General features: G+C 63.6%; 55 protein-coding genes and 2 pseudogenes (2 of these 57 running past the window's edge). 20 read left to right on the forward strand and 37 right to left on the reverse strand.

What is annotated here, in order from left to right:
- Positions 1–567: the 5' portion of a triose-phosphate isomerase gene (gene tpiA / locus PCJ21_RS00805; protein ID WP_269929479.1), read on the reverse strand. It extends 198 nt beyond the left edge of the window; only the first 567 of its 765 coding nucleotides appear in the window; its start codon is at positions 565–567; its stop codon lies beyond the left edge, outside the window.
- A 144-nt stretch (positions 568–711) separates the two neighbouring features.
- Between tpiA and PCJ21_RS00810 the strand changes: the two genes are divergently transcribed.
- The 6 genes from PCJ21_RS00810 to lexA all read left to right on the forward strand — a co-directional run bounded on the left by PCJ21_RS00810 (position 712) and on the right by lexA (position 6948).
- Positions 712–2610 carry a peptidyl-prolyl cis-trans isomerase gene (locus PCJ21_RS00810; RefSeq protein WP_269929480.1) on the forward strand — a complete coding sequence of 633 codons (1899 nt, stop codon included), beginning with the start codon at positions 712–714 and terminating at the stop codon, positions 2608–2610.
- Complete coding sequence (gene trpD / locus PCJ21_RS00815; RefSeq protein WP_269929481.1) at positions 2607–3617, forward strand: anthranilate phosphoribosyltransferase; 1011 nt, start codon at positions 2607–2609, stop codon at positions 3615–3617. Before PCJ21_RS00810 ends, trpD begins: the two co-directional genes overlap by 4 nt.
- 4 nt (positions 3618–3621) lie before the next feature.
- Positions 3622–4434, forward strand: a complete 813-nt coding sequence (trpC, locus tag PCJ21_RS00820) for an indole-3-glycerol phosphate synthase TrpC (protein ID WP_269929482.1) — start codon at positions 3622–3624, stop codon at positions 4432–4434.
- Position 4435: 1 nt separating this feature from the next.
- Positions 4436–4918 carry a cyclic pyranopterin monophosphate synthase MoaC gene (moaC, locus tag PCJ21_RS00825; RefSeq protein ID WP_269929483.1) on the forward strand — a complete coding sequence of 161 codons (483 nt, stop codon included), beginning with the start codon at positions 4436–4438 and terminating at the stop codon, positions 4916–4918.
- Positions 4919–6124: a molybdopterin molybdotransferase MoeA gene (locus PCJ21_RS00830; protein ID WP_269929484.1), complete on the forward strand. Its 1206-nt coding sequence runs from the start codon at positions 4919–4921 to the stop codon at positions 6122–6124. It begins immediately after the preceding gene.
- Positions 6125–6231: 107 nt separating this feature from the next.
- Positions 6232–6948, forward strand: coding sequence for a transcriptional repressor LexA (lexA, locus tag PCJ21_RS00835; protein ID WP_269929485.1), 717 nt, complete (start codon positions 6232–6234; stop codon positions 6946–6948).
- 112 nt (positions 6949–7060) lie between these two features.
- Here the strand turns inward: lexA and PCJ21_RS00840 are convergent, their stop codons facing one another.
- Positions 7061–9340, reverse strand: coding sequence for a ComEC/Rec2 family competence protein (locus PCJ21_RS00840; RefSeq protein WP_269929486.1), 2280 nt, complete (start codon positions 9338–9340; stop codon positions 7061–7063).
- A 300-nt stretch (positions 9341–9640) separates the two neighbouring features.
- Here PCJ21_RS00840 and gltX point away from each other — a divergent pair, with 300 nt between their 5' ends.
- Together gltX and gltA are read left to right on the forward strand one after the other, a co-directional pair.
- Complete coding sequence (gene gltX, locus PCJ21_RS00845) at positions 9641–11059, forward strand: glutamate--tRNA ligase (protein ID WP_269929487.1); 1419 nt, start codon at positions 9641–9643, stop codon at positions 11057–11059.
- Between the two features lie 181 nt (positions 11060–11240).
- Positions 11241–12530, forward strand: a complete 1290-nt coding sequence (gltA, locus tag PCJ21_RS00850; RefSeq protein WP_269929488.1) for a citrate synthase — start codon at positions 11241–11243, stop codon at positions 12528–12530.
- A gap of 81 nt (positions 12531–12611) precedes the next feature.
- Here gltA and lpxB read toward each other — a convergent pair whose 3' ends face one another.
- The 15 genes and pseudogenes from lpxB to PCJ21_RS00925 all read right to left on the reverse strand — a co-directional run bounded on the left by lpxB (position 12612) and on the right by PCJ21_RS00925 (position 27092).
- Entirely contained in the window at positions 12612–13775 is a 1164-nt protein-coding gene (lpxB, locus tag PCJ21_RS00855) for a lipid-A-disaccharide synthase (protein WP_269929489.1), read from the reverse strand.
- Positions 13772–14665 (reverse strand): LpxI family protein, encoded by an 894-nt coding sequence (locus PCJ21_RS00860; protein WP_269929490.1) that lies wholly within the window; start codon positions 14663–14665, stop codon positions 13772–13774. Before PCJ21_RS00860 ends, lpxB begins: the two co-directional genes overlap by 4 nt.
- Complete coding sequence (gene lpxA, locus PCJ21_RS00865) at positions 14652–15488, reverse strand: acyl-ACP--UDP-N-acetylglucosamine O-acyltransferase (RefSeq protein ID WP_269929491.1); 837 nt, start codon at positions 15486–15488, stop codon at positions 14652–14654. The genes PCJ21_RS00860 and lpxA overlap by 14 nt, the downstream gene beginning before the upstream one ends.
- A 10-nt stretch (positions 15489–15498) precedes the next feature.
- Positions 15499–15963: a 3-hydroxyacyl-ACP dehydratase FabZ gene (gene fabZ / locus PCJ21_RS00870; RefSeq protein WP_269929492.1), complete on the reverse strand. Its 465-nt coding sequence runs from the start codon at positions 15961–15963 to the stop codon at positions 15499–15501.
- Positions 15956–17014, reverse strand: coding sequence for a UDP-3-O-(3-hydroxymyristoyl)glucosamine N-acyltransferase (lpxD, locus tag PCJ21_RS00875; protein ID WP_269929493.1), 1059 nt, complete (start codon positions 17012–17014; stop codon positions 15956–15958). The genes fabZ and lpxD overlap by 8 nt, the downstream gene beginning before the upstream one ends.
- A gap of 70 nt (positions 17015–17084) precedes the next feature.
- Positions 17085–19454 (reverse strand): outer membrane protein assembly factor BamA, encoded by a 2370-nt coding sequence (gene bamA, locus PCJ21_RS00880; RefSeq protein ID WP_269929494.1) that lies wholly within the window; start codon positions 19452–19454, stop codon positions 17085–17087.
- Positions 19455–19674: 220 nt separating this feature from the next.
- On the reverse strand, positions 19675–20814 hold the full coding sequence (rseP, locus tag PCJ21_RS00885; protein ID WP_269929495.1) for an RIP metalloprotease RseP: 1140 nt from the start codon (positions 20812–20814) through the stop codon (positions 19675–19677).
- 64 nt (positions 20815–20878) lie between these two features.
- Positions 20879–21709, reverse strand: coding sequence for a phosphatidate cytidylyltransferase (locus tag PCJ21_RS00890; RefSeq protein WP_269929496.1), 831 nt, complete (start codon positions 21707–21709; stop codon positions 20879–20881).
- An 11-nt stretch (positions 21710–21720) separates the two neighbouring features.
- Positions 21721–22452, reverse strand: a pseudogene (locus tag PCJ21_RS00895) (isoprenyl transferase); the annotation flags it as partial.
- An 18-nt stretch (positions 22453–22470) separates the two neighbouring features.
- The gene (gene frr, locus PCJ21_RS00900) at positions 22471–23025 is read right to left on the reverse strand and encodes a ribosome recycling factor (protein WP_269929497.1); all 555 of its coding nucleotides are present in this window, start codon (positions 23023–23025) and stop codon (positions 22471–22473) included.
- Positions 23026–23072: 47 nt separating this feature from the next.
- Positions 23073–23795 (reverse strand): UMP kinase, encoded by a 723-nt coding sequence (gene pyrH / locus PCJ21_RS00905; RefSeq protein WP_269929498.1) that lies wholly within the window; start codon positions 23793–23795, stop codon positions 23073–23075.
- A 110-nt stretch (positions 23796–23905) separates the two neighbouring features.
- Complete coding sequence (tsf, locus tag PCJ21_RS00910; protein ID WP_269929499.1) at positions 23906–24826, reverse strand: translation elongation factor Ts; 921 nt, start codon at positions 24824–24826, stop codon at positions 23906–23908.
- Positions 24827–24943: 117 nt separating this feature from the next.
- A complete protein-coding gene (rpsB, locus tag PCJ21_RS00915; protein WP_269929500.1) occupies positions 24944–25726 on the reverse strand; it encodes a 30S ribosomal protein S2 in 783 nt (260 codons plus the stop codon).
- Between the two features lie 257 nt (positions 25727–25983).
- A pseudogene (locus tag PCJ21_RS00920) lies at positions 25984–26256 on the reverse strand (DUF4031 domain-containing protein); the annotation flags it as partial.
- Between the two features lie 8 nt (positions 26257–26264).
- On the reverse strand, positions 26265–27092 hold the full coding sequence (locus PCJ21_RS00925) for a cell envelope integrity EipB family protein (protein WP_269929501.1): 828 nt from the start codon (positions 27090–27092) through the stop codon (positions 26265–26267).
- 142 nt (positions 27093–27234) lie between these two features.
- Here PCJ21_RS00925 and PCJ21_RS00930 point away from each other — a divergent pair, with 142 nt between their 5' ends.
- The 3 genes from PCJ21_RS00930 to PCJ21_RS00940 are packed head-to-tail and all read left to right on the forward strand — an operon-like array spanning position 27235 to position 29684.
- Complete coding sequence (locus tag PCJ21_RS00930) at positions 27235–27699, forward strand: RidA family protein (protein ID WP_269929502.1); 465 nt, start codon at positions 27235–27237, stop codon at positions 27697–27699.
- A gap of 11 nt (positions 27700–27710) precedes the next feature.
- The gene (locus tag PCJ21_RS00935) at positions 27711–28439 is read left to right on the forward strand and encodes a glycerophosphodiester phosphodiesterase (protein WP_269929807.1); all 729 of its coding nucleotides are present in this window, start codon (positions 27711–27713) and stop codon (positions 28437–28439) included.
- A gap of 39 nt (positions 28440–28478) precedes the next feature.
- The gene (locus tag PCJ21_RS00940) at positions 28479–29684 is read left to right on the forward strand and encodes a GNAT family N-acetyltransferase (protein WP_269929503.1); all 1206 of its coding nucleotides are present in this window, start codon (positions 28479–28481) and stop codon (positions 29682–29684) included.
- 21 nt (positions 29685–29705) lie between these two features.
- Here PCJ21_RS00940 and PCJ21_RS00945 read toward each other — a convergent pair whose 3' ends face one another.
- Positions 29706–30071, reverse strand: coding sequence for a DMT family transporter (locus tag PCJ21_RS00945; RefSeq protein WP_442865943.1), 366 nt, complete (start codon positions 30069–30071; stop codon positions 29706–29708).
- A 52-nt stretch (positions 30072–30123) separates the two neighbouring features.
- Here PCJ21_RS00945 and PCJ21_RS00950 point away from each other — a divergent pair, with 52 nt between their 5' ends.
- Entirely contained in the window at positions 30124–30561 is a 438-nt protein-coding gene (locus tag PCJ21_RS00950; RefSeq protein WP_269929504.1) for an HIT family protein, read from the forward strand.
- Between the two features lie 9 nt (positions 30562–30570).
- Here PCJ21_RS00950 and PCJ21_RS00955 read toward each other — a convergent pair whose 3' ends face one another.
- Genes PCJ21_RS00955 through PCJ21_RS00970 form a run of 4 tightly spaced genes read right to left on the reverse strand, consistent with a single transcriptional unit; the run spans position 30571 to position 33840 of the window.
- Positions 30571–31686, reverse strand: a complete 1116-nt coding sequence (locus tag PCJ21_RS00955; RefSeq protein ID WP_269929505.1) for a phosphatase PAP2 family protein — start codon at positions 31684–31686, stop codon at positions 30571–30573.
- Positions 31683–32654 (reverse strand): phosphatase PAP2 family protein, encoded by a 972-nt coding sequence (locus tag PCJ21_RS00960; protein ID WP_269929506.1) that lies wholly within the window; start codon positions 32652–32654, stop codon positions 31683–31685. The genes PCJ21_RS00955 and PCJ21_RS00960 overlap by 4 nt, the downstream gene beginning before the upstream one ends.
- Before the next feature lie 47 nt (positions 32655–32701).
- The gene (locus tag PCJ21_RS00965) at positions 32702–33097 is read right to left on the reverse strand and encodes an AzlD domain-containing protein (RefSeq protein WP_269929507.1); all 396 of its coding nucleotides are present in this window, start codon (positions 33095–33097) and stop codon (positions 32702–32704) included.
- Positions 33094–33840, reverse strand: coding sequence for an AzlC family ABC transporter permease (locus PCJ21_RS00970; protein WP_269929508.1), 747 nt, complete (start codon positions 33838–33840; stop codon positions 33094–33096). Before PCJ21_RS00970 ends, PCJ21_RS00965 begins: the two co-directional genes overlap by 4 nt.
- Before the next feature lie 177 nt (positions 33841–34017).
- Between PCJ21_RS00970 and PCJ21_RS00975 the strand changes: the two genes are divergently transcribed.
- Entirely contained in the window at positions 34018–35268 is a 1251-nt protein-coding gene (locus PCJ21_RS00975) for a GGDEF domain-containing protein (protein WP_269929509.1), read from the forward strand.
- 65 nt (positions 35269–35333) lie between these two features.
- On the opposite strand, the gene clpA is transcribed toward PCJ21_RS00975, so the two are convergent.
- From clpA to PCJ21_RS00990, 3 genes are all read right to left on the reverse strand, one after another.
- Positions 35334–37808 carry an ATP-dependent Clp protease ATP-binding subunit ClpA gene (clpA, locus tag PCJ21_RS00980; protein WP_269929510.1) on the reverse strand — a complete coding sequence of 825 codons (2475 nt, stop codon included), beginning with the start codon at positions 37806–37808 and terminating at the stop codon, positions 35334–35336.
- An 8-nt stretch (positions 37809–37816) separates the two neighbouring features.
- Complete coding sequence (gene clpS / locus PCJ21_RS00985; protein WP_269929511.1) at positions 37817–38149, reverse strand: ATP-dependent Clp protease adapter ClpS; 333 nt, start codon at positions 38147–38149, stop codon at positions 37817–37819.
- Between the two features lie 276 nt (positions 38150–38425).
- Entirely contained in the window at positions 38426–38755 is a 330-nt protein-coding gene (locus tag PCJ21_RS00990; RefSeq protein WP_269929512.1) for a phasin family protein, read from the reverse strand.
- A gap of 287 nt (positions 38756–39042) precedes the next feature.
- Here PCJ21_RS00990 and PCJ21_RS00995 point away from each other — a divergent pair, with 287 nt between their 5' ends.
- Positions 39043–40500, forward strand: coding sequence for a D-alanyl-D-alanine carboxypeptidase (locus PCJ21_RS00995; RefSeq protein WP_269929513.1), 1458 nt, complete (start codon positions 39043–39045; stop codon positions 40498–40500).
- 39 nt (positions 40501–40539) lie between these two features.
- Here PCJ21_RS00995 and PCJ21_RS01000 read toward each other — a convergent pair whose 3' ends face one another.
- The 4 genes from PCJ21_RS01000 to PCJ21_RS01015 all read right to left on the reverse strand — a co-directional run bounded on the left by PCJ21_RS01000 (position 40540) and on the right by PCJ21_RS01015 (position 43987).
- Positions 40540–41235: a DnaJ domain-containing protein gene (locus PCJ21_RS01000; RefSeq protein WP_269929514.1), complete on the reverse strand. Its 696-nt coding sequence runs from the start codon at positions 41233–41235 to the stop codon at positions 40540–40542.
- On the reverse strand, positions 41232–41963 hold the full coding sequence (locus PCJ21_RS01005; protein ID WP_269929515.1) for a VWA domain-containing protein: 732 nt from the start codon (positions 41961–41963) through the stop codon (positions 41232–41234). Before PCJ21_RS01005 ends, PCJ21_RS01000 begins: the two co-directional genes overlap by 4 nt.
- A gap of 123 nt (positions 41964–42086) precedes the next feature.
- A complete protein-coding gene (locus tag PCJ21_RS01010) occupies positions 42087–42524 on the reverse strand; it encodes a DUF1489 family protein (protein ID WP_269929516.1) in 438 nt (145 codons plus the stop codon).
- Positions 42525–42583: 59 nt separating this feature from the next.
- Positions 42584–43987: an L-serine ammonia-lyase gene (locus PCJ21_RS01015; RefSeq protein WP_269929517.1), complete on the reverse strand. Its 1404-nt coding sequence runs from the start codon at positions 43985–43987 to the stop codon at positions 42584–42586.
- Between the two features lie 35 nt (positions 43988–44022).
- On the opposite strand from PCJ21_RS01015, the gene PCJ21_RS01020 reads away from it, so the two are divergent.
- Complete coding sequence (locus tag PCJ21_RS01020) at positions 44023–44589, forward strand: hypothetical protein (protein WP_269929518.1); 567 nt, start codon at positions 44023–44025, stop codon at positions 44587–44589.
- Positions 44586–45347 carry a DUF599 domain-containing protein gene (locus PCJ21_RS01025; RefSeq protein ID WP_269929519.1) on the forward strand — a complete coding sequence of 254 codons (762 nt, stop codon included), beginning with the start codon at positions 44586–44588 and terminating at the stop codon, positions 45345–45347. Before PCJ21_RS01020 ends, PCJ21_RS01025 begins: the two co-directional genes overlap by 4 nt.
- On the opposite strand, the gene PCJ21_RS01030 is transcribed toward PCJ21_RS01025, so the two are convergent.
- From PCJ21_RS01030 to PCJ21_RS01055, 6 genes are all read right to left on the reverse strand, one after another.
- The gene (locus tag PCJ21_RS01030; RefSeq protein WP_269929520.1) at positions 45296–46093 is read right to left on the reverse strand and encodes a YdcF family protein; all 798 of its coding nucleotides are present in this window, start codon (positions 46091–46093) and stop codon (positions 45296–45298) included. The two genes, PCJ21_RS01025 and PCJ21_RS01030, sit on opposite strands and share 52 nt — an antisense overlap.
- 45 nt (positions 46094–46138) lie before the next feature.
- Positions 46139–46822, reverse strand: coding sequence for a YEATS-associated helix-containing protein (locus PCJ21_RS01035; protein ID WP_269929521.1), 684 nt, complete (start codon positions 46820–46822; stop codon positions 46139–46141).
- 112 nt (positions 46823–46934) lie between these two features.
- On the reverse strand, positions 46935–48440 hold the full coding sequence (gene gatA / locus PCJ21_RS01040) for an Asp-tRNA(Asn)/Glu-tRNA(Gln) amidotransferase subunit GatA (protein WP_269929522.1): 1506 nt from the start codon (positions 48438–48440) through the stop codon (positions 46935–46937).
- Between the two features lie 4 nt (positions 48441–48444).
- On the reverse strand, positions 48445–48906 hold the full coding sequence (locus tag PCJ21_RS01045) for a GNAT family N-acetyltransferase (RefSeq protein WP_269929523.1): 462 nt from the start codon (positions 48904–48906) through the stop codon (positions 48445–48447).
- Positions 48907–48912: 6 nt separating this feature from the next.
- Positions 48913–49200 (reverse strand): Asp-tRNA(Asn)/Glu-tRNA(Gln) amidotransferase subunit GatC, encoded by a 288-nt coding sequence (gene gatC, locus PCJ21_RS01050; protein ID WP_269929524.1) that lies wholly within the window; start codon positions 49198–49200, stop codon positions 48913–48915.
- Positions 49201–49328: 128 nt separating this feature from the next.
- Positions 49329–50036, reverse strand: coding sequence for a metal-dependent hydrolase (locus PCJ21_RS01055; RefSeq protein WP_269929525.1), 708 nt, complete (start codon positions 50034–50036; stop codon positions 49329–49331).
- 134 nt (positions 50037–50170) lie between these two features.
- On the opposite strand from PCJ21_RS01055, the gene ruvX reads away from it, so the two are divergent.
- A complete protein-coding gene (gene ruvX / locus PCJ21_RS01060) occupies positions 50171–50656 on the forward strand; it encodes a Holliday junction resolvase RuvX (RefSeq protein WP_269929526.1) in 486 nt (161 codons plus the stop codon).
- On the opposite strand, the gene PCJ21_RS01065 is transcribed toward ruvX, so the two are convergent.
- Both PCJ21_RS01065 and PCJ21_RS01070 read right to left on the reverse strand, forming a co-directional pair.
- Positions 50623–50934 carry a DUF6105 family protein gene (locus tag PCJ21_RS01065; protein WP_269929527.1) on the reverse strand — a complete coding sequence of 104 codons (312 nt, stop codon included), beginning with the start codon at positions 50932–50934 and terminating at the stop codon, positions 50623–50625. The two genes, ruvX and PCJ21_RS01065, sit on opposite strands and share 34 nt — an antisense overlap.
- Before the next feature lie 184 nt (positions 50935–51118).
- Entirely contained in the window at positions 51119–52747 is a 1629-nt protein-coding gene (locus tag PCJ21_RS01070) for an acyl-CoA dehydrogenase family protein (protein WP_269929528.1), read from the reverse strand.
- A gap of 183 nt (positions 52748–52930) precedes the next feature.
- Between PCJ21_RS01070 and PCJ21_RS01075 the strand changes: the two genes are divergently transcribed.
- The 3 genes in view from PCJ21_RS01075 to plsY are tightly spaced (at most 33 nt apart) and all read left to right on the forward strand, a layout consistent with a single transcriptional unit that may run on beyond the window.
- Positions 52931–53896, forward strand: coding sequence for an aspartate carbamoyltransferase catalytic subunit (locus PCJ21_RS01075; RefSeq protein ID WP_269929529.1), 966 nt, complete (start codon positions 52931–52933; stop codon positions 53894–53896).
- The gene (locus PCJ21_RS01080) at positions 53893–55179 is read left to right on the forward strand and encodes a dihydroorotase (protein ID WP_269929530.1); all 1287 of its coding nucleotides are present in this window, start codon (positions 53893–53895) and stop codon (positions 55177–55179) included. Before PCJ21_RS01075 ends, PCJ21_RS01080 begins: the two co-directional genes overlap by 4 nt.
- Before the next feature lie 33 nt (positions 55180–55212).
- Positions 55213–55376, forward strand: the 5' portion of a protein-coding gene (gene plsY / locus PCJ21_RS01085; RefSeq protein WP_269929531.1) for a glycerol-3-phosphate 1-O-acyltransferase PlsY. 448 nt of this gene lie beyond the right edge of the window; the window shows 164 of its 612 coding nt (coding positions 1–164); its start codon is at positions 55213–55215; its stop codon lies beyond the right edge, outside the window.

Below are 55376 nucleotides of genomic sequence, written 5' to 3' on the forward strand. Positions count from 1 at the left end.
GTGCGCCTCCGCGACATCCTCGACCGTCGGCGTCAGGCCGGTGCCGATGGCCCATACCGGTTCGTAGGCAACGATCGCGTTGGCCGGCGTCGCCGTTGCCGGAACCGACCCGTCGATCTGACGCGACAGCACGTCAAGCGTCGCGCCGCCTTCGCGCTCGGCCCTGGTTTCGCCGACGCAGATCACGGCCACCAACCCTGCCCGCCATGCGGCTTCCGCCTTGGCCTTGACGACCGCGTCTGTCTCGCCATGGTCCGCACGGCGCTCGGAATGGCCGACGATGACGTGGCTGGCGCCGGCGTCCTTCAGCATTTCAGCCGAAATGTCGCCGGTATGGGCACCGCTTTCGTTGGCATGGCAATCCTGCCCGCCCGCCTTGACCGGGGTGCGATGAAGAATCTCGGCGGCGCGCGAGAGCAGCGTCGCGGGAACGCAGATCAGCGCCTCGGTTTCGGCGTCGAGGCCGCCCATGTAGCCGCTCGCGATGCCGCGCAATTCGTTCAACGACGTGCTCGTGCCGTTCATTTTCCAGTTGCCTGCGACAAGTGGGCGGATACCTGGAGTCATCTGCTCTTCCCTCGAAAACGTTACGCGATCGAGCCCCTCACTACCAAAAACAAGCCACAAAGCAATCGACAGTGGCGTCGAAGGACGCTATTGCGCTTCGTTCATGCAGGCGCGTGCGACAATGCGCGAATACGGGATGTGAAAATGCTCGAAACGATGCGAAGTGCTGCTGGAACCTGGGTCGCGAAGCTGCTGCTTCTGCTGCTCGTGGTGAGCTTCGCGATCTGGGGCATTTCCGGCTCGATGCTCAACCCGGCCGGCGGCGACAATGTCGTCACGGTCGGCGGCACCAAGGTCAATGCCACGGAATACCGGCTGGCGCACGACCGGCAGCTCAATGTCATGTCGCAGCAGTTCGGCCAGCGGCTGACCCGCGAACAGGCCACCGCGCTCGGCATCGACAACCAGGTGCTGTCGCAGCTCGTCGCAGGCGCGGTTCTCGACGAGCAAGCCCGCAAGCTCGGCCTTGGCCTGTCCAAGGATCGCCTCGCCCAACTGACCTGGGACGACCCCACTTTTCAGAACGCCAGCGGCCAGTTCGACCGCCAGGCTTTCGAATACATCCTGCGCCAGATCGGCATGCGCCCCGAGGACTATCTGAAGAATCGCGCCCAGTTCGCGGTGCGCCAGCAGATCGTCGAAGCGGTGTCCGATGGCATGAAGGCGCCTGATACCTTCCTGCGCGCTGTCGCCTTGTACCGCGGCGAAGACCGCACCATCGATTATCTGACCCTGCCGAAGTCGCTGGTCGAGCCGATTGCCGCTCCCACCGACGAGGTCCTCACCGCCTGGTTCGAGGAAAACAAGAAGACATACGCGGCGCCCGAATTCCGCAAGGTCAGCTACGTCAAGCTCGAGCCCGAAGACATCATGGACCTCGGCTCGATCACCGACGAACAGGTCCGCCAGGACTACGATAAGAACAAGTCGCATTTCACGACGCCAGAGGTGCGCAGGATCGACCAGCTGGTCTTCGCCAACGCCGACGCCGCCAAGGCAGCCTCCGACGCCATCAAGGGCGGCGAAAGCTTCGACAAGGTCGTCGCGGACCAGGGCAAGACCACGGCCGACGTCACGCTCGGCACGTTGACCAAAGACCAGATTGCCGACAAGGCAGTGGCCGACGCCGCCTTTGCGCTGCAGCCCAACCAGGTCAGCGATGTGGTCCAGGGCACTTTCGGCCCGGTGTTGCTGCGCGTCAGCGAAATCACGCCTGAGGCGACCAAGTCGCTCGACGACGTCAAGGACCAGATCCGCAAGGACCTGGCGCTTGCCGAAGCCAACCGCATCCTGCTCGATGTCCACGACCAGTATGAAGACGCTCGCGCTGGTGGCGACTCGATGAAGGCCGCTGCCGAAAAGCTCAAGCTCAAGATGGTGACCGTCGATGCCATCGACCGCGCCGGACAGGCGCCGGATGGCTCCGTCATCAGCACGCTGCCGGATTCGCGCAACCTCATCCAGGCTGCTTTCGAGGCCGAGACCGGCACCGAGAACCAGCCGCTCAACGTCGGCACCAACGGCTTCGTGTTCTACGAGGTCGACGGCATCACCCCGGCGCGCGAGCGCACGCTCGACGAAGTGCGCGAGAAGGTCGTTGTCGACTGGACAGCGGCCGAGACGGCCAGGCAGCTTTCCAGCAAGGCTGCCGAACTCGAAAAGCGCCTCAAGGACGGCGCCGAACTCGACGCCATCGCCACAGAACTCAAGCTTGAGAAGCAGACCAAGCGTGGCCTCAAGCGCGAAGCCGACGACGCCGACTTCGGTCGCGAGGGTGCGGTCGCGATGTTCGCCATGGGCCAGGGTGGCACGGGCGTCATCCCATCGCCATCAGGCGACTCACAGATCTTGTTCAAGGTCACCGAAGTGTTCGAACCGGCCGGCGTCGATGCCAGCTCGGTCCCCGAGGACGCCCGGACGACCTTCGCCTCCGGCATGTCCGCCGACCTGCTCGATCAGCTCGTGGCCCAGCTGCAGGCGGAATACGGCGCATCGGTCAACGAGACGGCGATCGCCCGCGCGCTCCAGGTAGGAACGCCATGAGCGCGCTGAAGCCGCATATCGCCAAGGTCGCCGCTGGCACGCCGCTCAGCTTCGACGAGGCGCGCGAGGCGTTCGACATCATCATGTCGGGCGAAGCCACACCCGGCCAGATCGGCGGTTTCCTGATGGCGCTGCGCGTCCGCGGCGAGACGGTCAGCGAAATCTCCGGCGCCGTCGCCACGATGCGCGACAAGATGCTGCGCGTCGAGGCCCCCGCGGATGCCGTCGACATCGTCGGCACCGGCGGCGACGGTTCCCACAGCGTCAACATCTCGACGGCTTCCGCCTTTGTCATCGCGGGTGCGGGCGTGCCCGTCGCCAAGCATGGCAATCGCGGCCTGTCGTCGTTGACCGGCGCGGCAGATGTCTTGACCGCGCTCGGCGTCAACATCGACCTCACTCCGGAGGCGATCGGCTCCTGCATCCGTCAGGCCGGCGTCGGCTTCATGTTTGCGCCGGCCCATCACCCGGCGATGAAGCACGTCGGCGCGACACGTGTCGAACTCGGCACCCGCACCATCTTCAATCTGCTTGGACCGCTCTCCAATCCGGCCGGCGTCAACCGCCAGCTGGTCGGTGTGTTCTCGGCCGAATGGGTCGAACCGGTCGCGGAAACGCTGAAGGAACTGGGTGCGGAACACGTCTGGGTCGTTCATGGCGACGGCTACGACGAGATCACCACGACCGGCGAGACTCATGTCGCGGCCCTCGCCAACGGCGCGATAACCACCTTCACGTTGTCGCCTGAGCAAGTCGGCTTGCCGCGACACACACGCGAAGAACTGCGCGGCGGAGATTCAGCCTACAACGCCGAAGCGCTGCGTAACGTTCTGGAAGGCGCCAAAGGCGCCTATCGCGACACGGTGCTGATGAACGCCGGCGCCGGCCTCGTCATCGCCGACAAGGCTTTGACCCTTGCCGAAGGCGTGAAGCTTGCAGCGGACTCGATCGACAGCGGCAACGCCCGCGCCGTGCTCGAACGGCTCGTCCGCGTCTCCAACGGATAACAGCATGGCCGACATTCTCCGCCGCATCGAAGCCTACAAGCGCGAGGAGATCGCCGCGGCCAAGGCCGCGCTGCCGCTCGCCGAGCTCAAGGCGCGGGCCCGCGACGTCGCCAAGCCGCGCGGCTTTCTCGCCGCGCTCGAGGCCAAGCGCAGTCAGGGCCGCTTTGCCCTGATCGCCGAAATCAAGAAGGCGAGCCCGTCCAAGGGCCTTATCCGCCCGGACTTCGACCCACCGGCCTTGGCACAGGCTTATGCCGAAGGCGGCGCAGCCTGCCTGTCGGTGCTGACCGACACGCCTTCGTTCCAGGGCGCGCCCGAATTCCTGACGATGGCGCGCCAGGCCTGCGCATTGCCGGCCCTGCGCAAGGACTTCATGTTCGAGCCCTACCAGGTCCATGAAGCGCGCGCCTGGGGCGCCGACGCGATCCTGATCATCATGGCGAGCCTGAGCGACGACGACGCCCGGCTGCTTGAGGACACGGCCTTCGACCTCGGCATGGATGCGTTGATCGAGGTGCATGACGAGGAAGAGACCGAACGCGCTCTGAAGCTGTCCTCGCGCCTGCTTGGCATCAACAACCGCAACCTCCGGACCTTCGAGGTTGGACTGGAAACCTCCGAACGTCTGGCGCCGATGGTGCCCGCGGACAGGCTGCTGGTCGGCGAAAGCGGCATCTTCACCCACGACGACTGCCTGCGCCTGCAAAAGTCGGGCATCGGCAGCTTCCTCGTCGGCGAGAGCCTGATGCGCCAGGCGGATGTCGCGGCGGCAACCCGGGCGCTGCTCGACGGCGCGCCGCTCGCAGCGAGCGCCTGAGATGGCCGGCACCCTCACCCACATCGGCACGTCGGGCGAGGCCCATATGGTCGACGTCGGCGACAAGGCCGAAACGACGCGCACTGCGATCGCCGAAGGATGCGTCGTGATGCGGGCGGAGACTCTGGCCCTGATCCTCTCCGGCAACGCCAAGAAGGGCGACGTGCTTGGCACAGCGCGGATTGCCGGCATCATGGCGGCCAAGCGCACGCATGAGCTCGTGCCGCTGTGCCACCCCATCCTGTTGACCAAGGTTACGGTCGATATCGAACCGGACGAGACGTTGCCAGGCCTGCGCGTAACAGCACTGGCCCGCGTCACCGGCAAGACTGGCGTCGAGATGGAAGCGCTCACTGCCGCGTCCGTAGCCTGCCTGACCATCTACGACATGGCCAAGGCGGCGGATCGCGGCATGGTCATTTCCGGCATCCGCCTGGTCGAGAAGACCGGCGGCAAGTCGGGCGACTACAAGGCTGCCGACTAGATGGCGCTGCTGCCGGTCGCCGAAGCGCTGAAGCTGCTGCTCGATGGAGCGGCCCCCGCGGCATCCGAGACTGTCGCGCTGGGCGAGGCTGACGGACGCGTGCTGTCGGCGCCGCTGCACGCCTTGCGCACCCAGCCGCCATTCGACGCTTCCGCCATGGACGGCTATGCCGTCCGCGCTGCCGACATTGCATCCTTGCCGGCGCAGCTGGCCGTCATCGGCACCGCCGCGGCGGGAAAGCAGTATGCCGGATCGCTGGCGCCGGGCCAGACGGTACGCATCTTCACCGGCGCTCCGGTGCCCGCTGGCGCGGACACGGTTGTCATTCAGGAAAACGTGCGTGACCTCGGCAAGGGCAAGGTCGAGATCGTCGAACCGACCGTGCCCGGCCGCAACATCCGCAAGAGTGGCCTCGACTTCAGGCAAGGTGACATGATCCTCGACTCGGGTCGCCTGATCGAGTCGGCCGCATTGTCGCTCATCGCCGCCGCCAACCACCCGACCGTCGTAGTCAACCGCGCCCCTCTGGTGGCGATCATCGCCACGGGCGACGAACTGCTGCCGCCTGGCAGCACCCCCGGCCCCGACCAGATCATCGCCTCGAACTCCTATGGCGTCGGCGCAATCTCCCGCTCGGTCGGGGCGCGCGTGCTCGATCTCGGCATCGCCCCCGACCGCAAGGAGGCAATCGCCACACTGGTCAACAAGGCGCTCGACGCCAAGGCCGACGTCATCGTCACCCTGGGTGGCGCTTCCGTCGGCGACCACGATTTGGTCCACGCGGTGCTGACCGATCTCGGCATGTCGCTCGATTTCTGGAAGATCGCGATGCGCCCCGGCAAGCCGCTGATGTTTGGCCGGCTTGGCGAGACGCGCTGTCTCGGGCTGCCCGGCAATCCGGTCGCCAGCCTGATCTGCTCGCATATTTTCCTCAAGCCGCTGCTGGCGGCGCTGTCCGGCCGCGCCTATGAAGCAGACATACGCAACGCCACGCTTGACGCGCCGCTCGGCGCCAACGATCTGCGCCAGGACTACGTTCGCGGCGTCGCGCGCAAGACGCCGGACGGCCTTGTTGTCACGCCCTACACCGTCCAGGATTCGTCGATGCTGCGGACGCTGACGGAAGCCAATTGTGCGATTGTCCGCGAGCCGTTCGCACCGGCAGCAGTCGCGGGCGACTCCTGCCGCCTCCTGATGCTGCGCTGAACGCAAAGCCACGCCCTCTTCATCAAATATAAACAGTTGCAGAACACAACTGGAACAGATAGCGTTTGTTCCGGGTTTGTTTTTCTTTTGATTCCTCGGGGGTGGTGATGCTGACGCGCAAACAACACGAGCTTCTGCTGTTCATCCACTCGCGGCTGAAGGAGACGGGCATCCCCCCCTCCTTCGACGAAATGAAGGAGGCGCTCGACCTTGCCTCCAAATCCGGCATCCATCGCCTGATCACGGCGCTGGAAGAACGCGGCTTCATCCGCCGGCTGCCGAACAGGGCGCGCGCGCTCGAGGTTCTGCGCCTGCCCGACTCGATTGCGCCCGGCCTCAACGCGGCGAGGAAGTTTTCGCCCAGCGTCATCGAAGGGTCGCTCGGCCGCAGGCCCGAGCCTTCCCGCCCGGTTGCGGCAAGCAATGACGACGATGTCGCTTCGGCAATTGCTATCCCCGTCATGGGCCGCATCGCCGCCGGCGTGCCGATCGACGCCATCCAGAATCGCACGCACACCATATCGGTGCCGCCGGACATGATTTCGGGTGGCGAGCACTATGCGCTCGAGGTCAAGGGCGACTCGATGATCGAGGCCGGCATCTTCGACGGCGACACCGTCATCATCCGCAACGCCAACACTGCGAGCCCCGGCGAGATCGTCGTGGCGTTGGTCGACGACGAGGAAGCGACGCTCAAGCGCTTCCGGCGCAAGGGGGCGTCGATCGCGCTGGAAGCGGCCAATCCAGCCTATGAAACACGGATTTTCGGACCCGATCGGGTCAAGGTCCAGGGCAAGCTCGTCGGTCTGATCCGGCGCTACTGACGGGCGCTTTCCGGTACGCTTGTTCTGGGCGATGGGCGCTTGGCTGCTCCTATGTGCCAAGTTGCTCCCATGTTCCGAACGAGTTTCCGCATGTCCGCGGCCAAGGCCGGGCTCAATCCTGGCCGCCGTTGCTCCCCGCTCTATCCGCTGGAACGTTGGCCGCCTCCGGCATGGTGCGACCAGCCCGCTGATAGGGCGCCATGCCCCTGGCCTCACGTGAAAAGGCGCGATGCGCATGCCAGGGCCGATACGGCCTGGATATCGCAAACAGCACCTGGGTTTTTTCTGCCCCGGCGCCATCGGCGAGATGGATGGCAGCGCTTCCCGCGCGCGCCAATTCCCGTCCGGTGATCATTGTGACGGCGGCGCTCCCGCAGATGTCGTACGCGGTTGCGTCATCGACAACGAGAACGCGCACTGTCACGCAGGCCGGTTTGGCCGCGTCCTTGTCGCTGGCATGAGCGATCACCGCGCCCGAACGATGCGTGACCAGGCACAGCCCATCGTCGCAGACGAAATGTTGCGTACTTCCCATGATTTTGGCGACATCTGTAGCCTCAGTACCCGCGGCACCGCTTTTGACCGGCTTGGCAAGCCCATCCGCTGCAAGCGCGCGCTGCCAGTTGTCGGCAATGAACGCGCTTGCCCGGGCGCGGTTCACGGCGAGCCTGTTTGCGTCGACTGGAACGCCGACCAGCCGCCCGTCCTCGGACACCAGCACATCCGGGGAGCGGATGTCGGCCAGTGTCAGCAACGAGAGCGCGGCGAATGGCAGTGCCGCGATACGCAGCCATGTCGAGGCGATGGAAGCGATGACCAGCGCCACGGAGGCAAGGACAACCGAATGGGTCGAAATCAACCCCACGGCGTCGACGGGCGAGCGCTCGGAGAACCAGGTGGCCATCGCCAGCATGGAACTGAGGCCGAGCGCCATCGTATCGAGAAACAGCCCGTCAAGGCCCAAAGGCATGAGCAGTCCCGCGGCGACCGCAAACGGCATCACCAAAATCGAAACGATCGGCATGACGGCGAGGTTGGCGAGCAGGCTCAGCGGCGACACGCGCTGGAAATGCCAGGCGCCGAAGATGCTGGTGGCAAGTCCGGCGATCAGCGAAGTCGCAACCAGTCCGACAACCAGCGCAAGCATGCGCCGCGTCACTGCCGAAGCCATCGACCGCTGCACGACCGATGACTCGACCGGACGCTCGGACCACCAGGCATAGGCGCCGACGAGCGCCGCAGTCGCTGCGAACGACATCTGGAAACTCGGCCCGACCACCTCATGCGGCGAAACGACGATTACGATGGCTGCCGAGATCGCGAGGTTGCGCATTGTCAGCGCCGCCCGGTCGAACAGCACGGCCGTCAGCATCACGGCGAGCATGATGAAGCTGCGCTGCGCCGCCACCTCAGCACCCGAGATGAAGAGATAACCGCCGGTCGCGGCCAATGCGGCAAGTGCTGCGTATTTCTTGACCGGGCGGCGTGAGGCGAACCCAGGGAGGGCGGCGAAGGCGAACCGCAGCGATACCATGACCGTGCCCGCGACCATCGCCATGTGCAGGCCCGAGATGGAGATGATGTGGTAGAGCCCGGTCCGCCGCAGCGCCTCGTTGACGTCTTCGGGAATGCCGCCGCGCACACCGACGACAAGGGCAGCGGCAATCTCGCCTTCCGCGCCTCCGATACGATCGCGGATACGTTGGGCAATCCGGTCTCGGGCATTTTCAACCCAGGCGAAGCTGCGCTCGGCCAGCGACAGCGGCCCCGCCGGTCCAGCCAGCAGCGGCCCCTTCATGAAGAACCCGCTGGCGCCCAGGCCGTCGAAATAGCTTTCGAAGGAGAAGTCGTAACTGCCTGGCCGCACCGGCCCGGACGGCGGCATCAGCCGGACATAGCCCGAAACCACGCTGCCCGCTGCCACGCCGTCGGGCAATTTGCGCGCCGTGAGACGCACCCGCTCCGGTGCGTAGCGCAGCTTCGGCCTTTCGGTCGACAGCACCTGCAATGTCAGTCGCACCCGCCCACCGGCGAGATGAGCCACTTCGACGACGCGACCGGTCAGCGTGGTCGCAATCTCTGAGCCGATCACCTTTGTGTCGTGTCTTGTGGTTTCGACCTTGGCGGCGAGCGCACCGACGAGAAACAATGTGGACGCAGCGCAGATGTAGTTGAGCCAGCGACGCGACCGCGTTGCGACCGCGAGCAGCGCAACCAGAAGAGCTCCTGCCAGCAAAGGCAGGAGGTCCGGCTCCTGCCGCAGGCCGAAATAGGTCAGCGCACCGCAGGCCAGAAAGACCGGAACGAAAAGGAAAGCCGCGCCGCGCTCCAGCTCGAGATCGATAGCCGCAAGTGCGCGCCGGGGCGTGAACCGCCAAGACGCCTCTGCCAAGGCCGATGCGGCGAGTTGGGACCAGCTTCGCGGAACGAGCGCAGACCTGTCGCTGCCCTGACCTGCCGGCGTATCTTTCTGCACGACCCATGCGCCTGGGTTTGCCTCGCCCGTATGCAACAGGGCACGCTCGCTGGCCTCGACCAGCGCTCTTTCTCCGCCCTGCCCATCCCGCACGCGGTTGCCCATCGGGCCCTGCCCCTTGCGCCCCAGACCTTCTATGCTACATCAACGCCACCGAAACGCCATGCGCCGCCGGTCTTCCGGCCGGGCGACGCCATGCTTCCCTTGGATACTGTTATGCCCGTCGTCACCCGCTTCGCCCCTTCACCCACCGGCTACCTGCATATCGGTGGAGCGCGCACCGCGCTGTTCAACTGGCTCTATTCGCATCATACCGGCGGCGCGATGCTGCTGCGCATCGAAGACACCGACCGCGAGCGCTCGACCGACGCCGCCACGGCAGCGATCCTCGACGGCCTGACCTGGCTGGGGCTGACCTGGCAAGGCGAGCCGATCTCGCAGTTCGAACGCGCCCCGCGTCACCGCGAAGTCGCTGAAGAACTCGTGCGGCTGGGCAAGGCCTATTATTGCTACGCTTCGCAGGAAGAGCTGACCGAAATGCGCGAGAAGGCTCGCGCCGAGGGCCGTCCGCCGCGTTACGATGGCCGCTGGCGCGACCGCGATCCGTCCGAGGCACCGGCAGGCGTCAGGCCGGTTATCCGCATCAAGGCGCCGCAGGAAGGCGAGACGATCGTGCGCGATCGCGTGCAGGGCGACGTACGCTTCCCCAACAAGGATCTCGACGATTTCATCATCCTGCGCTCCGATGGCGTGCCGACCTACATGCACGCTGTCGTTGTCGACGACCATGACATGGGAGTCACCCACATCATCCGTGGCGACGACCACCTGACCAATGCCGCGCGCCAGACCATCATCTACGTCGCCATGGGCTGGGACGTGCCGGTCATGGCGCATATTCCCCTGATCCACGGTGCCGACGGCGCCAAGCTGTCCAAGCGTCACGGCGCGCTCGGCGTCGATGCCTATCGCGCCATGGGCTACCTGCCCGAAGCACTGCTCAACTATCTCGCCCGCCTCGGCTGGAGCCACGGCGACGACGAGGTGATGAGCATCGAGAACATGGTCAGCTGGTTCGAGATCGAGGACGTCAACAAGGGTGCTGCCCGCTTCGACTTCGCCAAGCTCGAGGCGCTGAACGGCATCCACATGCGCCAGATGGACGACCAGAAGCTGTTCGACATCTTCGTCGCCACCTTGCCCTACCTCGAAGGCGGCCAGGCGCTGCTTGACAAGCTCGACGACAAGCACAAGGCGCAGTTGCTTGCGGCGATGCCCGGCCTCAAGGAGCGCGCCAAGACTCTGGTCGAACTGGCCGACGGTGCAGGCTTCCTGTTTGCGCAGCGCCCGCTGCCGCTGGACGAGAAGGCAGCGACCCTTGTGGCCGGTCCCGCCAAGGACATCCTCAAGGGCGCGCACGCGGCATTGAGCAGCGTCGACTCAGACTGGAGCGCAGCCTCGGCAGAGGCGGCCATCCGCGAGTTTGCCACTCGCGAGAATCTCAAGCTTGGCGGTGTCGCCCAGCCGCTTCGCGCCGCTTTGACGGGCAAAAGCACCTCGCCGGGCGTGTTCGACGTGCTTGCCGTTCTGGGTCGAGACGAAAGTCTTGGCCGCATTTCCGATCAAATCGATTAGGTCAGCAATGCTTTCCTAGTTTTGCATTGAAATCAGGCTGTTGCGGTGCAACATTGCGGCAACAGGCCAATTTGAAAGCAGCGGGAAAGCTGGAAGGCTTATGGAGCATTCCGGACCTATCGGGTTGCCTTGTTAAGAAGATTGCGCCGCTCAGCGGCAACTCAGCACTAAGGAGTAAGCGATGACTGATTCAACCGCCAAACTGGACTTCCGCGGCCAGACTCACGAGTTCAAGGTCCGAGGCGGAACGGTCGGGCCGGATGTGATCGACATCGCATCGCTCTACGCCACGACCGGCGCATTCACCTACGATCCCGGCTTCACCTCGACGGCGAGCTGCGAGTCGCAGATCACCTTCATCGACGGCGATGCCGGCGTGCTGCTGCACCGCGGCTACCCGATCGACCAGTTGGCCGAGCATGGCGACTTCCTGGAGGTCTGTTACCTGCTGCTCTACGGCGAACTGCCGACCAAGGCCCAGAAGGACGACTTCGACTATCGCGTCACGCGCCACACCATGGTGCATGAGCAGATGTCGCGCTTCTTCACCGGCTTCCGCCGCGACGCCCACCCGATGGCGGTGATGTGCGGCGTGGTCGGCGCGCTGTCGGCCTTCTACCACGACTCGACCGACATCTCGGATCCGCACCAGCGCATGGTCGCTTCGATCCGCCTGATCGCCAAGATGCCGACGATCGCGGCGATGGCCTACAAGTACCATATCGGCCAGCCGTTCGTTTACCCGAAGAACGAGCTCAACTTCGCCGCCAACTTCCTGCATATGTGCTTTGCCGTGCCGTGCGAGGAATACAAGGTCAACCCGGTGCTGGCGCGCGCCATGGAGCGCATCTTCATCCTGCATGCCGACCACGAGCAGAATGCGTCGACCTCGACCGTCCGCCTGGCCGGTTCGTCGGGCGCCAACCCGTTCGCCTGCATCGCAGCCGGCATCGCTTGCCTGTGGGGCCCGGCGCATGGCGGCGCCAACGAGGCTGCGCTCAACATGCTGAGCGAAATCGGCCACGTCGACCGCATCCCGGAATTCGTCGCCCGCGCCAAGGACAAGAACGATCCGTTCCGCCTGATGGGCTTCGGTCACCGCGTCTACAAGAACTACGATCCGCGCGCCAAGATCATGCAGAAGACCACGCATGAAGTGCTCGGCGAACTCGGCATCAAGGACGATCCGATGCTCGACGTTGCGATGGAGCTCGAGCGCATCGCGCTGACCGACGAATACTTCATCGAAAAGAAGCTGTATCCGAACATCGACTTCTATTCGGGCATCACGCTGAAGGCGCTGGGCTTCCCCACCACCATGTTCACCGTGCTGTTCGCGCTCGCCCGCACCGTTGGCTGGATCGCGCAGTGGAAGGAAATGATCGAGGATCCGCGCCAGAAGATCGGCCGCCCGCGCCAGCTCTACACCGGCGCTGCCGAACGCGACTACGTGCCGATCGCCAAGCGCTGAACGGCCATGGCCTGAACTGAAAAACGCCCGCCAGATGTTCGTCTGGCGGGCGTTTTGCTACCGGGCGTTGTGCCTGAGGCGCTATCTTCCGACGTGCCTGAGGACCGCTTCCGCGGCCAGGTCTCCGGACGGGCGCTCGGTCGCCATCCGGCGGGCAATTTCGGCAAAGCCATCCTTTTGCCAGCGTCGAAGGCCGGTATCGGCAAACAGCCCTTCAAGGTGCCGCGCAATCCATTCAGGCCGCACATATTCATTGTAGGCTTCGATGACCACCGGCTGGTCGGCGATGAGGTTGGGCAGCGCGGCGCTCCACACCGTGATCAACCGCTGCGCCAGCCGCATGATGGTGTCGAGCTTGTAGTTCGACATCATCGGCACGCCGGCCAGCGCGAGCTCCAGCGACACGGTACCGGAAGCGATCAGCGCCGCGTCAGCCTCGCCGAATGCCTGCCACTTGTGCTGCGGATCGACAATGATCTCGGGTTTTTGCGGCCAGTCGGCGACGGCTTCCTCGACGATCGTGACTGCGTGCGGGACCGTCGGCAGCAACAGCCGCAGGCGGTGGCCACGCTTGCGCAGGATCGAAACCGTCTCCCCGAATGGGCCGATCAGCGCGCGCACTTCGCTGCGCCGCGATCCCGGCAGCAGAAGCAGCGTCTTTTCGTCGTCGGCTTCGGGCGCACGCTTGCCATCCTGCATGGCGGCGGCGATCGCGATGCCCGGATCCGTCGTCAGGCGATGGCCGACAAAAGTGCCGGTCGGACCGCCGAGGCGCGCCAGTTCGGCCGGCTCGAAAGGCAGGATGCACAAGATCTCGTCGACATGTGGCTTCATTGCCTTGGCCCGCCCAGGGCGCCAGGCCCAGACGCTTGGACAGATGTAGTGCACGACAGGCACCTGGGGCGCGAGCGCGCGCACCTTGCTTGCGACCCTGAGTGAAAAGTCCGGGCTGTCGATGGTCACCAGGCAGTCCGGCTTCTCCGACGCGACAAGCCGGGCCGTCTGGCCGATGCGCCGGATCAGCCGCGGCAGGTCGCGAACGATGGCGCTCAGCCCCATCAGGGCGATTTCGCTGCCGTCAAACAGCGGCGCCAGTCCGAGCGCCTGCAGATGCCGTCCCCCGACGCCAACCAGCTTCACCTCGCGGCCGCTCAGCCGCTGCAGCGAGCGAACCAGATCGGCGCCGAGAAGATCGCCGGATTCTTCCCCTGCGACGATTGCAACCTTCAGCGGGGGCAGGCTCATCTGACGACCTCTCCGCTGGAAAGTCCGACAACGAACAGGCCAAGCCTGTCGGCACGTTCGATCATCTCGCCGAAATCAAGAATCAGGGAGCGTCCCGCCTCGACGCCGATGCCGACCAGGCCGGCGGCGTGCGCGGCATCCACCGTCGCAGGTCCGATCGTCGGCAGGTCGGCGCGCAGTTCCTGGCCTGGCTTTGCACATTTGACCAGCACACCACGCCTGCGCCCGGCGATGCGGCCGTTGTCGCGCAAATCACGCACGCGTTCGATCAGAAGGTCGGTGCCCTCGATGCCTTCCAGGGCGACGGCCCGCCCTCCGATGGCGATTGCCGCCTGCCCGATATCGAGCGCCCCGATGGCGCGCGCAGCCTCAAGCCCGGCATTGAGGTCGGCCCAATCGCCGGCAAGCGGCGCGTGCGCGCCCATCTTGCCCTCGACAGCGACCAGGTCGGGCACGATCTGATGCGCACCGACAACCTTGACGCCGGTTTTCTCGATCAAATTGACAAGAATACGCAACAAGCCGTCGTCACCCCGCTTCAGGGCAACGACAGCACTTGGCAGAATGCGCAGCAGGGGCAGGCTTGGCCGTATCGCACGCCATGCGGGCCGTCTGCTTATGCCACCAGCCAGAACGACATGCGTAATGCGCTGACGCTTGAGCAGGGCGAAAAGCGAGGCAAATTGCTCGACCGGGATCTCCGCGCCGTCGTAGCGCCCAAGGCTGGTGCCTGGATCCGTCTCGCCTGCCACCGAAATGATGAACGGCGGATGTCCCGCCTGCGCGAGACTGTCAGCAACATTGACGGGAAGCCGGCCACTGCCAGCAACGACAGCGACCCGGTCGGTCGCGGAAAGGTCTATCCTCTTCCCGCCCTCAGCTTTCGTCATCGGCGGCGTCGTCGGAGACGGCATTGCGGAGCGGCGGAACGGTGAAATGGCGCTTGCCGCGGGCCTGGATGAAATCCAGCATGTCGCGCACGATGGCCGAGCCGGCGAACTCGCGTTCGACCTCCGGCATGTTCTCCGCCACCGAGCGCGCCGGATTGAAGATCATCTTGTAGGCCTTGCGCAGGGCGAAGATATCGGCGCGCGCCATGCCCGAACGTTTCATGCCGATGACATTGAGCCCGCGCAAACGGGCGCGGTTGCCCATCACCATGCCGTAGGGAATGATGTCGCCGTCTACGATGGCTGCGCCGCCGACAAAGGCATGATGACCGACGCGCGTCATCTGGTGCACAGCGGCAAGACCGCCGAGCGTGACATTGTTGCCGATCTCGACGTGGCCGCCGAGCGTCGCCAGGTTGGCCATGGTGACGTTGTTGCCGACCACGCAATCATGCGCGATATGCGCCCCGGCAAGAAACAGTCCGTTGTCGCCGACAATGGTCTCGCCCCGGCTGGTGTCGGTGCCGACATGCATCGTCACGCTCTCGCGCATCGTGCAGTTCTTGCCGATGACAAGCGTTGTACGCCCGCCCTTGTGCTTGTTGTTTTGTGGCGCGGCACCGAGCGTTGCCATGGGGAACACCTTGCAGCCCTCGCCGAGCGTCGTGGCGCCCAGGATCGAGATATGGCTCATCAGTTCGACACCGTCGCCAAGTTCGGCTTCAGCGCTGACATGGCAGAACGGCCCGATGCGAACGCCGGTGCCCAGCTTTGCGCCCGCTTCGACGACGGCCGCGGGATGGATGAATGTCTCGGTCTGCATAAAGCTTGTTCTATTCCTTGGGCACCATCATGGCCGCGACCTCGGCTTCCGCCACGGTGGCGCCATCGACGCGCGCGTCGCAGGCAAACTTCAACAGGTTGCCGCGCTTCTTGATCTTCTTGACGTGGATCCGCAGCTGATCGCCGGGAACGACAGGTTTGCGGAATTTCGCCGCGTCGACGGTCATCAGATAGACCAGCGACGGGCTTTCATCACTTACCTGGCGCAGGCAGATTGCACCTGCGGTCTGCGCCATGGCCTCGATGATGAGCACGCCGGGCATTACCGGCTGTCCGGGGAAATGCCCCTGGAAATGCGGCTCGTTGAACGTAACGTTCTTGATGCCGATTGCGGAATCGTCACCGTCGATCTCGACGATGCGGTCAATCAGCAGGAACGGATAGCGATGCGGCAACAGCTTGAAAAGTCCGAGAATATCGACGGATTCAAGCGTCGTGGTCGTCTGGTCAGTCATTGCTCCCGCCCTCCTTCGATCTTCCCGTTGCCATCTTCCTGAGCAGCGCGAACTCGCGCATGGCAAGCTTCATCGGCTTGGCCGGGAAACCTGCCCAGACTTCGCCTGCCGGCACGTCGTGCATCAAACCGCTGCGCGCCGCAAGCTGGGCGCCCGAACCGATGGTCAGGTGGTCGGCCAGGCCGACGCCACCGCCCATCATGACGTTGTCGCCGACAACCACGGAGCCCGAAATACCCGAAAGACCGGCAATCACGCAATTGCGGCCAATGCGCACGTTGTGGCCGATCTGGACGAGGTTATCGATCTTGGTATTTTCGCCGATGATGGTGTCGGCCATCGCACCGCGATCAACGGTGGAGTTGGCGCCGATCTCGACATTGTCCTGGATGATGACGCGCCCGATCTGCGGCACGCGCTCGGGACCGCGCGCACCGCCGGCAAAGCCGAAGCCGTCCTGTCCGATCCGCGCGCCGGCATGGATGATGACGCCGTTGCCGACCAGCGCGTACTGGACCGAGCTATGCGGCCCGATGTAGCCGTCGCGGCCGATCTGGACGGAACGGCCGATGACAGCGTTTGCCGCGACAACCGTTCCGCTGCCGACGGATGCATGCGGGCCGATGACCGCCCCCGCTTCGATGACGGCCCCAGCTTCAACGTGCGCAGTCGGGTCGATATGGCTGAATGGCGAAATGCCGTCTTCGCCAGTGACGCCGATTGGCCGTCCGGCTTCGGGATAAAGCAAGCGCCCGACGCGTGCGAACGCGTGCTGCGGACGTGGCGTGACCAACACGGCAATGCCCGCCGGCACCAGGCCGACGACATCGGGAGTGCACAGCACAGCGGCGGCTTTCAGCGTCGCCAATGGCCTGGCGTTGCGTTTGCCGTCGACAAACACCAGCGCGCCATCGCCGCCATCCTGGGCCGAGGCAATTGTCGTGATTTCTCTTGGGGAATGGCCCGCATCGGCGAGCACAGCGCCGGTCAACTCGGCCACCTCGCCTGCCGTGAAGCGGCGCGACGGCACAAAAAATACCGGATCCGTCATAAATAAATTCCAGCTAGGCCGGGTAACCGGCTTCCGGGCCGCAACAGCCCGGAAGCATCGATCCACTTTGTTAGAAGCGGGTCGAAATACCGAAGTTGAATTCCTGCGTGTCGTCGGTGTCCTGCTTGGCAACCGGGACAGCATAGTCGACGCGCAGCGGACCGAACGGCGACGCCCAGAGCAAGCCAACACCAACCGAAGCACGCCAGTTCATGCCGGTCGACACGATGTTGGTGCCCGGGATGTCCAGCTTGCTGCCGTAGAGGCTGGCAGCGTCGGCGAAGACCGCGCCGCGCAGGCCGAAGCTCTCCGGAACGACAGGGATCGGGAACTGCGCCTCGGCCGATGCATTGAAATACGTCGTGCCGCCGAGGTGATCGCCACCGTTCAAGTCGTACGGGCCGATACCGTTGTACTCGAAACCGCGGATCATGCGGTCGTTGCTCTTGAACTGGTCGAACACGCGCAGACCGTCGTCGCCGAAGCCCTGAATGTGACCCGCACCGGCCGAAACGAGACCGACGATATCCAGTTCTTCCGACAGCGCCTGATAATAGGTGCTGCGGCCGGTGAACTTGATGAACTTCGCATCGCCGCCAAGGCCTGCCACTTCGGTCGTGAAGTTGGCGTAGATACCGTTACGCGGATTCTTCATGTCGTCGATGGTGTTGTAGACCAGCGTGCCGCTGACCGAAGACTTGATCCACGGGCTGTTGTCGATGCCGTTGATGATGGCCGGCGAGATGCTGCAGGCATCGTTCTTGCCATCGCCATTGGTGTCGCAATCCTCGTCGAGCGTGTATTTTTCCTGAGACAGGTTGTAGGCGAGCTGCGTCGAGATGTTGTTGGTGATCGGCAGACCGAAACGGATCGTACCACCAGTCACGTCGCTATCGTACTTGTCGTCATACTTGCGCGTCTGGCGGAACACATCGAAACCGGCAGCGATACGACGGCCGAGGAAATACGGCTCGGTGAACGAGAAGCTGTAGTCGCGCGAGTTCTTGCCGCCGCCGGCGGAGAACTTGATGAACTGGCCGCGGCCGAGGAAGTTGCGCTCGGTGATCGAGCCTTCCACCGACGGGCCGGCATTGTCGCCACCGGTCGAGTAACCGGCGCCGATCGAGAATTCACCTGTCGACTTCTCGACCAGATCGACAACCAGCACCACCTGGTCCGGCTGCGAGCCGGGAGCCGTGGCAATCTCGACCTTCTCAAAGAAGTTCAGGGCTTCGAGGCGCTTCTTCGCGCGCTGGATGAGAACCTGATTGAAGGCATCGCCTTCGCTGACGTCGAACTCGCGACGAATGACGAAGTCACGCGTGCGCTCGTTGCCACGGATCTCGATGCGCTCGACATAAGCCTTGGCGCCCTGATCGACGGTGTACACGACGTTGATCGTGCGCGTTTCGAAATTGCGGTCGCCGCGCGGCGTCACCTTGGCGAAGGCATAACCCTTGCCGGCCACGTTCTCGGTGATCGCGATGATCGAATCTTCGACGTTCTTGGCGTTGTAGACATCGCCCTTGCGGGTCTCGACCAGCGACTGCAACGTCGCGCCATCGATCTCGGGAATGGTGCTTTCGACAGACACGTCGCCGAAGTCGTAACGCTGACCTTCATCGACGGTGATCGTGATAGTGTACTGGTTGGTTCCCTCGTCGAGTTCGCCGAACGCGGAAACGACCTGGAAGTCGGCATAGCCGTGATTGAAGTAGAATCGGCGCAGCGCCTCTTCGTCAGCGCGCAGGCGGTCTTCGTCATAGATGTCGTCGCGCAGCATGAACGACAGGATCGACGAGCGCTTGGTCGAGATGATGTCGGCCAGACGACGGTCGCCATAAGCGTTGTTGCCAACGAAATTGATCGCGGCAATCTTCGTGCGGCCACCTTCGTTGACCTCGTAGACCACGTTCACGCGGTTCTCGCCGAGATCCATGATCTGCGTCGTGACGGTCACGTCGTCGCGACCGACGCGCTTGTAGGCTTCCTTGATCGCCTGCACGTCGGATTCGAGCGTCGCCTGCGAGAATGCGCCGCGCGGCTTGAGCTGAACGGCACCACCCAACTGGGCATCCTTCAGCTTCTTGTTGCCCTGGAACAGGACGTTGTTGACGACCTGGTACTCGGAAACCTGAACAACCAGCGTCGAGCCGACCTGGTTGATCTGGACGTCGGAGAACAGGCCACTGCCAAACAGCGACTTCACGGCTTCGTCGATATCGACTGAAGTGAACGACTTGCCGGGCTTGATGGTGATGTAGTTGCGGACCGTATCAGCATCGACTCGCTGATTTCCGCGCACTTCGACGCGATTGACGACTGCGGCCTCTGCCGCGGACACGGCAACAAACTGAGCAACCACAGCGCCAGGTACGGCCAGTGCGGCGGACAGAGCTACCGCGGACGCGGCGCTCGCAAACTTAAGTGCTGCCTTCATTGGCCTTTACAACCTTTTCTCGAAGTCCCCACGGCGAGAAAACCGGACGTCGCGGTAAATTTTCCCATACCGTAATAACCGGATTTTCCCTACACGCAAGGCTTCTGGTTAATTTGTACTTACTTCCCCGCCGAGCGTGACTTTCGCGTCACTCATACCGTTGCGGATGGTAAATGCTCCCTCAACGAGCCCCCTGCTCGCGTTAAATTTCTTCATGATTTCAGCATCCAAACAGGTCGTTCCAGAAAACGAACCCCATGAACGCAAGGACGAGAATCATCCCGACCCGATATACCGCTTCCATCGCCCGTTCCGATACGGGACGTCCGATCACGGCCTCCACCGCATAGAACGCGAGATGGCCGCCGTCCAGCGGCGGAATCGGCAACAGGTTGAGAAAACCGATGCCGACCGACAAAAGCGCCACCAATTGCACCAGCCAGACGAAGCCGAGCTGCGCCGCCTTGCCTGCCATGTCGGCAATCTTCACCGGACCGCCCAGCTGGCACTTGTCTTCGCGGCCGACGGCGAATCGCTTGAGGAACTGCCCCGTGCGTTCGATGATGTGCCCGGTTTCGGAAACCGCCTGAACGAAAGCGCCGCCGACGCTGTAGCTGATCAGACGCGGCTGCCCCATTTCCTCGTTGTTGACAACGCCGATGACCGCGACCTTGACCGAGTTGCCCAGGGCGTCCTTCTGCTCCATCAGTTCGGGAGTGGCCGTAAGCGTCACTTCCTTGCCGTCGCGCATCATCACAAAGGTGATCGGATCGCCGCCGCGGCCGGAAACCATGCGCTGCACGTCCGAGAAGGTCGTGACAGGCGAGCCGTCGACACTGACGAATCGGTCGCCGGGATGAACGCCGGCGACAGCGGCGGGGCTCCCCGCACGGACTTCGGCGACGGTCGGCTCCATGACATAGCGGCCATAGGCCGAGAACATCACGGTGAAGACCGCGATGGTCAGCAGGAAATTGAACATCGGACCGGCGACCACCGTCGCCGCGCGCTTCCACACAGGCTGCGTGTGGAAGGCGACCTTGCGCTCCTCCGGGCTTAGGTTGTCGGCCTCGCCGCCTTCCGGCGCGCTGGTGACATTCATGTCGCCGACGAACTTGACGTAGCCGCCGAGCGGGACGGCGCAAAGCTTCCAGCGCGTGCCGCGCCGATCGTTGAAGCCGAAGATCTCAGGGCCGAAGCCGATGGAAAAGGCCTTTACGCCGATGCCGCACCAGCGGCCGACCAGATAATGCCCCATCTCGTGAACGAACACGACGACGGTGAGCACGAACAGGAACGGCACGATCGTGCCGATCAGCAGGCCGTCGGTGCTCAGGAAGCCGGGAAGGTATTCGTTCAAATCGAGTCCTCAACCAGATCTGGCCCCAACTGAGGCGACTTGCCTTGCGCGACGCTTGCGCCGTTCAAACCGGAAACAAACCATGCGCCGGCTGATCCGCGCTGCCGCAGAGCCAGCCGATGACGTATAGGGCAAATGCCGCCGCGACAAGCCCGTCGACCCGATCCATCACCCCGCCATGGCCAGGGATTATCGCGCCCGAATCCTTGTAGCCGTGCCGGCGCTTGACCCAAGACTCGAAAAGGTCTCCCGCCTGCGAGACGGCCGAGAGCAGCAAGGCCACGGCTCCCAGCGCAGCCAGGTTGCCAGCGCCTGCCCAAACAGCCAGCAACAGGCCGGCAAGTACACCGCCTACCGCCCCCCCCAGAGCGCCGCTGCGCGTCTTGCCGGGTGAGATGGAGGGCGCGAGTTTCGGCCCGCCGATCTTGCGGCCGACAAAATAGGCAAAGATGTCTGTCGCCCACACCACCGCGAACAGGAACAGGATAGCGACAAGCCCCGATGCATCGTCGCCACGCAGCAGCGCCAGCGCCAGTCCTGACAGCGAGGCATAGGCAAAGCCGGCAGATTCCCACGGGGTCAGGCCCCGCAGGCGCTCGGCGACCCACAACAGAAGCGTAAACGCCACCACCAGGCCAAGCAGGATCGGCGCAGGCAGGCCGACCACCAGCGCACCCGCAAAGACCAGCGTCGGAATCTCCGGCAGCATGCCGAGCACGCCCGGGCCCCATATGGCATCGGTCTTCGGCCGCGACATGCGCGACCATTCGTAAAAGACGCCAAGCACGATGACGGCCGACAAGACACGAAACGGCAGCCCGCCCAGCCAGGTGAGCGCCAGGACCGCGATGGCCAGCACGATGGCCGAAAGTGTCCGCAACTGAAGATTGCTCATGCGTTCCGCCGTCACAATGCGACGTCGCGCGCGGCAAGGCCGCCAAAGCGCCGTTCGCGGCCGGTATATTCGCGCAAGGCCTCGGCGAGATGCTCGCGAGTGAAGTCCGGCCAGTAGCACGGCTGGAACACCAGTTCGCTGTAGGCCGATTGCCAGGGCAAGAAATTGGAGAGGCGAATTTCGCCGCTTGTCCGTATCACCAGGTCGGGATCCGGTATTCCAGCGGTGTCGAGCTTCTCGGAGAACAGTTCCGGCGTGATGTCGGCGCTCGCCAATTCGCCGCGACTGACCGCTTCGGCCAGTTGGCGCGCAGCCCGCGCGATTTCATCGCGTCCGCCGTAATTGAAAGCGATGACCAGCGTCAGCGCCTCGTTCGCCGCCGTCAGCACCTCGGCCTCCTCGAGAAGGCTGCGGATGTCCGGCTGCAAGGTGGCGCGGTCGCCGATGATGCGGACGCGCACGCCCGAATTGTGCAGTTCGGCCAGATCGCGCCGAATGAAGATCTTCAGCAGCCCCATCAGGTCGGTAACTTCCGACTGCGGCCGCGACCAGTTCTCGGACGAAAACGCGTAGACCGTCAGCCAGGAAATCCCAAGGTCTGCAGCATCGCGCACCGTCCGGCGCAGCGCCTCGACACCAGCCTTGTGGCCCGCGACGCGCGGCAGGCCCCGGGCTTTCGCCCAGCGGCCATTACCGTCCATGATGATCGCGACATGCGCGGGCGTAGTCATCCGTTCACTTTCGGGCCGCCGATGGCTGGCCTAGACCTGCATGATCTCGGCTTCTTTGCCTGCCAGCAGGCTGTCGATCTGGTTGATCGTATCATCGGTCAGCTTCTGCACCTTGTCGGACTGGACACGCTGATCGTCCTGGCTGATGTCACCGTCCTTTTCCGCCTTCTTCAAGGCGTCCATGCCGTCACGGCGAACGTGGCGCGTCGCCACCTTGGCGTTCTCGGCGTAGGTGTGTGCGATCTTGACCAACTCCTTGCGGCGCTGCTCGTTGAGCTCAGGCAGGGGGATACGCAGGTTGGTACCATCGACGATCGGGTTGAAGCCGAGATTGGATTCGCGGATCGCGCGATCGACCGCACCGACCATCGACTTGTCCCACACTGAAACCGAAATCATGCGGGGCTCCGGCACCGACACCGTCGCTACCTGGTTCAGCGGCATCGACGAGCCGTAGGCCTGCACCTGGATCGGGTCGAGAAGGTTGCTCGAGGCGCGGCCGGTGCGGAGCGAGGCAAGGTCGCTCTTGAACGCGCTGATGGCGCCTTCCATGCGCCGCTGAAGATCGTTGTAGTCCGAGCTCATCTAAGCCTCCTTGACCCCGAAAGCCTTCAGGATCGTCGTTCCAAATCTCAGGCGTCCGCTACAACCGTGCAGCGTCCGCCACCTTTCAATATTTCGCCGAACCCGCCTTCTTCATGGATCGAGTAGACGATTATCGGGATGTTGTTTTCGCGCGCAAGAGCAATTGCCGCGGTATCCATGATCGACAAGCCCCTGGCGATGACTTCCTTGTGCGTGATGCGCTCGTAGCGCGTCGCGGACGGGTCCTTCTTCGGATCGGCCGAATAGACGCCGTCAACCTGGGTACCCTTGAACAAGGCGTCCGCGCCGATCTCTGCAGCGCGCAGCGCGGCAGCCGAATCGGTCGTGAAGAACGGATTGCCGGTGCCGCCGGCAAAGATCACCACCTTGCCCGCATCCATGTAGGCGGTCGCCTGGCGCTGCGAGAAGCTCTCGCAGAGTTCCGGCATGGCGATCGCCGAAAGCACCACGGCGTCGACGCCGAGCTTGACCAGCGACGTGCGCAGGGCAAGCGAATTGATGACAGTGGCGAGCATGCCCATGTGATCGCCGGTGACGCGGTCGCCGCCCTTGGACGCCACGGCCACGCCGCGGAAGATATTGCCGCCGCCGATGACCACGCCGACTTCGACGCCCATCGCCCTCGCCTCGGCGATGTCGGAAGCGATGCGGTCGACCACCGACACATCGATGCCGAAATGCTGCTCGCCCATCAGGGCTTCGCCCGACGCCTTGAGCAGAACGCGCCGATACAGCGGCTTGTCGGTCATGTGTTCCTCGCGGCAGTTGAAAGATCGGGGTTCCGATACACGAAGGGCGCCGCGATGTCACGCGGCGCCCTTCGGCTATCCTCAGGAAGCGCTTGATGCAGCGCGGCTTTTTAGCCCTTGACGGCTGCGGCGACTTCGGCTGCGAAGTCGCTCTCTTCCTTCTCGATGCCCTCGCCGAGCGCGAAACGGATGTAGCCGGTGATCTTGGCCGGAGCGCCGATCTGCTTTTCCGCGTCCTTGAGCGCAGCCTCGACGGTCAGATCGGGGTTGAGCACGAAGGCCTGCTTGAGCAGCACGACCTCCTCGAAGAATTTGCGCATGCGGCCTTCGACCATCTTTTCGATGATGTTCTCCGGCTTGCCCGACTGGCGCGCCTGGTCGGCGAAGATGGCCTTTTCGCGCTCGACAGCCGATGCGTCGACTTCGTCGGGCGTCAGGGCCAGCGGGTTGGTCGCAGCGACATGCATCGCAACCTGGCGCGCGAAAGCGCGGGCTGCGTCGTGGTTGCCGGCGGTCTCGATCGCGACCAGCACGCCGAGCTTGCCGAGGTTGTCGGCAACCGCATTGTGCACGTAGGTCGCGACGACACCTTCGGAAACCGACAGCTTGGCCGAACGGCGGAAGCTCATGTTTTCGCCGATGGTGCCGACGGCGTCCTTGATGGTGTCGGTGACCGACTTGTCCGAACCCGGATACTTGGCGGCGGCAACTGCCTCGGTGTCACCGTAAGCGAGCGCGACCTTGGCGACGTTGTTGACGATTTCCTGGAAGGCTGCGTTGCGGCCAACGAAGTCGGTCTCGGAATTGACTTCCACGACAACAGCTTCGCGAACGCCGGCGTCGACGCCGATCAGGCCTTCGGCTGCCGTGCGGCTCGCCTTCTTGTCGGCCTTCGAGATGCCCTTCTTGCGCAGCCAGTCGACCGCAGCTTCCATGTCGCCGCCGGTCTCGTTCAGAGCCGCCTTGCAATCCATCATGCCCGCGCCCGAAAGCTCGCGGAGTTCCTTAACCTGTGCTGCCGAAATGCTCATTGTGGCCTCTTTGCTTCAAATGCGCCAGCGCACCACCGAGGGCTCGATGATGCGCCGAACGCCGACGCTGTGCGCGTCCAATCCTGAAATGGAAGGCCGGTAGCCCGGCCTCCACGATTACGCCTCGGAAGCTTCGCCCGATGCGGAGCTGTCGAGAGCCGGCTCGACCGGAGCTTCAGCCGCTGCGCCGATGTCGACGCCGAGAGCGCCCTGCTGGCGGGCGATGCCGTCAATCGCAGCCTTGGCGATCAGGTCGCAGTACAGCTGGATCGCGCGGGCGGCGTCGTCGTTGCCGGGGATCGGGAAGTCGATGTTGTCCGGATCGCAGTTCGAATCGATGATCGCAACGACCGGGATGCCGAGACGCTTGGCTTCCTGGATGGCGATGGCTTCCTTGTTGGTGTCGATGACGAACATCAGGTCCGGCGTCGAGCCCATGTCCTTGATGCCGCCGAGAGCCTTGTTCAGCTTCTCGCGCTCGCGATCGAGGTTCAGGCGCTCCTTCTTGGTGAAGCCGTGGGCTTCGCCAGCGAGCATCTCGTCAAGCTTGCGCAGACGCTGGATCGAGTTCGAGATCGTCTTCCAGTTGGTCAGCATGCCGCCGAGCCAACGCGAGTTGACATAGTACTGAGCCGAACGCTGGGCTGCATCGGCGACGATGTCCGAAGCCTGGCGCTTGGTGCCGACGAACAGCACGCGGCCGCCGCGCGAAACGACGTCCGAAACCTGCTTGAGAGCCTGGTGCAGCAGCGGAACCGTCTGCGACAGGTCGATGATGTGGATGTTGTTGCGGGCGCCATAGATGTAGGGCGCCATCTTCGGGTTCCAGCGGTGGGTCTGGTGGCCGAAGTGAGAACCAGCTTCGAGAAGCTGGCGCATGCTGAAATCAGGCAATGCCATCTGTCATTTTCCTTTCCGGTTAGCCTCCACGGACATTTGACATCGCGGGTTTATTCCCTTGAATGCCACCGGCGGTCTCAGCCGGATTTCTCCCGGTCGGAAACCTAAGTCCGTGTGTGGAATGCGGCGGCATATAGACGTGTTGCGCTGCGAAAGCAACCCTGCGGGAGGCAACTGCGCCCGATCCGGCCCTAGCTGCCCGCCGCCCAGCGCGACATCGCCGGTTCGAGCGGCTTCTTTTCGTCCTGCTTGGGCACGCGCCGCTTGAAGTTGCGGACGCGCACGCGCCGGAAAACAGCGACGATCTCCTCGCGGCTGCATTCGACAGCCCCCAGGCGGACGGCGCGATCGCGCTCGAATCCGGTGATGTCGTAATGCGGGGCCGATGTCTTCGGCGGCCCCTGATAGGACGACCGCTTCAGCCCGAGTTGCGCCGCGAAGCGATGCAGTTCGTAGGTGTCGTCGGCCAAGAGGTGGCACCAGCGGTGCCCCACCCACTTCCAGATCGCGGCATCGACATAGACCGCCACGGCGCCGACTACTTCTTGCAGTCGCCCTGCGGCACGGGAAACAGCGAAAGATTGACCAGCTTGCCGGTCATCGAGAAATCGCCATAGTCCATGACCAGGTCGCGGGTCAGACCGTTTTCGTGCAGCTTGAAGCTGATGCGGTATTCCGGAACCTCTTCGCCGTCGCCCTTGCTTTCGTCGAAATAGGCGATATCGACCGGCCAATATTTGTCCTTGCCCAGGCCGGCGAGCGCCGCGATTTCCGGATCGCCCTGCGGCGCCACGGCCTTCTTGCCGACGATGACGGTTGTGGTCATCACCTTGTCGGCGTCTTCGGAGCCATCGAACAGGCTGGTTTCATAGAAGGTCTCGCCCTTTTCGGCCTTGCCGATCAGTTCGACGAGATGCTGCGTCGGAAACTGCGTCAGGGCGAGATCGACGGTGTTCGCCTCGGGTTTTTCCAAAGCCACCTTGAGGCCGTCGGCCTCGCGGGTGGCGGTGCCCTTGACCTCGCTCTCGAGATTCTGGTCGACGAACGACTTGGTCACGAATGAGAAGGTCTTGCCCTCGCCGTCCTCGAACGTCGTGGTCTGCTGGTCGGTCAGCCGGGAGTTCTCCCGCGTCGCGATCTGTGTCACGAAACGGAACTTCACCGTGTAGCCTTCGCAGGCGGAGCCGTTGAACTCGTAGACCATGCGCCCGCTGAGCCCGGTGATTCCCGACCGGTCGGAGGCTTGGTCGAGCACCAGGTCATAGACGGCGCGATGCGGCGCCAGTACGGGCGCGGCCAATGCCGGCGTCAGGGCCGATGCCATGGTTGAAAGGGAGGCAAGAACGACAAGGCGCGTTGCGCGCATACACTGGCTCCGATCGCGCGGCCGATGCAGGCCGCCTTGAATGATGGTCCACCATAAAAAAAGTCGTGGCGGAAGCGAGGCAAACATAGCACTTTCGGCGCCAACTCACTTGCCACCCGTGACTCAGAGATAAGGAAAGACGATGGGCGAAACAATCGAAAAGCGGCTGAGCGATCTCGGCGTCACGCTGCCGGCCGCCGCCGCCCCCGCCGCCAACTACGTGCCGTTCATGAGCACCGGCAGCTACGTGTTCACCGCCGGCCAGCTGCCGCTCAAGGATGGCAAGCTCGTCGCCTCTGGCCTCGTCGGACGTGACGTCGACACTGCAGGCGCCAGGGAAGCCGCCAAGCAGTGCGCGGTCAACATCCTGGCTCAGGCCAAGGCCGCCCTCGGCGACATCGAGAAGATCGGTCGCATCGTCAAGATCACCGTTTTCGTCGCATCGACGCCTGACTTCACCGAGCAGCACCTCGTCGCCAACGGCGCTTCCGATTTCCTGGTCGCGGCCCTCGGCGAACGCGGCAAGCACGCGCGCTCGGCCGTAGGCGTCGCCTGCCTGCCGCTGAACGCGGCGGTCGAGATCGAAGCCATCATCGAGACCGCGTGAGCATCCGCACCATGACCGACCTCTCCTGGCTGACCGCCCGCCCCGTCGCTCATCGCGGCCTGCATGACCTCAACAAGAAATGCTGGGAAAACACGCTCTCCGCTTTCGAACGGGCGGCCGCGCGCGGCTTCGCCATCGAATGCGACGTGCACCTCAGCGCCGATGGCGACGTTGTCGTCTTTCACGACAACACGCTGGACCGGCTGACAGGGACCAACGGCTTCATCTGGCAGCGCACCGTGGCGGAACTGGCCGCGCTGCGCGTCGGCGGAACCGAAGACCACGTGCCGACGCTGCATGAATTGCTCAGGCTGGTCGATGGCCGCGTGCCGCTGGTGATCGAACTGAAGGGCATTCCCGGTCACGACGCGGGCCTTGTCGCCAAAGTTGGCGAAATCCTGCGCGGCTACGCTGGCAAGGTGGCGATCATGTCGTTCGACCACTGGCTGATCCGCGACTTCGCCAAATATGCGCCTGGCGTTCCGGCAGGCCTGACCGCCTGGGGCGATCAGGATCATGAGCTCGAAGCGCATTTTTCAATGCTGGCGCATGGCATGTCCTTCCTGTCCTACTCGGTCACGCATCTGCCCAACCGTTTCGTCAGCTTCGCGCGCGAAAAACTCGGCATGCCCGTCATCACCTGGACGGTGCGAGATCTGGAAGCGGTCAGGACGACGTTCGCGCACGCCGACCAGATGACGTTCGAAGGCTTCGATCCCGACGCGACGCCGGTCGCCTGAGCCCTTGCAACGGCCGAGTTCGAACGTAAGTAACGGCTTATGACCAACGACAGCGGTGCCACGGCTGATGTTGCGGATGGCGGATACGCCGTCCGCGTACTCTCCGGCATCGGCGAGTTCGGTCGAGACGCATGGGAACAGCTCGACGGCGCCTCAAAGAAAACATCAAATACGCCGTATAACCCATTTGTTTCGTTCGACTTCCTGAACATCCTCGAGGAATCCGGCTGCGCTGTCCGCAAGACTGGATGGCACGGACATCACCTGCGCCTCGAAAGCGCGGATGGCGCCTTCCTGGGAGCGCTGCCGTGTTACGCGAAGTCGCACAGCCAGGGCGAATACGTCTTCGATCATGGCTGGGGCGATGCCTTCGAGCGCGCCGGCGGCCGCTACTACCCCAAGCTTCAGGCTTCCGTGCCGTTCACCCCGGCGACCGGGCCTCGTCTGCTGACCAGCGTCAACGCCGACCCTGCGCGCACCAGGGCTGCGCTGGCCACCGCGCTTCGAAGCGTCGCCGAACGCGTTGGCGTCTCGTCGGCCCATGTCACCTTCGCACCGCCTGACGAAGTCGATTGCCTGGAACAGACGGGCTTCCTGCGCCGCATCGACCAGCAGTTCCACTTTTTCAACGAAGGCTTTGAAAGCTATGACGATTTTCTCGCCACGCTGGCCTCGCGCAAGCGCAAGGCGTTGAAGAGGGAGCGTCGCGAGGCGCTGGGCGACGACATCTCCATCGAGCGCCTGACCGGCCGCGACATCACCGAGGCGCATTGGGATGACTTTTTCGCCTTCTACATGGACACCGGCGGCCGCAAATGGGGCCGGCCGTATCTCAACAGGCAGTTCTTCTCGCTGATCGGGGAACGCATGGCCGACGACGTGCTGCTGGTGATGGCCAGGCGCGGTCGCCGCTACATCGCCGGCGCCATCAACTTCATCGGCTCCGACACCTTGTTCGGACGCAACTGGGGCTGCATCGAAGACCACCCGTTCCTGCATTTCGAAGTCTGCTACCATCAGGCCATCGACTTCGCCATCGAACGCAAGCTGAAGATCGTGGAGGCAGGGGCCCAGGGCGAACACAAGCTGGCGCGCGGCTACAGGCCCGTCACCACGCAATCCGCCCACTACATCGTCCATCCCGGCCTGCGCCGCGCGATCGCAGACTATTTGCAGCGCGAGCGGCAGGAGGTCGCCGAAATCGGCGGATACCTCGACGAGCACACGCCCTTCCGTCGCGGATAGGCCAATTCAGCTGCAGGCTGGCTAGTGCGCGACCGACTTGGAAAACAGGTTGATGACCATGACGCCGGCCATGATCAGGCTGATGCCGATCACCGCAGGAAAATCAAGCGCCTGTCGGAACCAGATCCATGCAATCAGGGTGATCAGCACGATGCCCGCGCCGCACCACATCGCATAGACGATGCCGACCGGTACATTGCGCAGGACCAGCGACAGGAAATAGAACGCGCATGCATAGCCCGCCAGCGATATCACCGAAGGCACGAGCTGGGTGAAGCCATTGGTTTCCTTCAGCGCCGTGGTCGCCACCACTTCGAACGCCACCGCCACGATCAGGTAAATGTAATTCAACTTCACGTCCTCTGTGCCTGTTGCGGCTTGACGCATCAGTCGCCAGCGCCGAAACATCCACCACGAAATCGCAGCAAACGGATGGGCCATGTCGAGCGCCACTTACGATCCAAGCAATATCTTCGCCAAGATCCTGCGCGGCGAGATTCCATCGCACCGGGTCTATGAAGATGACGCCGTCGTAGCCTTCATGGATGTCATGCCGCAAAGCACCGGGCATACGCTTGTGGTGCCGAAGACACCGTCGCGCAACCTGCTCGACGCCGACGCCGTGAGCTTCGGCAAGCTTTTTTCTGTGGTTCAGAAAGTGGCGCGCGCGGCCAAGCAGGCCTTCGAAGCCGACGGCGTGGTCATCTCGCAGTTCAATGAGGTGGCTGCCGGCCAGACGGTTTTCCACCTGCACATCCACGTCGTTCCACGCTTCGAAGGTGTCGCGCCAAAGGGCCACGCCGCTGTGATGGAGAAACCCGAGGTGCTTGCCGCGAATGCCGAAAAGCTGAAGGCGGCGCTCGAGGCGCAAGTCTGACCTGTAAACTCAGGCGAGCGCAGGCGCGGCGTCCAATTTCTTCGCCTTCCGCCTTGCAGCCTCGCCGGTAAGATGGCCGGCGAGTTTCCACAACAAGACCACGCCCACCGCCGAAACATAGGCATCGATGGCATAGTGCCACCCCAGGTGCACCGATCCGACGAAGATGGTCAGGGCGAACGCTGCCGCGCCAACCGCGAGCCAACGATTGATATGGCGGGCAACGAGAAACAGCAGCACGCACATGGCATTGTGGATCGATGGCATCGCCGAAATTCCGGAGATGACCGTGTCCATGTCATTGACGTAGGCGTCCCACAGCACCTCGCGCACTTGCATTGTCGTCAATTCCCACGATGCGTTCACGGCTTCAAGGTTGACGACGAGTTCGGTGAAGGCGGACGTGCCGCCATGGAGCCGGTCATAGAAGATGGGACCGACTGAGGACAGCATGGTTGCGCAAACGATGCCGAGCACCGCCCAGACGAGAACGAAAGTCAACATGAACTGGTGTCGAACACCAAACCGGTCCGGCATGCCAATCAACCCGCCCATCGGCACGTAGAAGACCAGGAACCAGACGTAGTAGGCCTTGTCTATGACGACGGTAGCCATTCCATAGCCGAAGGCCTTCTCGGTAATTCGCCACGGGTCGACCCCGAAGTGCAGATACCTGTCGACCTGCTGGAACAAGTCATCCAGTTCGTAGGGGTTGAAGCTCGGTATGGACGACTTGAAGTGGCTGAAAGAATTCATCAAGAGAGCGGCAGCGAGGGCCGCGGGTATGGCGACCACGGCATTGCGCCATGTGAAGACGTCCGACCACAAGTAGCGGAAGCTCTCGGAAACCGACTTCGTCTGCAGCGTCTTCCAGGCCAGGTAGCAGCAGATCGCGAGAGCCCACGCGCCAATGAATGGCCACAGGCTTTGCACGAATGTCCAGGCGGCCATTTCGAATGCGCCCGGCAAGATAACCAGGCGCGCGGCAAACACCGATAGCGCTGCCGCAAGGAACAGCCCTTGCTCACGCCAGTTTCTCCGGATCGCAGCCAACAGCGGCTGGACTCTTCGATCAGAGGCGTGCGGCGAAGTCACCAACCCGCCGGTGGCTTGAACTTCGCTCATCGGCCGGTGTCTCCGCCTCTTGCAAACGCGACGCGCCGGGCTACCAGGAATTTCTGCGCCAGCCCCCATGCTACGAAGGCGACGACAATGCCGCCGAGCGCGTCGACCAGATGATGGCCGCCATCTATCGGCGTCGCGAGCACAACCGCGAAATTGAGGGCGAACAGCGGCCAGAACCACCCACGCACCCTGAAGAAGGCCAACACGATCAACGCAGAGAGCGTGGCGTGATAGGACGGAAACGCGATGACGCCGCGAGGCTCATCGAGTGAGATGAAACGCGCCGCGCCGCTCCGCAGGTCGAAGAACGCTTGCTTGTAGTCCAGATCCACGATCGGCTGGTTCTTGGTCACGAATTCAACGGGAGGCCGGATGGTTGCAAGCGCACCGGCGGCTGGCAGCACCGCCGAGATTGCAATACAGATCAGCGCTCCCAGCATGACAGCCAGAACGAAACGTTGAACCCGCTCGCTCCTGCCCATCAGCCCCAGCACGACAACGGTCAGGGCAACTTGCGAAAGCGATGTCACGTAGACGGCGGATGATAGCGCCCCGAGCCAGGGCCGTTCATTGACGAAGCCCACATAAGCCAGCCAGTCAAAACCAAGCGCGGCGTCAGCAGCGATCAACTTGTCGTCGATCAACGGCATGTCGAGAGAAGTCATCAGCAGGCTCAGGACTGCCGCGGCCGCCGAAAAGGCGAGCAGAATGGCCGTCTCCGAGCACAAGACCTCGAAGCGTTCCATCGGCCTCTTCGTGCGATAAAACCAGGCCACCGCTGCGAGCACGACGGTGATCCCAATGACGGTCAACATGCTCTGCATGTGAAACTGGAAATCGCTTCCCAGTATCCAGATGGTGTCGACGGCGAAAATCGCGGCAACAACTGCCGCCTTCGCCATGAGTTGGTGATTTTCGCCGATTGCCGATGGCAACACCAGCTTGGTTGTTGCCGGGATTTCCACCATTGCCGCTTACCCTCAACCTGCCCCTGGCAGATGTTAGGCATCGGCGGTTAAGCCGACGTGAATATGCCGTGCAGGGCGGCCATATCGGCGTGCGAGCTCCCCATCCACAGCCCTGCCAGCAACACCGCCTCCGCGGCAACGATGCCGACCAGAACCTTACGCCCGAGGAAAAGGTACGCGACGAACCCAGCCACCACAGCCCCAATGCGCAGAGCAAGCGCGGTGTCGGCGAGGGCGCCAGACGGAAAGACAATCAGGTTGCCGATGACCGCGGCGACCAGCGCTGTGGCGAGGGCGCGGACCAGCACCAGAAGGTCGGAGTCTTCGGTGATGCGATCGCCGAGGTACACGCCAAGGAAGCGCCATGCGTCAGTCACCAGCCAACCACCGACAAGGATGAAGACGAACGGCCACCACCAGGCGTCGATTGCGTCGAACGTCATGCCGCAGCCCTCCGTCGCGCGGCGACATGCAGGCCGAACGCCACGCCACCGCCGATCAGGCCGGCGCCGAGAAGATCAAAGCCCGGAACCACCAGATGCAGCAGAGGTCCGAGCACGATGCCGAGAACCATTGCCACATGCCCTGCCCGCTCGCGCGCCGAGCCCCATAGAGACGTCAGGAAATACATCGGCGTCAGCATGAAAAGCGCGGCCGATACCATCGGCGGCAGGTTTTCGGCGACGACATAGGTGACCGCGACGACCAGCATGTTGAACAGCACCAGCGTCGAGCCAAGGCCAGCGTAGTAGCTGGTGCGCATCGCCGGAGGGATGCCGCGCAGCCGCTCCATCGCCAGCACCCAGGAGGTGACGGCAACGAAATGCGCCAGGAAGTAAAGCACCCAGCGCGGCGTGTTCGGCCCGCGCAATTCAGGCACCAGCGCCACCACCATCGGCGCCAGCCGGATCGACGACAGCGCAACCGCGAAGGCGGCTGCCGGCAGCGACGCGCCGGTCATGATCGCGCCGACCAGCACGACCTTTGCCGGCAGCGCCCAGACCATGCCGACCATGAACACGGTCTGCACCAGCGTCAGCCCAGCCTCCTTGGCGAGGCCAGCGAAGCCGATGAAGGCACTGGCGAGAATCAACCCGGGAACGGAAACGGCAGCCGCCACCCCGCGCAGATACCATCTGCCGCGGCGAGTCGCTTCAGGCGCGGATCGGGAGCTATGCAAGTCCATGGCATCGGCGCGTAGCACAGCTTCCCTGCCAAGTCAGCGTGGTTGCCACCTTGGCGCTGCGTCTGCTGCCCCGGCGCGCCGTGATTTTTGCTGCGCTGCGATGCCTATTGGCCGCTGCGTTAACCCTTTGACCAGCGACAGTGGATAGACAGGAAGGGATCAGGGAGTGAGGACATCATGATCGGCACATTTTTGCTCGTGGTGCAGGCGCTGATCTACTTCGTCACCATGGCCGCCGTGTTTCACGCCCGACGCAGATTCGGCATCGGCATTTTCGTCTGCGTGCTCGGCGTGATGCACTTCCTGGAAACCTATCTCGCCGCGGTGTTCTTCGTGCCCCTTCCCTTCGGCATCGTCTCGCCCGGCTCCACCGTGATGTTTTCCGGCAAGCTGGTGATGTTCCTGCTCCTCTACATCAAGGAGGATGCAGAGACGGTGCGCCAGCCGATCTACGGCCTGCTGATCGGCAATGTGCTGATGGTCGCGCTTGCGCTGGTCCTGCGCTTCTACGGCACGATCGTCGATCTGCCGGGATACCGGCCGGACCTCGCCTTCCTGGACGAGATGGGCATTCTGATGGTGTGGGGGACGGCACTGCTGTTTGTCGACAGCATCGCCCTGATCCTGCTCTACGAGAAGCTCGGCCAGAGGATCGCCAACACCCTGTTCAAGCGTATCTTCCTGAGCGCGGCGATCGTTCTGACTTTCGACCAGCTGATGTTTTTCATCGGCCTGCATCTGGTGTCGGGCATTCCCGTCAACGCCCTCTATGGCGGCTGGATCGCCAAGATGGGGGCTGCCCTGCTCTACAGCGCCCTGCTCGTCGGCTATCTGCGCTATGTCGAGGCAAGACCAGCCCTGGCCGGCCCGGAGCCGCTGCTCAAGGTATTCGACCGTCTGACCTTCCGGCACCGCTACGAGGACCTCTTGCAGCGAACCGGCATCGACACGCTGACCGGTGTCAGCGACAGGGGGCAGTTCGAGGCCGTCGCACAGCCGCTGATCGACCGTTCGCTGACCGAGCGCAGGCCGGTCAGCCTGCTGATGATCGACATCGACCACTTCAAGAACATCAATGACGAGCACGGCCACATCGTCGGCGACAAGGTGCTCAAGAACGTCGCCCGCGCTCTTGCAGGCTCGCTGCGCAGCGGCGATCGCCTGTTTCGCTATGGCGGCGAGGAATTCGTCGCCATCTGCCATGACCTGAGCGCCGGCGACGCCGTCGTGCTCGCCGAGCGCCTTCGCACCGCCGTCGAAAACACCGATCTCGCGGAATCGGGCGTACGCGCCACTGTCAGCATAGGCGTGACGACGGCCGAACATGCCCCCATGCACGCAGAACAGATGCTGAGCGATGCGGATGTCTGGCTCTACAGGGCCAAGAAGCTTGGCCGAAACCGCGTCGAGAGCGAAATCATCAACTGACGTACCGTAGGCAGGCCTTCCAGCAAAAAGAAGCCCCCGGAAACCGGGGGCTTCTTGGTCTTTGATCAGCCCTTCCTGGGCAATTGCGGAACCAGGCTGCGCTTGCCGCCATCCTTGCCCTTGGGCTCGTTCTTCGGCTTTTGCGCCACGGCCTTCTTGGCGACCGGCTTCTTGGTCGCCGGCTTCTTCGCCTTCGGCCGGTCTTCCGGCTCTTCCTTCTTCGGCTTCACCGGCAGCTCGTCGGCCAGGCTTTCGAGCTTCAGGCCGGTCTCGCCGGTTTCCTTCTTCTCGACAGTGACACGAACCGTGCCGCCCTTCCTCAGCTTTCCGAATAGCACCTCGTCGGCCAGCGGCTTCTTGATGTGTTCCTGGATGACGCGACCGAGCGGACGCGCGCCCATGCGCTCGTCATAGCCCTTCTCGGCCAGCCAGGCGATTGCCTCGGACGACAGGTCGAAGGTAACGCCACGCTCGGAGAGCTGTGTCTCCAGCTGCATGACGAACTTCTGCACGACCTGATGCACGACGGGCACTGGCAGCGAGCCGAACGGGATGATGGCATCGAGACGGTTGCGGAACTCCGGCGAGAACAGCCGGTTGATCGCCTCCATGTCGTCGCCCTCGCGCTTGGACGAACCAAAGCCGATTGCCGCCCTGGCCATGTCGGAGGCGCCCGCATTCGTGGTCATGATCAGGATCACGTTGCGGAAGTCGATCTGCTTGCCGTTGTGGTCGGTCAGCTTGCCGTGGTCCATGACCTGCAACAGGATGTTGAACAGGTCCGGATGGGCCTTTTCGACCTCGTCGAGCAGCAGCACGCAGTGCGGATGCTGGTCGACGCCGTCCGTCAGCAAGCCCCCCTGGTCGAAGCCGACATAGCCTGGAGGCGCGCCGATCAGGCGACTGACCGTGTGCCGCTCCATGTACTCGGACATGTCGAAGCGGATCAGCTCGACGCCGAGCGACAACGCCAGTTGCTTCGCCACTTCGGTCTTGCCGACGCCCGTCGGACCCGAGAACAGGTAGGAGCCGATCGGCTTTTCCGGTTCGCGCAGGCCGGCACGCGCCAGCTTGATCGCCGAAGCCAAGGCGGTGATCGCCGTGTCCTGGCCGTAGACGACGCGCTTGAGCTCGATCTCCAGACCGGCCAGCACCTTCTCGTCGTCGGCCGAGACCGTCTTCGGCGGAATGCGCGCCATGGTGGCGATCGTCGCTTCGATCTCCTTGATGCCGATGGTCTTCTTGCGCTTGCCTTCCGGCAGCAGCATCTGCGACGCACCGGTCTCGTCGATCACGTCGATCGCCTTGTCGGGCAGCTTGCGGTCGTTGATGTAACGCGCCGAAAGCTCCACCGCAGCCTTGATCGCCTCATTGGTGAACTTCACCTTGTGGAAGTCCTCATAATAGGGCTTGAGGCCCTTCATGATCTCGATGGCGTCGTCGATCGTCGGCTCGTTGACGTCGATCTTCTGGAAGCGCCGGACAAGCGCCCTGTCCTTCTCGAAGAACTGGCGGAACTCCTTGTAGGTGGTCGAACCGATACAACGGATCGCGCCCGACGAGAGCGCCGGCTTGAGCAGGTTGGAGGCATCCATAGCGCCGCCCGACGTGGCGCCCGCACCGATGACGGTGTGGATCTCGTCGATAAACAGCACCGCGCCCGGATACTCCTCGAGCTCCTTGACGACCTGCTTCAAGCGCTCCTCGAAGTCGCCGCGATAACGCGTTCCGGCCAGCAGCGTGCCCATGTCGAGCGCGAAGATGGTGGCATCCTCGAGCACTTCAGGCACGTCACCCTCAACGATGCGCTTGGCGAGACCCTCGGCGATCGCCGTTTTGCCGACGCCGGGATCGCCGACATAGAGCGGGTTGTTCTTCGAACGGCGGCACAACACCTGGATGGTGCGGTTGATCTCGGACTCCCGGCCGATCAGTGGATCGATCTTGCCGGCGCGCGCCTTGACGTTGAGATTGACGCAGTAGGCCGTCAGCGCGTCCTGCTGCTTCTTGCCCTTGCCGGTCTCTTCGCCGGATTCCGCGCCGCCGCCGCCATGCTGCTCTTCGTCAGCGCCGCGTGGCGCGCGGCTCTCGGAAGAGCCCGGGCGCTTGGCGATGCCGTGCGAGATGTAGTTGACCGCGTCGTAGCGGGTCATCTGCTGTTCCTGCAGGAAGTATGCAGCGTGGCTCTCGCGCTCGGCGAAGATCGCAACGAGCACGTTGGCGCCGGACACTTCCTCGCGTCCGGAGGACTGCACATGGATCACCGCGCGCTGGATGACGCGCTGGAAGCCTGCCGTCGGCTTGGAGTCCTCGTCGTATCCGGTGACGAGGTTGTCGAGTTCGGTATCGATATAGGTAAGCACCGTCTGCTTGAGTTCGTCGAGATCGACGTTGCAGGCGCGCATGACCGCCGCCGCCTCCGAGTCGTCGATGAGGGCGAGCAGCAGATGTTCGAGGGTTGCATATTCATGGTGGCGCTCATTTGCGAGCGTCAGCGCCTGGTGAAGCGCCTTTTCGAGGCCTTGGGAGAAAGCCGGCATTCAATACCTCACTTCTTCTCCATCACGCATTGCAGCGGATGCTGGTTCTGTCTGGCAAAATCCATGACCTGAGACACTTTCGTCTCGGCCACTTCGAAGGTGTAGATCCCGCACTCGCCGACGCCGTGGTTATGGACGTGCAGCATGATGCGGGTCGCAGCCTCTCTGTCCTTCTGGAAGAAGCGTTCGAGCACATGCACGACGAATTCCATCGGGGTGTAGTCGTCATTGAGGATGAGCACGCGATAGAGGCTCGGGCGCTTGGTCTTGGTTTTGGTACGGGTAATGACGGTCGTGCCACGGTTCGGACCGTCGCCGCCTCCTTCGTCACCATTCTGCATTCGCGCCACGTCTAGCCGCGTAGCTTCCCAGCCGATCGTCAATCTGGTCCTACCCTTCGTCAATTCCGACACACCCAGTCATGTAGGTGTCATGGCAGGGATTTTAAGCCCTTCTAACGGACTGACAATACGGCCACGCGCGAACGCGACGCGATTTGCTCGAAACGTGAAGGCGTTGAGCACAAACACAACGAAAAAACCCGGTCGCGCGGACGCAACCGGGTCAAGTTGGGCGGACCTTTCGGCCCGCACCCCCAAAATCTGGCTAGAAGCCTGTCACTTCGCCTTGGCGACGAGCGACTCAAACGGCTTGTAAGCCTCGCGAGCGAGTTCCGAATACAGATCGCCGAGCTTGGTGGCTTCGGCCACGAAGCCTTCATAGGCCTGCTTGGCGAAGTCGGTCTGGATCTCGACGGCCTTTTCGAACGACTTCACGCCGAGCAGCTTCTCGAAATTGGCGGCACCGGCTTCGAAGCTCTTCTTGGTGTAGTCGGTGGTCTCGGTGGCGATCGCCTGAGCGCCCTTGGAGAGCGAGGCAAAACTCTTCAGGCCGGTGTCGACGAAGTCCTTGCCGTATTTGCTGAAATCTTCATAGGTCTGGGTCATCGCTGCATCCTTTCGGGTTGGGAGCGCTGCTCTATGCGATTGTGCGATGCAGCCTAAGTATTGTGCAGCGCACAATCTGTCAACTGACCCAGCGGAATTTCACCGGCGAGCCAATCGCTAAACTTCGACTAAAGCCCGACCGAAAGTGTGAACAAGCCGGTTACCATAAACGGATTGGTAACGCTGTCGCCCTAGTGTGCCTCGATACGGGGCCGGAACCTTTGCCGCCCCTGATGCAACTATAAATCAAGGGTGTAACAGTGCGTCAAACGTTGCCGGGCAAGGCCTTGAAGAAGGCCATCTCCATCAAATCCTTAGTGGTTTTCACCCTCGCCACGGCACTTGGCCTGACGTCGGTGGCACCTGCTCTCGCTGCAAAAGACAGCAAATATGCCGCCATCGTCATCGATGCGAACACCGGCAAGACGCTCCATTCGTCGAACGCCGACTCGCGCCGGTATCCGGCGTCGCTGACCAAGATGATGACGCTGTACATGACCTTCGAGGCCATGGCGCAGGGCAAGATCAACAAGAACACCCCGGTCGTCTTCTCGAAAAACGCCGCGGCCGAACCGCCCACCAAGATCGGCGTGAAGGCTGGCGGCTCGATATCCGTCGAGGCCGCGATTCTGTCGCTCGTGACGCGCTCGGCCAATGACGCGGCGACCGCGCTTGGCGAGATGATCGGCGGCTCGGAAGAAAACTTCACCCGCATGATGACCGCACGGGCACGCAGCCTCGGCATGAAGGGCACCGTGTTCCGCAACGCCCATGGCTTGCCCAATACCGGCCAGTTCACCACCGCGCGCGACATGGCCACTCTCGGCATCGCGCTGCGCGAGCATTTTCCGCAGTACTACAGCTATTTCTCGACGCGCTCGTTTGCCTTTGGCCGCCAGCGCATCGCCAACCACAACCGCCTGCTCGGCCGCATCAAGGGCGTCGACGGCATCAAGACCGGCTACACCCGCGCCTCCGGCTTCAACCTCGTTTCCTCGGTACAGGACGGCAACCGCAACCTGGTCGCAGTCGTCATGGGCGGAACGTCCGGTGCCAGCCGCGACAACCAGATGGCCAGCTTGATCAAAACCTACCTGCCCCAGGCCTCGCGCCGTGGCGGCGGTGGCGACCTGATCGCCAAGGTCGAGAGCAACCTGCCGGAAATCACCACGGCCAAGGTCCAGTTGCCCAAGCGCGATGTCCCCACCCCGGCCATGCGTCCGCAAGCCGACGTGATCGAGGTCGCAGAAGTCGCGACTCAGGACGATATAGCGGCGGTCGTTGCATCCGCAGCGCCCTCACCCAAGCCGGTCATTTCAGCCAAGCCGCAGCCCAAGATCGCGATGGCATCGGCAGAGCGTTTCGGCGGCCCGATCCCCTTCAGGATCCGCAAGCCCAAGGAAGCCATCCCGGCGACGGCGGCCGAGGCTGTCGAGCAGGCCTACGCCGCTCCTGAAGAGTCGCCTGCCATCGACGCCATCAAGACCGCATCCATTCCGTCCGGCTGGGCTGTCCAGGTTGCGTCCTCGCCGAGCGACGGCGAAGCCCGCGCCATCCTCGACAAGACCGCAAAGCAGGCACCGCAGGTTCTCGCCTCGGCATCGGCCTACACCGTTCCCTTCGAGAAGGGCGGCGTGACCTACTACCGCGCACGCTTCGCCGGCTTCGACAGCAAGGATGCCGCCTGGAGCGCCTGCAACTCGCTGAAGAAGAAGAAGATTTCCTGCTACGCGATCGCGCAGTAGGACCCGCCAACCTCCTGGTTTTGTATTGAGTCGAAGGAGTTAGTGATGATCGGAGAGAAGGACGTCCTTGGCTTCGTTGATCCGCGCCGCGAGGAACGACGAGCCACCCAGGTCGGGATGCAGGCGCTGAATCAGTCGACGATGCGCCTTGCGGACATCCGCCGCGGCAGCCCCCGCTTCAAGACCAAGGACCTTGTAGGCCTCCTCCTTAGTCATGGCGCCAGAACCTGGCGCAACACGCTGCCCGTCGTGACCGTCAGGCTTCGCGTCTTCGCGCCAGACGGGAAAACGGCCGTCAAGATAGGTCTCAAGTAACTGCCGGCTTTCCGGGTCTCCTGAAAGCTCCAGCAACAGCGCCTTGAGTTCGGCAAGACCGAGCAAGGCGAGCGACTTGCCCTCCTGGCGGCCAGCCAGGACGATTCCGGACAGCGCCCCGCTGTCGTGATCAAGCTCCATCTCCAGTGCTGCGGTGCGCACCGTCGATTGCCGCCCCGGAGACTTGGTCGCCGATCGCTTCCTCTTTGCAGCCGCATACCAGGCGAGCGCCGCCGAGATCAGCCCGCCGCCCACGGCTGCCTTCCCGAGCAGCAAGAAAACCACGCCGGCGAAGCCAATCGCCAGCGGCCCGGCCAGCCTGAGCGCATTGGCCAACTGCGCTGCATTGGCGCGTTGAAAACCTGCCACAAGCACGGCGCAAACCAGCAGGACCGCTGCAATAATGGCGAATATGCTCATCTGGGCTTGCTGCTCTTCAGATGCTCGATCATCTGGATGTCTTCGGGCCGGCCCCTCGCCTCGAGCGCCTTGAGGCCGCCGGTGGCGAACACCGCGACCGCGGACAGCAGCCTGGCCAATGCGGCGGCAGCCTTGCGGTCGAAGCGGAACCACGCGCCCTTCGAAAGCCGGGCAATTTCCCTGAAGGCGCGCTCGGCGACCGGATCATCGCCTTCCTGAAAGACGAAGACAGGAACGCCGAGCAGGCCAAGTCGGCCGGCTTTCTCGGAAAGCTCGTCGATGTTCTCTTCCATCGCGTCGCCGATATAGACCAGCGCATCGACCTTGGCCGACCCGGTTTCCTTGAGCGCGTGCGCCATGACCTTGCCAACCTGCGTCTCGCCGCTGCGGCACTGTATCGATGTCATCAGGTTCTTGAGCGTCGCGGTGTCGGCAACGAATTTGGATGCCCGGCATTCGCCGAGCCCGCGAAAATAGACCAGTTGCACGTTGAGCCGGCCGGTGCTGCCGACCGCATCGAACATCTGTCCCTGCACCTCGCAGGCCAGGTCCCATGTCGGCTGCCGACTCATTGTGGCGTCCAGGGCCAGAATCAGCCGGCCATTGGCCTTTCCGGATGCAAGCGCGCGCGCCTGGCGCACAAACGCGGCGATTTGCGAGGCGTCGGAACGGGTTTCGACGGACGATCCGCTCTTGCGCGGCACTGGAGGCTTGTTGTCGCTGCTCATCACAGCAAGAACATGTGGCGTCGCGACGACGCTTGCAAGCCCGACTGCTGACTGCCACGCCGGTGTCGGCGCGCGAAGTCCCAGGTCAGGTGCAAAGCGGGCCCGTCCAAGGCCGGCACACCGTCAAAGCAGACCAAGCTCGGCGAGTTCCAGGCGCAGCTTGGGCGGCATTTCGGCAAGCGCGGCGTTGCCCTGGCCGATATCGACCGGCGCGTCGGCCGGCTTGAGATAGCGCCAGCCTTGGAAAGCACGGCGCGGCTGCCACTCCGTACGCACGACTGTCGGCTCCAGGATCAGGTGGCAGCGGCCAATCCCCTCCGAATCGGTGAACGGCCGGATTTCCAGCAGGCGCTGCCGGCATTGCACGTTGCCCTTGATCACCCAATAGAGCGAGCCGCCTTCGACGAGTTCAGGCCCGCGTGTCGGCACCATGCGCGTGGTGTGGAATTGCTCGGCGGGCTCGCCGGCCCGACGCCGCTCGTCGAGGCGAAACGCGATCCATTCCTCGAGATCTTCGACGCTGTCGCAGCCGACGCAAAGCTTGATGAGATTAAGTGCCATGGCTGAAAACTAGTATCTGGTGCCGGCACGTTCAACGGCGGCTGCGGTTTTGCACAGGCTCAGCACTCGACGACATTGACGGCCAGGCCGCCGAGGCTGGTTTCCTTGTATTTCTCGCTCATGTCCATGCCGGTCTGGCGCATGGTTTCGATCGCCGCATCAAGTGGCACGAAGTGCTTGCCATCGCCCTTGATGGCCAGCGAGGCCGCGGTCACCGCCTTCACCGCGCCCAGCGCATTGCGCTCGATGCACGGCACCTGCACGAGGCCGGCGACCGGATCGCAGGTCATGCCGAGATGGTGCTCCAGCGCGATCTCCGCGGCGTTTTCGACCTGCTCCGGGGAGCCGCCCATGACGGCGCACAGCCCGGCGGCGGCCATGGCGGAAGCCGAACCCACCTCGCCCTGGCAGCCGACCTCCGCCCCCGAGATCGAGGCGTTGGTCTTGATGATGCCGCCGACGGCCGCCGCCGTCAGCAGGAAGTCGCGGATGCTGTCCTTGTCGGCCTCGACGTGGAAGTGCAGCCAGTAGCGCAACACCGCCGGCAGCGTGCCGGCGGCACCGTTGGTCGGCGCGGTGACGACGCGGCCGCCGGCAGCGTTCTCCTCGTTGACCGCCATGGCGTAGATCGACAGCCAGTCATTGGCGAGCAGCGGGTTGGGCCGGTTCTGGCTCCACTGCTCCTGCAGCTTGTCATGCAACTGGCGCGCCCGGCGGCGAACCTTGAGGCCGCCCGGCATGATGCCGTCCTGAGACAGGCCGCGGTCGATGCAGCGGCTCATCGCCTCCCATATCGCGTCGAGCCCGGCGTCGAGATCGGCGCGAGACGTGTGCACCTCCTCATTGGCCCGCTTCATCTCGGCGATGGAGAGGCCGCTACGCCCGGCCATGGCGAGCATTTCGACGGCGTTTGAAAAGGGATAAGGCACGCGCTTGCCCGGCGCCGGCGCTGCGGTCTTCGCCTTCATCCGCTGCAGCTCTTCCTCTGAAACCACGAAGCCGCCGCCGATCGAATAGTAGATGCGCTTGAGCAAAAGGCGGTCGCCGGCATCGTAGGCGTAGAAGGCCATGCCGTTGGCGTGGCCGAGCAGCGGCGTCTTCTTGTCCAGCACCATGTCTGCGTCCGGCTCGAAGCGATAAGAAGGATGTCCCGGAGGCGAGACACGCTTTTCGCGCATGATCAGATCGACGATGGCATCTGTCTGGTCCGGATCGACGGTGACCGGAGTAAGCCCGGCCAGCCCGAGGATCACGGCGCGATCCGAGCCATGGCCGATGCCGGTATAGGCGAGCGAGCCATGCAGACTTGCGCCCACCCGATCCACCTTCGCGCCGGCGGGCCGCGGCCAGTCGCCGTCGGCGATCTCGTCGAGGAAACGCGAAGCCGCGGTCATCGGCCCCATCGTGTGCGAGCTCGACGGGCCAATGCCGATCTTGAAAAGGTCGAATACCGAAAGAAACAAGCGCCACTCCCTGCGACGGCTGGAACCTGCCGCACATGCAGGATCATTCCGCCCTTTCCGCCTCGGCCGCTAGGCGCGATCCGACGCAGTATGCTCAGCGCGCGACATTTGAAAAATGCGCACCATTACGCAAGACCATAAAGCAAAAAAGCGCGGACCATGCCGCGCTTTCGTGTCTGGGGCTGGCGCGTCGTTCAGCCGGCTGCAACGACCGCCGTGGTTTCGGCGCCGCCACTTACAAGCCATGCGAGAACAAGAAAAGCCGCAAAACCGGCAACTGCCTTGGCCGTCAGGCCCCAGCAGGATTTCTGAACGTCGTCGTCCATGATGTGATGCAAGACCCTTTCGTTCGGCGAACAGCGGATTTCCGGCTCGTCGCGAATGTTTGCTGGATACGCTTTCGCGGGCGCCTTCGCAACGGCAAAAAATGGCGAAAGAATGGCGATCGGCCCACAACAGCAACAGGAAGACCGTTATATATCACGCGAAATCAAAGGCTTACACTGTCGTTGCGGTTAACTGTCGCTCAACGCCTATGTCGAAATCGCGGCACTGTCTGCCACTCCATTCCGCGCCACGACATGCTAGCTTTCGTTCGATGATTGGCGATTCCTCGACTCCCCTGTTCGGCCCGATGAGCAACCTCGACGTTGCCGCGCTGACGTTTTTTCTCGCCGGCTGGGTGCTGCATGCGCTGGGTGCCGAAGGCCACATCGTCAAGCGGCTGTCGCTGACCCGCGCCATGAACGCCCAGCGCGCCGCCTGGTTGGCGACGATGGCCCGCCGTGAAGTCCGCATCGTCGACACCTCGATCATGAACGGCCTGCAGCAGGGTACCGCGTTCTTCGCTTCCAGTTCGCTGATTGCAATCGGCGGCTGCTTTGCGCTGCTCGGCGCCTCCGACCGCGTGCTGGCCGTCCTGAGCGACGTACCGCTGGCCGGGGCGACCGCCCGGCCGCTATTTGAGATCAAGGTTTTCGGCCTGATCGTCATCCTCTCCTACTCGTTCTTCAAGTTCGGCTGGGCCTACCGGCTGTTCAACTACTGCTCGATCCTGATCGGCGCCGTGCCGCAGTTGCGCACCGGCTCGGAGCCGGACGAGGAGATCCACATCGCGGTGGCTCGGGCCACGCGCATGAACATGCTCGGCGGCAAGCATTTCAACGCTGGCTTGCGCGGCGTGTTCTTCTCGATCGGCTATCTCGGCTGGTTCATCGACGCGCGCGTCTTCTTCATCACCACCATCATCCTGCTGGCAGTGCTGGTCAGGCGCCAGTTCTTTTCGGAAGCGCGCGAAGCGGTGCTGGTTCAGGAGCTCGGTCCGGGAAAAGGCCCGTCGATGCGCCCGGACAGCCAATAGGCGACCAGTCCGATCCATTCGCGCATGGCCATTGTCGTGTTCTGCAGCGAATCGGCGGGATTGTCGGTGAACAGGCCGACGCCCTCCTGCCCAGAAGTCCGGTAGTCCACCGGCCAGGCAACGACTGGGAAACCAGCCTTGGCAAACAGCGCCATCGAGCGCGGCATGTGGAAGGCGGACGTCACCAGCAGCCAGGTCTCGCCCGGCCTTGGCGTCACCAGTTCCCTGGAGAACAGGGCATTCTCATAGGTGTTTCGAGAGCGGTTTTCGAGGGTCAGCCGGTCGCGCGCCACACCGAGCGCTTCAAGCAGCCGCGGCGCCGTGTCGGCATCGCCCTCACCGTCCAGCATGAGCGCGCCGGTGCCGCCGGAAATGACGACCTTCGCATCGGGATAGCGACGCGCCAGGATCGCCGTTTCGACGAAGCGATCGCCGCCGCTGTTCAGTTCGTATCCGCCTCTGGCGAGATTGATCGCGCCTTCGAAACCGCCGCCCAAAACAACGATACCGGCAACGGCCGGAGGTTGCGGTGGACGCTGGTAGCGCTCCTCGAGCGGGTTGAGCATCAGCGAACCGAGCGATGTCCACGTCGACAGCGCCAGGATCAGCAGCGACGTCAGCACCGCCACTCGAAACAGCCGTCGCCGCCCGAAGAGACTGGCAACGAGGCCCGCTGCGAGCAGGAAGATTGCAAAATTGAGCGGTTGGGCGAAGAACCAGAAAATCTTGGACAGATAGAAAAACAATGCGTTGTGCCGTGCCTGCTGGAATGGAGCCCCTCCAGTCCAATACTATGCCAGTTCGTAAAGCACGACCCCGGTCCTGGCCGACTGCATGGCCGAGACGTGTCCGGCCTCGATCAGATGGGCCAGGATCTCGCGAACCTCGTTCTTGCCGAGATGGGTTTCCTTCGCAATTCCGCTTACCGACCGACGTCGGAAACCGGCATTGTTAAGGGCCGCCAAAACGCGTTTCTCGTCGGATCCGACATTCGGCAATTCGGCCGGCTGCTTGACGGCCTGCGGCGCGGCGCCCGGTTTGGACCGGTCCGACGCCTCGATCTGTTCGGTGACGAGGTCGAGGTTTTCGTCCGCCTTCTCGTTCAGCACCTCGATCTTCCCGGCATTCTTGTGGGCAAGGCTCAGCGCCTTCTGGGCGAGGCTGTCGATGAAGGTCGGCGCGGTCGCACCCGCGAGCACGCAGAAACCGACAACGATCAGCATCTCGTCGGCGACGCTGCCCGTCGTCTGCGGCCCCAGGATGTCTTCAATAATGCTGTTGTTGCCGATGGACAGAAACAGCGGCACCACCAGGGCCGCCGCCGCACCCAGCACAAAGACGGACCACAATGCCCGCCAGTCCAACGGCTTGGCCACGGACTCCGTGTTCTTCACCGTCTCGGCGTCAACCGCATAGCGGGCAAAGCAACCGAGCCAGCCCGACACAAACATCGCAACGAGCAACCAGACAAGCATACCACCCTCCCATGTATGTCGCCACGAACATACTACTGAAGGTTGCAATGAATGCAACACTTCAATCTTAGCGTGAGGGAAATGCTTGACGCAGGTAGCAGGCGCTATGCGCCTACCACCACTTTTCCGGTTCGAAACGTCCGGCGGCCTGTTCGATGACGTGACCCGTCTGGAACAACGTCTCTTCGTCGAACGGACGGCCGATCAATTGCAGGCCGAGCGGCAGGCCGTGGCCGTCGAGGCCGGCAGGCACCGCGATGCCCGGCAGGCCGGCCATGTTCACGGTCACCGTGAAGATGTCGTTGAGGTACATCTTGACCGGGTCGGCAGCCATGTCCTCGTCGGCGACGCCGAAGGCGGCCGACGGTGTCGCCGGCGTCAGGATGACGTCGACGCCGGCTGCGAAGGCGAGTTCGAAGTCGCGCTTGATCAGCGTGCGAACCTTCTGTGCCTGCAGGTAGTAAGCGTCGTAATAGCCGGCCGACAGCACATAGGTGCCGATCATGATGCGGCGCTTGACCTCGCGGCCGAAGCCGGCGGCGCGCGTGTTCTCATACATCTCTACAATGTCCTTGCCCGGCACGCGCAGGCCGTAGCGGACGCCGTCATAACGCGCGAGGTTCGACGAAGCTTCGGCCGGTGCCACAATATAGTAGGCCGGCAGCGCGTATTTGGTGTGCGGCAGAGAGATATCGACGATCTCGGCACCGGCGTCCTTCAGCCAGGCAATGCCCTTCTGCCACAGCGCCTCGATGTCGTCGGGCATGCCGTCAACGCGGTATTCCCTGGGAATGCCGATCTTCATGCCCTTCAGCGACTTGCCGATGGCCGCCTCGTAGTCCGGCACGGGCAGATCGACCGAGGTCGTGTCCTTGGCGTCGACGGATGCCATCGACTTGAGCAGGATCGCGGCGTCGCGGACGTCGCGGGCGATCGGGCCGGCCTGGTCGAGCGACGAGGCAAAGGCAACCGTGCCCCAGCGTGAGACGCGGCCGTAGGTCGGCTTGATGCCGACCGTGCCAGTGAAGGCCGCCGGCTGGCGGATCGAGCCGCCGGTGTCGGTCGCGGTGGCGCCGGCGCACAGGAAGGCCGAAACCGCGGCAGCCGAGCCGCCGGACGAGCCGCCCGGCACCAGCTGCGCGTTGTCGAGCGAACGGCTGGCGCCTTCGCCGCGCGAACGCCGCCACGGGTTGATCACCGGACCGTAGTAGGATGTCTCGTTGGACGAGCCCATGGCGAACTCGTCCATGTTGAGCTTGCCGAGCATGACCGCGCCGTCGGCCCACAGATTGGCGGTGACGGTCGATTCGTAGCGTGGCTTGAAGCCGTCGAGCACATGGCTGCACGCCTGGGTGTGCACGCCGTCGGTGGCGAACAGGTCCTTGATGCCGAGCGGGATACCCTCGAGCGCACCGCCCTCGCCCTTGGCCAGCCTGGCGTCGGAGGCCTTGGCCATCTCGCGCGCCTTGTCCGGCGTGGTCGCGACATAGGCGTTGAACACCGGATTGGCCTGTTCGATCGCCTGAACGTAGGCGTCCGTCAGTTCCGTGGCGGTGATTTCCTTGCCACGCAGCTTCTCGCGCGCTTCGGCAATCGTCAGTCTGGTCAGATTGGTCATGTGCTCAGCTCGAAAGATTCTTTTCGTAGAAAACCGACCACTGCGAGTCGGGATAGTCGAGAACCGGGCCGCAGCGGCTAAAACCGGCGCTCTCGTAGACAGCCCAGGCAGCAGGATGGCGATCGCCGGTCTCCAGCACCAGACGGCCCAGGCCCTCGTGGCGCGCCAGAGCCTCAATGAGATCGACCATGGCGCTGCCGATCTTTTTGCCGCGATGGGTCGGGCGCGTGTACATGCGCTTGACTTCACCCACGCCGCCATCGTGACGCTTCAACGCCCCGCAGGCAATCGCTTCACCATTGTCGCGGGCGATGAAGACCGTCGTATCGGCCTCCGCCATCTGTTCGGCGCTCATGTGGAAGCAGAATTCCAGCGGCGTCAGTTCGAGCAAGGTTGCGTTGAGCTCGGCGATCAGGCCGCGCACCTCGTCCTGCAAGGGGCTTTCCACCGCGATGTCGATCGCCACGGCGGCTTACTCCACCACCTTCGGCACCAGGAAGAAATTCTCGTCTGTTGCGGGCGCGTTGGCGACGATGTCGGCGGCCTTGTTGCCGTCGGTGACGACGTCCTGGCGCTTCTTCATCTCCATCGGCGTCACAGAAGTCATCGGCTCGACGCCTGAAACGTCGACTTCGTTCAACTGCTCGACAAAGCCGAGGATTGCATTCAGCTCGCCAGTCATGCGCTGGGCATCGTCCTCGCTCACCGCAATACGGGCGAGATGCGCGACGCGCTTAACTGTCTTGAGATCAACGGACATCGAAAAACTCCGGCAGACCGGGGGAAAAAATCAATTTGGGCTATAGCGGCGAGGCGCGCCGGGCGCAACACGGTTGATCGCCATTCTGGCATCGCCACCCCGTGTCGCGCGTCGCCGCGTAGCTATTATCAAATGTCGATGGCCGCGCCGACCTTTGGCAAAAGCACCTCGACGCCGGAGCCTTCAAGTCCGTCGACGAACTTTTCCGCCGACTGGTCGATGATCGGGAAGCTGGCGTAGTGACATGGCACGACCTTTTCGAACTTGAAGAAGCGCCGGCAGGCAAGTGCTGCCACCGCGCCGCCCATGGTGAAGCGGTCGCCGATCGGCACCAGCCCGATCGACGGCTGATGCAGTTCGTTGATCAGCGCCATGTCGGAAAAGATGTCGGTGTCGCCCATGTGGTAGAGCGTCGGCTCGTCGGCGAAGTGCAGCACCAGACCGCCCGGATTGCCGAGATAGGTGTTGGTTCCGCCCGGACCGCCAGCCGAAGACGAATGCAGGGCTGTGACAAAGGTCGTGGTGAAGCCGCCGCAATCGACCGTACCGCCGATATTGCCCGGGTTGATCTGCTTGTCGGACACGCCCTTGCCGACGAGATACATGCAGATCTCGAAATTGGCGACCAGCATGGCCCCGGTCTTTTTCAGGATTTCGGCGGCATCGCCGATGTGATCGTCGTGCCCATGCGTCAACAGCACATGCGTCGCGCCCTCGGCCGCCTCTTGCCACGGCTTGCCCCAGGATGGGTTGCCACTCAGGAACGGGTCGATCAGGATCGTCGCGCCTGCAGCCTCGATGCGGAATGCCGAATGTCCATACCAGGTGAGTTTCATCGTTCGGGCACTCCTCGCAATTTCTTTGATCAAAGGATAGAACGCGGCAAGCTCCTGCAAAAGGGGCAAGTCGCGAGGACCAGCAGGCAGAATCGCTTCCCGATCGCCGCGCTTCAGATCAAAAGGAACGCCGTTTGGCCACTGTTACCATCGAAGAATTGCCCGCGCTGCTTGCCGGCGGCAAAACGCTCGCCGGCCTCGACCTTGGCGACAAGACGATCGGCGTCGCGGTGTCCGATCGCGGATTGTCGTTCTCGCACCCGCGCCAGGTCATCATTCGCAAGAAGTTCACGCTCGATGTCGCAGCGCTGCTCGCCATGCTCGACAAGGAAAACACCGGCGCCATCGTCATCGGCCTGCCGATCAATATGGATGGGTCGGAAGGGCCGCGCGCGCAAAAGTCCCGCGCCTTCGTCCGCAACGCCGCCAACCTGACCGCGTTGCCGTTCCTGTTCTGGGACGAGCGCCTGTCGACGGTGGCCGCCGAACGCGCGCTGATCGAAATGGACGTGTCGCGCAAGAAGCGCGACGGGCGCATCGATTCAGCCGCAGCCGCCTTCATTCTGCAGGGCGTGCTGGACAGGCTTCAGACGCTGGGCGCGGATTCCGCCGAACGGTAGCGCTGGCGCAGTCCCCTGACCTTCTCGGCAATGAGCTTGCGGCGGCGGAACGCCCAGATCGCAAGCAGGATCGCCGTATCCAGCGCAAACGCCTTGGCCATCATCCATGGAATGGTCGCCGGATCGATGCCGAGAACTTCGCCATAGATTTCGAAGATCGCCAGATTGAACTGGCGCGTCATGATCACGTAGCCGAAATTCATGTCGTTGATGGACAGGAAGAACCATCCCCAGAACAACACGAGCGGCGCCAGCCACAGGGCGAGAACGTAACGCATCAGGACATGTCCTCCGCGCTCTCGACGTCTGGGCCTGAAAAAGTGTCCATCGGGAATCCCGCTCCTTGCCGGAAGACAGTGATCCCTGGCGCCGCAACGCGCAACGTAAACCCTTTGTTAAGGTTAACGGGCGCGAGGCGCGCAACCCGGTTGCAGCCTGCTGTGCCTGGCTGCAACCGGAAGGCTAGCCGACTTGTGGATACAGCGTGTCGATGATGAGGCGTGAATCATGGCGCGCGTCGAGCATGCCGTAGGTTCCGCGCCACTGCCCGGCCAGCCGCGTTTCGATGAAGGCGTCGGCGATCCGCCCTGCCCCCATGCGGCGCAATTCCGCCGCAGCGGCCGAAATCGCCAGTTGCTCCGTCAGGATGCGCGCCGAGCCCTCGTCCGAACTTGCGACCTGCATCGCAGCCTTGAGCACGCCAAGGATGCTGCGGCCGCTCGGCCCGAGATCGCGCTCGATGCTGGCGAGCACGTCGTCGAACAGCCCTGGCGCGCGGCCGAGCACGCGCAGCACGTCGAGTGCCATGACGTTGCCCGAGCCTTCCCAGATCGCATTGACCGGCGCTTCGCGATAGTAGCGCGCCAGCGGCGCTTCCTCGACATAGCCGTTGCCGCCCAGGCACTCCATCGCTTCGAACAGCAGCGCCGGCGCGATCTTGCAGACCCAGTATTTGACGACCGGCGTCATCGCCCGTGCGAACGCCGCCTCGCCGCGGTCGGATGCCGCCTCGTCGAACGAGCGCGCCAGGCGGAACGCAAGCGCGGTCGCGCCGGCGACATCGAGCGCCATGTCGGCAAGCACGCGCTGCATCAGCGGCTGGTCGACGAGATTGGCGCCGAAGACCTGGCGATGTCGGGTGTGATGAACGGCTTCGGCAAGTCCGGCCCGCATCAGCGCGGATGAGGCCACCGCGCAGTCGAGGCGCGTCAGCGTCACCATGTCCATGATCGTCTTGACGCCGCCGCCGGGCTCTCCGACCAGATCGCCGATGGCGCCCTGGATCTCAACCTCCGACGATGCGTTGGAGCGGTTGCCGAGCTTGTCCTTGAGGCGCTGGAACTGCAGGCCATTGGAGGTGCCGTCGCTGAGGATGCGCGGGACCAGGAAACACGACAATCCCTCAGGCGCCTGCGCCAGCATCAGGAAGGCGTCCGACATCGGCGCCGACATGAACCATTTGTGGCCGTTGAGGCGGTAGAAGCTGCCGCCGGCGCGCTCGGCGCGGGTGGTGTTGGACCGCACGTCGGTGCCGCCCTGCTTCTCGGTCATGCCCATGCCGAGCGTCAGGCCGGCCTTGTCGACCGGCGGCTTCTGCGCCTGGTCGTATTTGCGCGTCGTGACGCGCGGCGCCCATTCGCGGAACAGCTTCGGGCTGGCCATCAAGGCGGCCAGCGACGCGCTGGTCATCGTCAGGGGGCACAGATGCCCGCATTCCAGCTGCGCGGTCAGATAGAAGCGCGCCGCACGAACCTGATGCCTGCGGCCGGTCTCGGTCTCGCCGTTTTCCCAGACAGACGAGTGCAGTCCGCTGGCAATCGAACGGCGCATCAGCGCATGGTAGGCGGGGTGGAACTCGACCTGGTCGATACGGCGGCCTTGCCGGTCGTAGCTCTTGAGCTTCGGCACTTCGCTGTTGGCGAGGCGCGCCAGATCCTGCGCCTCGTGCGTCAGCACAAAGCGGCCAAGCCCGTCGAGATCGCGGCGAACCGGCTCGGAAAAGCCTTCGGCGATCTGGATCAGCAATGGATCGCCGCGCCAGGCATTGCTGCCCGTCAGCGGAGGGGGCTGGTTCGGCACGTCCTGCGTCACGCCTGGTCCTTCATGGTGTGGGCGACGGGCACGAATCCGCAGCCATGGCCGGCTTTATAGCCGAAATGCTTATCGATAGCTTATGGCCCAGCTTGCAAGCGACGAAAATCCCGTTGGAGAACTTTCCCGAATGAAATGCCGGCTTGCAGGCCAGTTAAGCACAGCCTATAGCAGCGCCTTGAGATGACAGACCTATCGTCCCTGCCGCCATACCCGCACCGCCATCTTCTTGGCATCCGCGATCTTTCCCCGTCTGATATCGAAATCCTGCTAGACCGTGCCGACGCGGCAGTCTCGATTTCGCGCCAGTCGGAGAAGAAGACGTCGACCTTGCGCGGCAGAACCCAGATCAACCTCTTTTACGAAGCCTCGACGCGCACGCAGTCGTCGTTCGAGCTCGCCGGCAAACGCCTCGGCGCCGACGTCATGAACATGTCGGTGGCCAGCTCTTCGGTGAAGAAGGGCGAGACGCTGATCGACACGGCGATGACGCTGAACGCGATGCGGCCGGACATCCTCATCATTCGCCACCAATCCGCCGGCGCGGCCGCGCTGCTTGCCCAGAAGGTCGGCTGCTCGGTCGTCAACGCCGGCGACGGCGCGCATGAACACCCGACCCAGGCACTGCTCGACGCGCTAACTATCCGCCGCGCCAAGGGCGGCATCGCCCGCCTGACGGTGGCGATCTGCGGCGACATCCTGCATTCGCGCGTCGCCCGCTCCAACATCCTTCTGCTCAACGCGCTTGGCGCGCGGGTCCGCGTCGTGGCGCCGTCGACGCTGCTGCCTTCCGGCATCGCCCAGATGGGCGTCGAGGTGACGCAGTCGATGGCCGAGGGGCTCAAGGACGCCGATGTCGTCATGATGCTGCGGCTGCAGCGTGAGCGCATGGCCGGCGCCTTCGTGCCTTCGGTGCGCGAGTATTTCCGCTATTACGGACTCGATGCCGAAAAGCTGAAGGCGGCGAAGGAAGACGCGCTGGTGATGCATCCCGGCCCGATGAACCGCGGCGTCGAGATCGCCTCGGAAATCGCCGACGGCCCGCAGAGCGTCATCCAGGAACAGGTTGAAATGGGCGTCGCCGTGCGCATGGCGGTAATGGAAGCGCTGCTCGACCCGCGCCGCAACCGCGACGGAAAGAACGCATGAGCACCACGGTTTTCCAGCGCGCCCGTATCGTCGACCCGTCGCGCGGCCTCGATGAAACCGGAACCGTCATCGTCGAAGGCAAGAAGATCCTCGCAGCCGGTGCCGCCGCCCTCAACCAGGGCGCGCCCGAAGGCGCAGAGATCATCGATTGCGCCGGCAGGGCGATCATCCCCGGCCTGGTCGACGGCCGCGTCTTCGTCGGTGAACCAGGCGGCGAGCATCGTGAGACCATTGCATCGGCGAGCGTCGCGGCGGCCAGCGGCGGCGTGACCTCGATCGTCATGATGCCCGACACCGATCCTGTGATCGACAACGTCGCGCTCGTCGAATTCGTGCTGCGCACGGCCAAGGAAACCGCGTCGATCAACGTCTTCCCGGCCGCGGCGATCACCAAGGGCCTCGACGGCCACGAGATGACCGAGTTCGGCCTGCTGCGCGAGGCCGGCGCGGTGGCCTTTACCGACGGCCGCCACACCATCGCCAACTCGCTGATGATGCGCCGCGCCCTGACCTATGCGCGCGACTTCGGCGCGGTCATCGCTCACGAGACCCAGGATGCCGACCTTGCCTCGTCCGGCGTCATGAATGAAGGACTCTACGCCAGCTGGCTCGGCCTCTCGGGCATCCCGCGCGAGGCTGAAACCATTCCGCTCGAGCGTGACCTTGCCTTGGCACGGCTGACCCGCGGCAACTACCACGCCGCCAAGATTTCGACCGCAATGGCGGCAGGCGCCATCGCCCGCGCCAAGGCCGACGGCGCCAAGGTGACGTCCGGTGTGTCGATCCACAACTTGTCGCTGAACGAGAACGACGTAGGCGAGTACCGGACGTTCTTCCGCCTCGCCCCGCCGCTGCGCGCCGAGGACGACCGTCTTGCCATGATCGAGGCGCTGAAGGACGGCACCATCGACATCATCGTGTCGTCGCACGACCCGCAGGACGTCGACACCAAGCGCCTGCCCTTCGCCGACGCAGCTGTCGGCGCGATCGGGCTGGAGACGCTGCTTGCCGTCGCCTTGCGCCTGCATCACAACGACGACGTGCCGCTGCTGCGGCTGATCGAGGCGCTGTCGACCGCGCCGGCCAGGCTGTTCGGCCTTCCGGGCGGCACGCTCAAGCCGGGCGCCGCGGCCGACCTCGCGCTCGTCGACCTCGGCGAACCCTGGATCGTGCGCGAGGCGGACATCCGCTCGCGCTCCAAGAACACCTGCTTTGAGGGCGCGCGCCTGCAAGGCAAGGTCTTGAAAACAATGGTCGCTGGCCGCACAGTGTTCTCGGCCTGACCTGTCGGGCCACGGGGGAGACAAAGTATCTTGATGCCGGATGACATCTTTCCGACGGCGCTGCACGTCCTGATCGCTGCTGCCGTGTTCGGCTACCTGCTCGGCTCGATTCCGTTCGGCCTTCTATTGACGCGCGCCGCCGGCCTTGGCGATGTCCGCAAGATCGGCTCCGGCAATATCGGCGCCACCAACGTGCT

The sequence above is a fragment of the Aminobacter sp. HY435 genome, from assembly GCF_027568395.1.
GTDB lineage: Bacteria > Pseudomonadota > Alphaproteobacteria > Rhizobiales > Rhizobiaceae > Aminobacter.

What these genes read in the sequence shown, in the direction of transcription:
- PCJ21_RS00810 (WP_269929480.1), top strand. Translation starts at nt 712, where the DNA reads ATGCTCGAAACGATGCGAAGTGCTGCTGGAACCTGGGTCGCGAAGCTG.
- trpD (WP_269929481.1), top strand. Translation starts at nt 2,607, where the DNA reads ATGAGCGCGCTGAAGCCGCATATCGCCAAGGTCGCCGCTGGCACGCCG.
- trpC (WP_269929482.1), top strand. Translation starts at nt 3,622, where the DNA reads ATGGCCGACATTCTCCGCCGCATCGAAGCCTACAAGCGCGAGGAGATC.
- moaC (WP_269929483.1), top strand. Translation starts at nt 4,436, where the DNA reads ATGGCCGGCACCCTCACCCACATCGGCACGTCGGGCGAGGCCCATATG.
- PCJ21_RS00830 (WP_269929484.1), top strand. Translation starts at nt 4,919, where the DNA reads ATGGCGCTGCTGCCGGTCGCCGAAGCGCTGAAGCTGCTGCTCGATGGA.
- lexA (WP_269929485.1), top strand. Translation starts at nt 6,232, where the DNA reads ATGCTGACGCGCAAACAACACGAGCTTCTGCTGTTCATCCACTCGCGG.
- gltX (WP_269929487.1), top strand. Translation starts at nt 9,641, where the DNA reads ATGCCCGTCGTCACCCGCTTCGCCCCTTCACCCACCGGCTACCTGCAT.
- gltA (WP_269929488.1), top strand. Translation starts at nt 11,241, where the DNA reads ATGACTGATTCAACCGCCAAACTGGACTTCCGCGGCCAGACTCACGAG.
- lpxB (WP_269929489.1), bottom strand. Translation starts at nt 13,775, where the DNA reads ATGAGCCTGCCCCCGCTGAAGGTTGCAATCGTCGCAGGGGAAGAATCC.
- PCJ21_RS00860 (WP_269929490.1), bottom strand. Translation starts at nt 14,665, where the DNA reads ATGACGAAAGCTGAGGGCGGGAAGAGGATAGACCTTTCCGCGACCGAC.
- lpxA (WP_269929491.1), bottom strand. Translation starts at nt 15,488, where the DNA reads ATGCAGACCGAGACATTCATCCATCCCGCGGCCGTCGTCGAAGCGGGC.
- fabZ (WP_269929492.1), bottom strand. Translation starts at nt 15,963, where the DNA reads ATGACTGACCAGACGACCACGACGCTTGAATCCGTCGATATTCTCGGA.
- lpxD (WP_269929493.1), bottom strand. Translation starts at nt 17,014, where the DNA reads ATGACGGATCCGGTATTTTTTGTGCCGTCGCGCCGCTTCACGGCAGGC.
- bamA (WP_269929494.1), bottom strand. Translation starts at nt 19,454, where the DNA reads ATGAAGGCAGCACTTAAGTTTGCGAGCGCCGCGTCCGCGGTAGCTCTG.
- PCJ21_RS00890 (WP_269929496.1), bottom strand. Translation starts at nt 21,709, where the DNA reads ATGAGCAATCTTCAGTTGCGGACACTTTCGGCCATCGTGCTGGCCATC.
- frr (WP_269929497.1), bottom strand. Translation starts at nt 23,025, where the DNA reads ATGAGCTCGGACTACAACGATCTTCAGCGGCGCATGGAAGGCGCCATC.
- pyrH (WP_269929498.1), bottom strand. Translation starts at nt 23,795, where the DNA reads ATGACCGACAAGCCGCTGTATCGGCGCGTTCTGCTCAAGGCGTCGGGC.
- tsf (WP_269929499.1), bottom strand. Translation starts at nt 24,826, where the DNA reads ATGAGCATTTCGGCAGCACAGGTTAAGGAACTCCGCGAGCTTTCGGGC.
- rpsB (WP_269929500.1), bottom strand. Translation starts at nt 25,726, where the DNA reads ATGGCATTGCCTGATTTCAGCATGCGCCAGCTTCTCGAAGCTGGTTCT.
- PCJ21_RS00925 (WP_269929501.1), bottom strand. Translation starts at nt 27,092, where the DNA reads ATGCGCGCAACGCGCCTTGTCGTTCTTGCCTCCCTTTCAACCATGGCA.
- PCJ21_RS00930 (WP_269929502.1), top strand. Translation starts at nt 27,235, where the DNA reads ATGGGCGAAACAATCGAAAAGCGGCTGAGCGATCTCGGCGTCACGCTG.
- PCJ21_RS00935 (WP_269929807.1), top strand. Translation starts at nt 27,711, where the DNA reads ATGACCGACCTCTCCTGGCTGACCGCCCGCCCCGTCGCTCATCGCGGC.
- PCJ21_RS00940 (WP_269929503.1), top strand. Translation starts at nt 28,479, where the DNA reads ATGACCAACGACAGCGGTGCCACGGCTGATGTTGCGGATGGCGGATAC.
- PCJ21_RS00945 (WP_442865943.1), bottom strand. Translation starts at nt 30,071, where the DNA reads ATGCGTCAAGCCGCAACAGGCACAGAGGACGTGAAGTTGAATTACATT.
- PCJ21_RS00950 (WP_269929504.1), top strand. Translation starts at nt 30,124, where the DNA reads ATGTCGAGCGCCACTTACGATCCAAGCAATATCTTCGCCAAGATCCTG.
- PCJ21_RS00955 (WP_269929505.1), bottom strand. Translation starts at nt 31,686, where the DNA reads ATGAGCGAAGTTCAAGCCACCGGCGGGTTGGTGACTTCGCCGCACGCC.
- PCJ21_RS00960 (WP_269929506.1), bottom strand. Translation starts at nt 32,654, where the DNA reads ATGGTGGAAATCCCGGCAACAACCAAGCTGGTGTTGCCATCGGCAATC.
- PCJ21_RS00965 (WP_269929507.1), bottom strand. Translation starts at nt 33,097, where the DNA reads ATGACGTTCGACGCAATCGACGCCTGGTGGTGGCCGTTCGTCTTCATC.
- PCJ21_RS00970 (WP_269929508.1), bottom strand. Translation starts at nt 33,840, where the DNA reads ATGGACTTGCATAGCTCCCGATCCGCGCCTGAAGCGACTCGCCGCGGC.
- PCJ21_RS00975 (WP_269929509.1), top strand. Translation starts at nt 34,018, where the DNA reads ATGATCGGCACATTTTTGCTCGTGGTGCAGGCGCTGATCTACTTCGTC.
- clpA (WP_269929510.1), bottom strand. Translation starts at nt 37,808, where the DNA reads ATGCCGGCTTTCTCCCAAGGCCTCGAAAAGGCGCTTCACCAGGCGCTG.
- clpS (WP_269929511.1), bottom strand. Translation starts at nt 38,149, where the DNA reads ATGCAGAATGGTGACGAAGGAGGCGGCGACGGTCCGAACCGTGGCACG.
- PCJ21_RS00990 (WP_269929512.1), bottom strand. Translation starts at nt 38,755, where the DNA reads ATGACCCAGACCTATGAAGATTTCAGCAAATACGGCAAGGACTTCGTC.
- PCJ21_RS01000 (WP_269929514.1), bottom strand. Translation starts at nt 41,235, where the DNA reads ATGAGCATATTCGCCATTATTGCAGCGGTCCTGCTGGTTTGCGCCGTG.
- PCJ21_RS01005 (WP_269929515.1), bottom strand. Translation starts at nt 41,963, where the DNA reads ATGAGCAGCGACAACAAGCCTCCAGTGCCGCGCAAGAGCGGATCGTCC.
- PCJ21_RS01010 (WP_269929516.1), bottom strand. Translation starts at nt 42,524, where the DNA reads ATGGCACTTAATCTCATCAAGCTTTGCGTCGGCTGCGACAGCGTCGAA.
- PCJ21_RS01020 (WP_269929518.1), top strand. Translation starts at nt 44,023, where the DNA reads ATGCAGGATCATTCCGCCCTTTCCGCCTCGGCCGCTAGGCGCGATCCG.
- PCJ21_RS01025 (WP_269929519.1), top strand. Translation starts at nt 44,586, where the DNA reads ATGATTGGCGATTCCTCGACTCCCCTGTTCGGCCCGATGAGCAACCTC.
- PCJ21_RS01035 (WP_269929521.1), bottom strand. Translation starts at nt 46,822, where the DNA reads ATGCTTGTCTGGTTGCTCGTTGCGATGTTTGTGTCGGGCTGGCTCGGT.
- gatA (WP_269929522.1), bottom strand. Translation starts at nt 48,440, where the DNA reads ATGACCAATCTGACCAGACTGACGATTGCCGAAGCGCGCGAGAAGCTG.
- gatC (WP_269929524.1), bottom strand. Translation starts at nt 49,200, where the DNA reads ATGTCCGTTGATCTCAAGACAGTTAAGCGCGTCGCGCATCTCGCCCGT.
- PCJ21_RS01055 (WP_269929525.1), bottom strand. Translation starts at nt 50,036, where the DNA reads ATGAAACTCACCTGGTATGGACATTCGGCATTCCGCATCGAGGCTGCA.
- PCJ21_RS01065 (WP_269929527.1), bottom strand. Translation starts at nt 50,934, where the DNA reads ATGCGTTACGTTCTCGCCCTGTGGCTGGCGCCGCTCGTGTTGTTCTGG.
- PCJ21_RS01075 (WP_269929529.1), top strand. Translation starts at nt 52,931, where the DNA reads ATGACAGACCTATCGTCCCTGCCGCCATACCCGCACCGCCATCTTCTT.
- PCJ21_RS01080 (WP_269929530.1), top strand. Translation starts at nt 53,893, where the DNA reads ATGAGCACCACGGTTTTCCAGCGCGCCCGTATCGTCGACCCGTCGCGC.